49 protein-coding genes and 1 tRNA gene (2 of these 50 running past the window's edge) are annotated in these 57671 nt (G+C 57.1%); 23 read left to right on the forward strand and 27 right to left on the reverse strand.

Annotated features, from left to right (window positions below; all coding sequences use genetic code 11):
- A protein-coding gene (locus tag LARV_RS16445; protein WP_075074663.1) for a hypothetical protein crosses the window boundary here: on the forward strand, positions 1-2 show a 2-nt sliver of it. The gene continues 220 nt to the left of window position 1, outside the view; only 2 of the gene's 222 nt are visible here; its start codon lies beyond the left edge, outside the window; its stop codon straddles the left edge of the window (only 2 of its three bases are visible, at positions 1-2).
- Positions 3-8: 6 nt separating this feature from the next.
- Here the strand turns inward: LARV_RS16445 and LARV_RS16450 are convergent, their stop codons facing one another.
- The 4 genes from LARV_RS16450 to LARV_RS16465 all read right to left on the reverse strand — a co-directional run bounded on the left by LARV_RS16450 (position 9) and on the right by LARV_RS16465 (position 3826).
- Positions 9-1679, reverse strand: a complete 1671-nt coding sequence (locus LARV_RS16450; protein WP_075075273.1) for an ABC1 kinase family protein — start codon at positions 1677-1679, stop codon at positions 9-11.
- Positions 1680-1703: 24 nt separating this feature from the next.
- The gene (locus LARV_RS16455; RefSeq protein WP_075074664.1) at positions 1704-2684 is read right to left on the reverse strand and encodes a PH domain-containing protein; all 981 of its coding nucleotides are present in this window, start codon (positions 2682-2684) and stop codon (positions 1704-1706) included.
- Between the two features lie 121 nt (positions 2685-2805).
- The gene (locus LARV_RS16460; protein ID WP_075074665.1) at positions 2806-3306 is read right to left on the reverse strand and encodes a hypothetical protein; all 501 of its coding nucleotides are present in this window, start codon (positions 3304-3306) and stop codon (positions 2806-2808) included.
- 157 nt (positions 3307-3463) lie between these two features.
- Complete coding sequence (locus LARV_RS16465; RefSeq protein WP_075074666.1) at positions 3464-3826, reverse strand: RNA recognition motif domain-containing protein; 363 nt, start codon at positions 3824-3826, stop codon at positions 3464-3466.
- A gap of 345 nt (positions 3827-4171) precedes the next feature.
- Between LARV_RS16465 and LARV_RS16470 the strand changes: the two genes are divergently transcribed.
- From LARV_RS16470 to LARV_RS16480, 3 genes are all read left to right on the forward strand, one after another.
- Positions 4172-5911 carry a GAF domain-containing sensor histidine kinase gene (locus LARV_RS16470; RefSeq protein WP_172797902.1) on the forward strand — a complete coding sequence of 580 codons (1740 nt, stop codon included), beginning with the start codon at positions 4172-4174 and terminating at the stop codon, positions 5909-5911.
- Positions 5912-6070: 159 nt separating this feature from the next.
- Positions 6071-6475 carry a response regulator gene (locus tag LARV_RS16475; protein WP_075074668.1) on the forward strand — a complete coding sequence of 135 codons (405 nt, stop codon included), beginning with the start codon at positions 6071-6073 and terminating at the stop codon, positions 6473-6475.
- 28 nt (positions 6476-6503) lie between these two features.
- Entirely contained in the window at positions 6504-7019 is a 516-nt protein-coding gene (locus LARV_RS16480; RefSeq protein WP_236709996.1) for a GNAT family N-acetyltransferase, read from the forward strand.
- A gap of 61 nt (positions 7020-7080) precedes the next feature.
- On the opposite strand, the gene LARV_RS16485 is transcribed toward LARV_RS16480, so the two are convergent.
- Together LARV_RS16485 and LARV_RS16490 are read right to left on the reverse strand one after the other, a co-directional pair.
- Entirely contained in the window at positions 7081-8526 is a 1446-nt protein-coding gene (locus LARV_RS16485; RefSeq protein WP_075074670.1) for an extracellular solute-binding protein, read from the reverse strand.
- A 36-nt stretch (positions 8527-8562) separates the two neighbouring features.
- The gene (locus LARV_RS16490; RefSeq protein ID WP_075074671.1) at positions 8563-9186 is read right to left on the reverse strand and encodes an NUDIX hydrolase; all 624 of its coding nucleotides are present in this window, start codon (positions 9184-9186) and stop codon (positions 8563-8565) included.
- 458 nt (positions 9187-9644) lie between these two features.
- Between LARV_RS16490 and LARV_RS16495 the strand changes: the two genes are divergently transcribed.
- Together LARV_RS16495 and LARV_RS16500 are read left to right on the forward strand one after the other, a co-directional pair.
- The gene (locus tag LARV_RS16495) at positions 9645-12344 is read left to right on the forward strand and encodes a valine--tRNA ligase (RefSeq protein WP_075074672.1); all 2700 of its coding nucleotides are present in this window, start codon (positions 9645-9647) and stop codon (positions 12342-12344) included.
- 163 nt (positions 12345-12507) lie between these two features.
- Positions 12508-13044, forward strand: coding sequence for a glycosyl-4,4'-diaponeurosporenoate acyltransferase CrtO family protein (locus LARV_RS16500; protein ID WP_075074673.1), 537 nt, complete (start codon positions 12508-12510; stop codon positions 13042-13044).
- A 119-nt stretch (positions 13045-13163) separates the two neighbouring features.
- Here LARV_RS16500 and LARV_RS16505 read toward each other — a convergent pair whose 3' ends face one another.
- The 8 genes from LARV_RS16505 to LARV_RS16540 form a co-directional block, all read right to left on the reverse strand.
- Positions 13164-13793, reverse strand: a complete 630-nt coding sequence (locus LARV_RS16505) for a GNAT family N-acetyltransferase (protein ID WP_075074674.1) — start codon at positions 13791-13793, stop codon at positions 13164-13166.
- Positions 13794-13812: 19 nt separating this feature from the next.
- Entirely contained in the window at positions 13813-15519 is a 1707-nt protein-coding gene (locus LARV_RS16510) for a DUF6909 family protein (RefSeq protein WP_075074675.1), read from the reverse strand.
- Positions 15520-15553: 34 nt separating this feature from the next.
- Positions 15554-20032 carry a response regulator gene (locus tag LARV_RS16515; RefSeq protein WP_172797903.1) on the reverse strand — a complete coding sequence of 1493 codons (4479 nt, stop codon included), beginning with the start codon at positions 20030-20032 and terminating at the stop codon, positions 15554-15556.
- 213 nt (positions 20033-20245) lie between these two features.
- Positions 20246-22660 carry an FtsK/SpoIIIE family DNA translocase gene (locus LARV_RS16520; protein WP_083522649.1) on the reverse strand — a complete coding sequence of 805 codons (2415 nt, stop codon included), beginning with the start codon at positions 22658-22660 and terminating at the stop codon, positions 20246-20248.
- Between the two features lie 135 nt (positions 22661-22795).
- Positions 22796-23287 (reverse strand): NUDIX hydrolase, encoded by a 492-nt coding sequence (locus LARV_RS16525; RefSeq protein WP_075074677.1) that lies wholly within the window; start codon positions 23285-23287, stop codon positions 22796-22798.
- Entirely contained in the window at positions 23284-24216 is a 933-nt protein-coding gene (locus LARV_RS16530; RefSeq protein ID WP_075074678.1) for an anti-sigma factor family protein, read from the reverse strand. The genes LARV_RS16525 and LARV_RS16530 overlap by 4 nt, the downstream gene beginning before the upstream one ends.
- Positions 24213-24827 (reverse strand): sigma-70 family RNA polymerase sigma factor, encoded by a 615-nt coding sequence (locus LARV_RS16535; RefSeq protein ID WP_075074679.1) that lies wholly within the window; start codon positions 24825-24827, stop codon positions 24213-24215. The genes LARV_RS16530 and LARV_RS16535 overlap by 4 nt, the downstream gene beginning before the upstream one ends.
- Positions 24828-24830: 3 nt before the next feature.
- Positions 24831-25220 carry a DUF3054 domain-containing protein gene (locus tag LARV_RS16540; protein ID WP_075074680.1) on the reverse strand — a complete coding sequence of 130 codons (390 nt, stop codon included), beginning with the start codon at positions 25218-25220 and terminating at the stop codon, positions 24831-24833.
- Between the two features lie 146 nt (positions 25221-25366).
- Between LARV_RS16540 and LARV_RS16545 the strand changes: the two genes are divergently transcribed.
- Both LARV_RS16545 and LARV_RS16550 read left to right on the forward strand, forming a co-directional pair.
- Positions 25367-26080, forward strand: coding sequence for a hypothetical protein (locus LARV_RS16545; RefSeq protein ID WP_152031832.1), 714 nt, complete (start codon positions 25367-25369; stop codon positions 26078-26080).
- Between the two features lie 102 nt (positions 26081-26182).
- On the forward strand, positions 26183-27172 hold the full coding sequence (locus tag LARV_RS16550) for a prenyltransferase (protein WP_075074682.1): 990 nt from the start codon (positions 26183-26185) through the stop codon (positions 27170-27172).
- 130 nt (positions 27173-27302) lie between these two features.
- On the opposite strand, the gene LARV_RS16555 is transcribed toward LARV_RS16550, so the two are convergent.
- Positions 27303-28073 carry a hypothetical protein gene (locus LARV_RS16555; protein ID WP_075074683.1) on the reverse strand — a complete coding sequence of 257 codons (771 nt, stop codon included), beginning with the start codon at positions 28071-28073 and terminating at the stop codon, positions 27303-27305.
- A 265-nt stretch (positions 28074-28338) separates the two neighbouring features.
- Between LARV_RS16555 and LARV_RS19950 the strand changes: the two genes are divergently transcribed.
- The 3 genes from LARV_RS19950 to LARV_RS16570 all read left to right on the forward strand — a co-directional run bounded on the left by LARV_RS19950 (position 28339) and on the right by LARV_RS16570 (position 31791).
- A complete protein-coding gene (locus LARV_RS19950) occupies positions 28339-29652 on the forward strand; it encodes a PD40 domain-containing protein (RefSeq protein ID WP_172797904.1) in 1314 nt (437 codons plus the stop codon).
- Positions 29653-30006: 354 nt separating this feature from the next.
- Entirely contained in the window at positions 30007-31281 is a 1275-nt protein-coding gene (serS, locus tag LARV_RS16565; RefSeq protein WP_075074685.1) for a serine--tRNA ligase, read from the forward strand.
- Between the two features lie 9 nt (positions 31282-31290).
- The gene (locus tag LARV_RS16570; RefSeq protein ID WP_075074686.1) at positions 31291-31791 is read left to right on the forward strand and encodes a DUF456 domain-containing protein; all 501 of its coding nucleotides are present in this window, start codon (positions 31291-31293) and stop codon (positions 31789-31791) included.
- A 259-nt stretch (positions 31792-32050) separates the two neighbouring features.
- Here the strand turns inward: LARV_RS16570 and LARV_RS16575 are convergent, their stop codons facing one another.
- The 5 genes from LARV_RS16575 to LARV_RS16595 form a co-directional block, all read right to left on the reverse strand.
- A complete protein-coding gene (locus LARV_RS16575) occupies positions 32051-32659 on the reverse strand; it encodes a PHP-associated domain-containing protein (protein WP_075074687.1) in 609 nt (202 codons plus the stop codon).
- Between the two features lie 119 nt (positions 32660-32778).
- The gene (locus tag LARV_RS16580; protein ID WP_201785933.1) at positions 32779-33267 is read right to left on the reverse strand and encodes a ferritin; all 489 of its coding nucleotides are present in this window, start codon (positions 33265-33267) and stop codon (positions 32779-32781) included.
- A gap of 104 nt (positions 33268-33371) precedes the next feature.
- Complete coding sequence (gene rlmB, locus LARV_RS16585; protein WP_075075276.1) at positions 33372-34130, reverse strand: 23S rRNA (guanosine(2251)-2'-O)-methyltransferase RlmB; 759 nt, start codon at positions 34128-34130, stop codon at positions 33372-33374.
- Positions 34131-34229: 99 nt separating this feature from the next.
- The gene (cysS, locus tag LARV_RS16590; protein WP_075074688.1) at positions 34230-35630 is read right to left on the reverse strand and encodes a cysteine--tRNA ligase; all 1401 of its coding nucleotides are present in this window, start codon (positions 35628-35630) and stop codon (positions 34230-34232) included.
- A gap of 19 nt (positions 35631-35649) precedes the next feature.
- Positions 35650-36750, reverse strand: a complete 1101-nt coding sequence (locus LARV_RS16595; RefSeq protein WP_083522651.1) for a PIN/TRAM domain-containing protein — start codon at positions 36748-36750, stop codon at positions 35650-35652.
- Between the two features lie 155 nt (positions 36751-36905).
- Between LARV_RS16595 and LARV_RS16600 the strand changes: the two genes are divergently transcribed.
- Positions 36906-36978, forward strand: a tRNA-Glu gene (locus tag LARV_RS16600).
- Positions 36979-37086: 108 nt separating this feature from the next.
- Here the strand turns inward: LARV_RS16600 and LARV_RS16605 are convergent.
- Together LARV_RS16605 and LARV_RS16610 are read right to left on the reverse strand one after the other, a co-directional pair.
- A complete protein-coding gene (locus LARV_RS16605) occupies positions 37087-37896 on the reverse strand; it encodes an aldo/keto reductase (RefSeq protein WP_075074689.1) in 810 nt (269 codons plus the stop codon).
- A 251-nt stretch (positions 37897-38147) separates the two neighbouring features.
- Positions 38148-39128 carry an SPFH domain-containing protein gene (locus tag LARV_RS16610; protein ID WP_075074690.1) on the reverse strand — a complete coding sequence of 327 codons (981 nt, stop codon included), beginning with the start codon at positions 39126-39128 and terminating at the stop codon, positions 38148-38150.
- Between the two features lie 186 nt (positions 39129-39314).
- Between LARV_RS16610 and LARV_RS16615 the strand changes: the two genes are divergently transcribed.
- A complete protein-coding gene (locus tag LARV_RS16615) occupies positions 39315-39494 on the forward strand; it encodes a hypothetical protein (RefSeq protein WP_075074691.1) in 180 nt (59 codons plus the stop codon).
- A gap of 64 nt (positions 39495-39558) precedes the next feature.
- Here LARV_RS16615 and LARV_RS16620 read toward each other — a convergent pair whose 3' ends face one another.
- From LARV_RS16620 to LARV_RS16630, 3 genes are all read right to left on the reverse strand, one after another.
- On the reverse strand, positions 39559-40386 hold the full coding sequence (locus tag LARV_RS16620; RefSeq protein WP_075074692.1) for a carbohydrate ABC transporter permease: 828 nt from the start codon (positions 40384-40386) through the stop codon (positions 39559-39561).
- Positions 40383-41456 (reverse strand): carbohydrate ABC transporter permease, encoded by a 1074-nt coding sequence (locus LARV_RS16625; RefSeq protein WP_236709997.1) that lies wholly within the window; start codon positions 41454-41456, stop codon positions 40383-40385. The genes LARV_RS16620 and LARV_RS16625 overlap by 4 nt, the downstream gene beginning before the upstream one ends.
- Before the next feature lie 209 nt (positions 41457-41665).
- Complete coding sequence (locus LARV_RS16630; protein WP_075074693.1) at positions 41666-42994, reverse strand: ABC transporter substrate-binding protein; 1329 nt, start codon at positions 42992-42994, stop codon at positions 41666-41668.
- A 342-nt stretch (positions 42995-43336) separates the two neighbouring features.
- Here LARV_RS16630 and LARV_RS16635 point away from each other — a divergent pair, with 342 nt between their 5' ends.
- The 6 genes from LARV_RS16635 to LARV_RS16660 all read left to right on the forward strand — a co-directional run bounded on the left by LARV_RS16635 (position 43337) and on the right by LARV_RS16660 (position 51849).
- Positions 43337-44341, forward strand: a complete 1005-nt coding sequence (locus tag LARV_RS16635; protein WP_075074694.1) for a LacI family DNA-binding transcriptional regulator — start codon at positions 43337-43339, stop codon at positions 44339-44341.
- Between the two features lie 128 nt (positions 44342-44469).
- A complete protein-coding gene (locus LARV_RS16640) occupies positions 44470-45846 on the forward strand; it encodes an ABC transporter substrate-binding protein (protein WP_075074695.1) in 1377 nt (458 codons plus the stop codon).
- 177 nt (positions 45847-46023) lie between these two features.
- Positions 46024-47136 (forward strand): carbohydrate ABC transporter permease, encoded by a 1113-nt coding sequence (locus LARV_RS16645; RefSeq protein WP_407936374.1) that lies wholly within the window; start codon positions 46024-46026, stop codon positions 47134-47136.
- Between the two features lie 20 nt (positions 47137-47156).
- A complete protein-coding gene (locus LARV_RS16650; RefSeq protein ID WP_083522762.1) occupies positions 47157-48245 on the forward strand; it encodes a carbohydrate ABC transporter permease in 1089 nt (362 codons plus the stop codon).
- Between the two features lie 4 nt (positions 48246-48249).
- A complete protein-coding gene (gene treS / locus LARV_RS16655; RefSeq protein ID WP_075074698.1) occupies positions 48250-49878 on the forward strand; it encodes a maltose alpha-D-glucosyltransferase in 1629 nt (542 codons plus the stop codon).
- Between the two features lie 15 nt (positions 49879-49893).
- On the forward strand, positions 49894-51849 hold the full coding sequence (locus LARV_RS16660) for an alpha-amylase family glycosyl hydrolase (RefSeq protein ID WP_075074699.1): 1956 nt from the start codon (positions 49894-49896) through the stop codon (positions 51847-51849).
- A gap of 2 nt (positions 51850-51851) precedes the next feature.
- On the opposite strand, the gene LARV_RS16665 is transcribed toward LARV_RS16660, so the two are convergent.
- Together LARV_RS16665 and LARV_RS16670 are read right to left on the reverse strand one after the other, a co-directional pair.
- Positions 51852-52718, reverse strand: coding sequence for a DMT family transporter (locus tag LARV_RS16665; RefSeq protein WP_075074700.1), 867 nt, complete (start codon positions 52716-52718; stop codon positions 51852-51854).
- 202 nt (positions 52719-52920) lie between these two features.
- A complete protein-coding gene (locus tag LARV_RS16670; RefSeq protein ID WP_075074701.1) occupies positions 52921-53553 on the reverse strand; it encodes a hypothetical protein in 633 nt (210 codons plus the stop codon).
- 119 nt (positions 53554-53672) lie between these two features.
- Here LARV_RS16670 and tgt point away from each other — a divergent pair, with 119 nt between their 5' ends.
- The 4 genes in view from tgt to LARV_RS16690 are tightly spaced (at most 3 nt apart) and all read left to right on the forward strand, a layout consistent with a single transcriptional unit that may run on beyond the window.
- Positions 53673-54782 carry a tRNA guanosine(34) transglycosylase Tgt gene (gene tgt / locus LARV_RS16675; RefSeq protein WP_075074702.1) on the forward strand — a complete coding sequence of 370 codons (1110 nt, stop codon included), beginning with the start codon at positions 53673-53675 and terminating at the stop codon, positions 54780-54782.
- Positions 54779-55591, forward strand: a complete 813-nt coding sequence (locus tag LARV_RS16680) for a class I SAM-dependent methyltransferase (protein WP_075074703.1) — start codon at positions 54779-54781, stop codon at positions 55589-55591. The genes tgt and LARV_RS16680 overlap by 4 nt, the downstream gene beginning before the upstream one ends.
- Before the next feature lie 3 nt (positions 55592-55594).
- Positions 55595-56413 (forward strand): class I SAM-dependent methyltransferase, encoded by an 819-nt coding sequence (locus LARV_RS16685; RefSeq protein ID WP_075074704.1) that lies wholly within the window; start codon positions 55595-55597, stop codon positions 56411-56413.
- A protein-coding gene (locus tag LARV_RS16690; RefSeq protein ID WP_075074705.1) for a hypothetical protein crosses the window boundary here: on the forward strand, positions 56403-57671 show its 5' portion. 213 nt of this gene lie beyond the right edge of the window; only the first 1269 of its 1482 coding nucleotides appear in the window; the start codon lies at positions 56403-56405; its stop codon lies beyond the right edge, outside the window. Before LARV_RS16685 ends, LARV_RS16690 begins: the two co-directional genes overlap by 11 nt.

The following is a 57671-nucleotide window of genomic DNA, read 5'->3' on the forward strand; positions in this document are numbered from 1 at the left end:
GATGGACCCTATCGCGGCCAGATGACCCACACCAACGTCAACGCCGCCAGGCTGGCAAACAGACCTGCCAGCGTCAGGTCACCGGCTGCATAGAATTGCACGGCGCTCAATAATAACGCGGCAAAAATTACCGCCCCGGACAGCCGGTTTATGTTTTGATTCAAACGGTCGATTCCCCGTTTCACCTCTGGCACGCGTACTTCCAGGTTACCCTGTTCCATACGCGCCGCCAGACGCTCCATTTTTTGCGGCAGTGAAAACAGAGCCTGCGCGAACACACCCAACTCGGCCAGCCAGGTCTGCAAACGGCTGCCGCCTTCCTCGGCCACCAGCTTTTGCGCGAAGGGGCCGACGCTGGTCCAGGCATTGAAGTCCTGGTCGAGGCCGGTGCACAAACCCGAAAGGATACTCAGGCAGCGCACCAGCAGGACGATATTTTCTGGAACCTGAAAGGGCATTTCATAAATCAGGCTTTCGAATTCGTGCAAAAAAGCGAACAATTCATCCTTGGATAAATTGGTGATCTCGGGCGCAGTCATGCCCCAAAAGCGATCGAACACCCGGCTGCCCGCCCGCTGGAGCAGTTCGATGTCCGCGCCCGGCAGTAATACCCCCAACATTTGATAGGCTTTCACAATTCGGGCTGCGTCCCGCGTGCCGACGGCGATCAACAGTTCACGCAGGCCTTTCATCTGCCCGGGCGTGACCTCGCCGGTCATGCCAAAATCGACGAACACCAGCAGCCACTCGGGTCGGGTCTGCCCTTCCCGAACGGCCTGCGGGTGAACGAACAAATTTCCGGGGTGCGGATCGGCATGGAAGAAATGGTCGTCATAGATCTGCTTCATGTAAGTCTGAAACAGGCGCTGCGCCACCTCACCCCGGTCGATTCCGGCCGCATCGATACGCTCGTAATCGGTAATCTTGATCGCCTGGACGTCCTCCAGGGTTAACACGCGTTTGGTGGTGGTTTCCCAGTACACCCGCGGAACGTAGACGCCCGCGTAACCCGCAAAATTCCCGGCAAACCGCTCGGCGTTCTGTCCCTCGTGCAGATAATCGATCTCTTCGTAGAGCGATCGACTGAATTCAACCAGCAGTGCCGGGACATCGACGTGTTTGCGAATAAAGCGAAAATGTTCCACCCATCCACCGACTACACGCAGCGCGGCCAGATCGGTCTCGACGATCTGAGGAATATTGGGGCGCTGGACCTTTACGACCACCGGCCGGTCGGTCTCGGCTTCATCCTCCGACAGGTGCAAACGAGCGCGGTGCACCTGCCCGATTGAAGCCGAAGCGACGGGTTCCTCTTCGAACAGGGTAAATAATTCCGACAGCGGTTTGCCCAGCTCACTTTCTGCGACGGTCCGGATGTCGGCAAACGCCTCGGCTTTAACCTCGTCCTGCAAACCGCTCAGCTCATCCGTGATCTCGCGCGGCAGGACGTCCAGCCGCGCGGATAGGAACTGGCCCACTTTAATCATCACACCGCCGAGGTCGACCGCCAGCACGCGAAAACGAACCGCGATGCCGCGGTAGCGCGCTTTTTGGCTGCGCCTTCCAGGTCCGGGCAGGCGCAGCCAGGGTAGAAAAACGTCCCAAAATCCCACGTTCAACAACACGCGGGCAAAAAACCACAAGATTCGGCGGTATCGACTCTGGTATAGTGTGGTCATCATCCTCCCGCCGGCGGCGTTTGATTATTCCTTCGGATGCGTGGCAATGACAGCTTCGATGCGTTCGGCCAGGTCGAGATAATCCTTCAAATCATGCAGGTAAATTGGACCGTTTTCGCCATTGGCCGCCAGCATAACCGTCCCCAGTCCGAAGATCCGCTCCAGCATATTCTGCCGGTAACTGATGCCCTGGATCTTATTCAACGCGATACTTTTTTGCGCGCGTGAGACCAGGCTGTCTTCGATGATCAACCGGCGGGTGGTAAGAATATACCTTGTGAATAAATGCTGCAAGATGCGCACGGCAATTGCGCCGATCAGGAGCGCCAGAACCACCAGCATCGACATGAACAGCACGATCGGGTCCATGGCACTGATACGATCCACCCACGGGAATAAAATGCTCACCAATGCCACCGCCGCTGCCGCGATGAGAATGCCCACCAGTAAGACCGGGATAACAGAAGGCTTGGTTTTCAGGACGATTTTTTCCAGCGGACGCGCGGCCTGCCTTTCCTCTTCGAGATTCAGCGGTTGGGTCTTCTCTCTGGGCTCGCCTTCCTGCGCCTGTTCCAGTCCGGAAAGGGTCTGGATTTCTGCCGGTTCAGCGGCCCCGGTTTCTACTTCAGTTGTGTACGACTCAACGGTAAAAGTCGACGGAGCGTCCTCGAAAGTTTCCCATTCGAGGGGTTCCATCTGCGGAGCAGACTGGGCAGTCTCTTCGCTTGCGGCAATCGGCTCGGAGGCTGGAGGCTCGGGCAAATGGACGCCTTTGGCCTTCAATTTCGCGACTCCTTTGGCTGCCAGTTCATGGGTTGGGTCGATGCGCAGAACCTGCTCCAGACATTCCAGGCGGTCCGTATCCGCATCGACCGCGCCCGAAAGCCACAACCATGCCTGTAAATCGTCGTTGTTTTCCTGCAAGGCGGCCACGAACAATTGTTGCGCTCGCGTCTTCTCGCCTGCCTTAAGTGCTGCGATCCCATCCTTAATTCGTTGGTTCATTACAAGCCTCCCCTCATAGGCTGAATGATGATTTAATTAGTTTAGCATAACTCTATACATTTTGGATCAACGAAAACGGGCAGCCTGTCGCTGCCCGTTTTTGGAATTCAATGATCGTGGATCAAGGATTGGTTTGTGGGACGCTTTCCCACCGGCCGTGTCCGCCCCCGCCCAGGCAGTTACCGGCGCCCATGGCTCCACCCCGGGATTTCATCCAATCCGCCTGCTCCTGGGTGATCAATCCCTGGCTGACGGCTTCATCCAAAACGGTATTGTGAATTTCCACCCGCGCGGCCTGGAATTCATCCGCCGTCAGGCCCTGCGATACCGCAATATCGTACATCGTCTCGCCGGCATCCAGGCGCTGGTCGATCACGTCGACGCTCAACCCGAGCTTGTCTGCCCAGGCCGCAATCATCAGATCATGCATCGGTCCCGGCTGGCCATCGTTTGCCAAACCCATCCGGCTGGTGCCGCGTCCGCCGCCCATCATCCCATAACCCGGTTGCTGCCCTTGCTGGAGAGGCGTCGCTGGCGCCTGAGCATTGACCAACCCATAGACGCCCAAAACAGCGCCTACCAAAACCACTCCGATCAAAACACCGACGAATATCTTACCCATATTTTTCTCCTATCGAATCGTTTTATTTGTCGATGTTTGAAGAATACAAAAACCTTGTGAAGATCTTATGAAGTTGTTACGAAGACCCTGTGAATTAAAAATATTCACCCGGAAAGGATCTTTCCGGGTGAATATTGATCATTTGACTGCTCAGCAATTACCAGGTCCGGCGTCCGCCGCCCGTTCCGCCGCGGCGATCATTGCCGTATCCGCCGCCGCCGCTACCAGAACGGTATCCGCCGCCAAAGCCACCCCGATCGCCGCCGGGACGGCGTTCTTCGCGCGGGCGAGCTTCATTTACGGTCAGAGCGCGGCCGTGGAAATCTTTGCCATTCATGCCGGTGATCGCGGCGCGGCCAGCATCGTCCGACCCCATCTCAACGAACGCAAAACCACGAGACTGCCCGGTCAACTTATCTTTGATGATGGAGACAGAGACTACTTCGCCGAAAGCTTCGAATGCCTGCCGAAGTTCGTCTTCGCTCGCCTGGTACGATAGATTGCCAACGTAGATGTTCATGCAGAAAACTCCATTTGCCCTGCAAGGCGGGAACAGGTCTACCCATCGGAAAAGAAATCGGCCGGTAACCAGCCGGCAAAAGGAGGTGGCACATCCTCGGCAGGCGAAATTCTCATCAGTGGGCAGTCAATGAGCCAAAAAGAAAGCGAAAACCGCACACGACTCTCCGTGTGCCCGAATGAGTATTTCTTAGCGGTTTTCTCTCACGCATTTTATTGTACCAAATCTATCAAAAAATGTGTATCTAAAAATGGAACTATCTATCAATTTGTCAAGGGTTTTATTGAGTAAAAATTGCGGTATACTCATTTTTATTCCACGGTCCGTGCTCAAATCGGTGTCATTTTGAGTTCGACGCCTTCGTCTACCTATTCGAGTGACTTTCCAACCTCCGGGCAAGCGATCAACCGTTTGATTGCCGAACACTCCAATCGCCTGGCGGCTTTGTTGACCATTCAGCAGGATATCGCCGGGCATCTGGATCCGCTCGACCTGCTGCAGCGGATCGCCGATGAAGCCCGCCGCTTGACCGCCTCGAAAAACAGCCTGGTCTTTTTACCCAAGGATGAATTTCTGGAGTTGGCCGTCATCTCCGGGCCGGAAGAGAATATTTCCCCGATCGGTCACCGGTTGCCCATCCAGGCCAGCCTGTCCGGCGAGGCCTTTCGCAGTCAAAAGATCGTTTATGCCCAGGATGTTCCAACCGATCCCCGCGCGGTCCACGACGTTGGCGTGAATTCCTATTTGGTCGCGCCGCTCATCTTCGAGCACCAATCCATCGGAGTATTGGGCGTAACCGATAAAGTCGGAACGAATTACACGCCTGAAGACGAATCGGTGCTGGCCCTGCTGGCCACCAACGCGGCCATCGGCCTGGAAAATGCGCGCCTCTACCAGCAGGAACACGCCGCGCGGCGCGAAGCCGAACGACGCATCGTCATTTTCTCGGCGTTGCGTGACATCCTGGCGGTTCTGAACTCCAATCAGCCCATTGAACAGGTGCTGGATTTCATCGCAGCTCAGGCGCGCGATCTGCTCAATGCCGACGCCACCATGGTCTGTCGAGCCGATATTGCCAACAATATCACCACGACGGTCGCCAGCAACAATCTGCCCCGGGAATTCGATAAAATACGGGTCACACCGTTCTATTACAGCGAGAACGACCTGCGCCTCATCAAGCGCGAACCAGTCGTGATTCCGGATATCGCCGAAGCAATGGCGCCTTTCCTGAGCGCCAAGAATGCATTGGACGATCTGCAGCACACCGGCATCGAGGCGGAAACGAAATATTTCAAAAGCCAGTTGAAAGTTCCTTTATTCGTCCAGGGCAGTATCTACGGCTGGATGACGATCTATTACCAAAATGCGCACGAATTCTCGGAAGAAGATATCCGCCTGTCCATGACGCTGGCGGACCAGCTTTCACTGGCCATCGAAAATACTCACCTGCGCACGACCCAGGAACAGGCCGCGGTAGCCGCGGAACGCAATCGTCTGGCGCGAGATCTGCATGACGCGGTGACGCAAACGCTATTCTCGGCCACCTTGATCGCGGATGTGCTGCCGCGTATCTGGGAACGCAACCCCGAAGAAGGCAAACGCCGTCTGGAGGAAGTCCGCCAACTTACCCGTGGCGCCCTGGCTGAAATGCGAACCCTGCTGCTCGAATTACGGCCCTCCGCGTTGGCCGATGCCAGCCTGCCCGACCTGCTTCACCATTTGACCGACGCTTTCATCGGACGCAGCCGCATCCAGACCGATCTGCACATTAACGGAACGATCGATCTACCCCCGGATGTGAAGCTGGCGGTCTATCGCATCGCTCAGGAAGCCTTGAATAATATTGGCAAACATTCCATGGCCAGCCAGGTGAACATTGCCATCGAAAAGACCGGCCAGCGCATGCTGCTCGAAATCAGTGATAACGGACGTGGTTTTAACCCGACCGTAAACGTCACCAACCATCTGGGCCTGGGCATCATGCGTGAGCGCGCCGAAAGCATCGACGCAAGCCTGATTATCGACAGCGGCCCTGGCAAGGGCACACACATTTTCCTCCACTGGCAGCCCCGAACGGGCTGACTGGCCTTTTGGGCAGTGTAAAGCTGATCGGCCGTCCAGTATCAAATTACAACTGGCGGGGGTATACGCGCGATCCTTATTGATGGATAATTCATACACAAAGACTTTTATTGTTAATTGTCGTTAACTTTTGCGAAAGCAAGCCAGAAGGAGCAGGAATTGCATGTTGTTTTAGCGGATCATCGGAGCGAAATACGTTCGGCTTTGCGGTTGCTGTTGGAGCAACAAGCGGACGCATGGGAGGTTCAGGGGGAAGCCTCTGACCTGTTTGAATTAGCGGTTTGCCTGAAAAAATCTTGCCCGGACATTTTATTGTTGGATTGGGAACTTCCCGGTATCTGCGCGGATCGTTGGAACCCGGACCCGGATCGCCCGACCAGCATGATTAAGAAATTACGTGAGATTTGCCCGCAAATGCGCATCGTGGCGCTCAGCAGCCAACCGGAAGAATGCCGGATGGCGCTTCAGGCCGGCGCGGATGAGATCGTGTGCAAGACCGACCCGCCTGAAATCCTGCTCGATAAGATGAAGATCAGCTCTTCCGCGCATTTTCAATCAACCTAATCACATGCCTGGCACCGGCGAACCTTTTTTGGTAGAAATATCCACCCCGCGTCTGGCGCTCTATGGTTTACAAACTTCCCACCTGAAGCGATTGGTGGAGAATCCAGAAGGACTCGAAAAAGCGCTCGGCTTTGCCATTGCGCGGGACGTCCTGACGCCCAGGGTCCAGCACGCGATCCATTCGAAATTGAAAAAGATGGAAACCGCAGCCATTGCCGATTACGCGTGGTTTACCTACTGGATGATCTGGGTGCGTGAGACCCGTTTAGGCGCCGGTTTGATCGGCTTCAAAGGTATTCCGGCCGGGCCGTCTGACGTGGAAATTGGTTACGGAATCGATCCAGCCTGCCAGAATCGAAACTACATGACCGAAGCCGTCCTCGGTCTATCGGCCTGGGCCTTCACCGATCCGCGCTGTACGGGCATTTACGCCGCGGTGCTCAAAACGAATCCGGCCTCCAGTAGAGTTCTGGAAAAAGCCGGCTTTTACTGCGTTTCCATCCGCCGCGATGAAATCTTCTGGCGGTTGCCCAGGCCAGCCTGATTCAGAAAGCCGGCCATTCCCCTCCGATATCCAGAGCGTCGGGCAACGATTTACCCTCAGATTAGCTGGCTGGCGGCGTCCCTTCCACCTCCGGGATCATTCCGTCCAGCATCCTGAGCACGTCCGGGATCTGCTCCAGCTTGACCGAAGGCAGCAGGGCCTGGTAACCGGCATCCTCCAACAGGGATCGCACGCTGCGCCAGCCTGCGTTCGCCGGTGGGGTCTGGACCTGCTCGCGGTAGGTCAGGCCGGCCCGCCATTGGGGCCGCTGCCCACCGAAGACCTGCAGATCATTGATTGCCGATTGGGTCACCGGCAGGCCGCTCGCAGATTCGGTCAGTTCGGCCAGATGCTCGGGCGCCAGCAGCCAGCGCGCAAACAACCACGCGGCGAGCTGTTCCTCGGGCGTCGTGTGAATCACTGCCAGAGAAGGCCCACCGGCAACCACCACGGGTGAACCGTCCGTCGAAGGATATGGAATCACTGTCCATTGATCCTCGATTTTCAGGCGATCCATGGTGTGCGCCTGAATCAAGGTATCTTCCAGCATGCCGCTGTAAAAAAGCGCCTGCCGATTGGCGAAGTAATCATATGGCGTGGCTAGGCGGCTCTTCCAGGCGCAGTCATCATCCACCAGCGTTCGCAGGAATGAAAACGCCGCTTCGGACTGTGTTGTAGAAAATTGATAGGAAGCCGTTTCGGGAATATAAGGAGTCGCGCCAAAACTGCGCAGCCAGCTCCACAGCGTCCCGCTGCCGGTCTCGACGATCCAACCGCCGGTGCCGTCATTGGAGATAGTCCGGTCGCTACGGTTGGCAACCGCGGCCGCGCAGGCCTGGGCGCGGAACTCGTCCGGCGTGGTCGGCGGCTGGTGATATCCCAATTCAGCCGCCCAGGTCAGGTTGTAGAACAGCAGGTTTGCATCACGCAGTAGCGGCACTCCCAGACGGACATCCCCCGAAACATCCTGCTGCCAGAAGGCGGGTAAAAAATCCGAAATTTGCTCCCCGGTCAGTCCCCACTCGGAATGCTGAACATATGAGGTCAAATCGGCCAGCATTTCTGGATTTGATTGGTGCCAGGAAAGGAGGTATTCATTCGGCGCGGCGACCAGGTTGGGCAGATCGCCGACGTCCATGCTTTCCATCTGTTGGTAGAGCGCGCCTGTCCCGCCGGCGCTCTGCGCCTTGACCTTGAAACCCCATTCGTTGCTGCGATTGAATGTATCGACCAGCAGATCGATTGTTTCGGCCGTATCACCGATCCAGGGATGCAAGAAACGGATTTGAAGTCCTTTTAGATCAGAGTTGCTTACCCGCAGGTCAGGCGGCAGCGTAGCAGTGGCAGTCGGCAGGGGTTTGGGAGTGCGGGTGGACACCGGCGTCGCGGTGGCGGCCGACGGCGCGTCGAGCCCGATCACCTGGCAGGCAGACAGGGATATCAGCAGAAAAAGGCTCACAATCTGCCAGACGCGCATACGGGAAGGATAAAAACAGGGATTTCGCATGGGGTAAGTTTACCGGTAAAGAGCTGTCCGTGCAACTCAATCGAAATCGGTCGGCAGGTCGGGTTGGTGAAGGTGCTCGAACATGCGGTGCAGTTCTTCCTCGGTGAAGCGCGCAATCGACAGCGGGGGATGGCTGTCTTCGGCGAAGAAGTCCGCCCCGGTCGTTTCGATGCTGTCGGTCGGCTGCCCGCCCAACCATTCGCAGCGGATGAATAATTTATACAGGTGGAAGATGTAGGGTGTATGGCCGTGCTGGTTGCGGTCGTAAACCGCCAGCAATTTTACGGCTTTCACCAGGTATCCCGATTCCTCCCACACTTCGCGTTCCACCGCGCGGCTGGGCGGTTCGCCGACATCGATGAACCCGCCCGGCAGCGTCCAGCCGCCATCGGCCAGCTCTTTGACCATTAAGATTTTATTGTCCCTGAACACCACGCCGCGCACATCCAGCTTGGGCGTGGCGTAACCCTTTTGCTGATCCAGCAGGTTTTGGATCATATCCACCGGTTCACCGCTGTATTCGGCCATCATTTGTTCGGCGATCCGGCGAATCTCCCGGTAGCGCTCGATTTCGAATGGATTTTTCGAAAAGGCCAACCCGCTTTGCGAAAGCGCGGATAGTTTTTGCGCCCAATCCAGCCATTTTGGAATATTATTCATCCTGCTCGTCCCGGTTCCTTTACTGGTATTCATCCATCATAATCGGATATTCGATTCCTTGACAGGCCCAAAGAAGGCATAAAGATCGAATTGACCCGTTGACAGGCGTTTTCAATGTGGCTATAATCACGCTACCAATTGAATGTGGAATGGCCAAAAGGAGTAAGCATCCCTTTTTCCCTGACAGAGACGGAGGTCGCGGTTGAGAGCCTCCCCGGGGACGCGGAGCTGAAGTCGTTTGGCGGCACTGCCGAAGAAATCCCTTTCGGGAAATTAGAACGGCACGGGTGAGCCCGTTAGCGCGAGACTTGGATGATGGTCCAGGCAGAGTGCGCCAGCCTGGCTGGCGAAATGAGGTGGTACCGCGGAAGGCGTCCCTTTCGTCCTCGAATGGATGGAAGGGCGTTTTGTTTTAAGCAAGTCGAGCCATTGTTGATTTTCCTGCAAGCGGAGGAGCCATGAGTTACGATCTACCCAAAGCCTATGATTTTAAGAGTACGGAGCAACGCCTCTACAAGTGGTGGGAGGAAAGTGGATTCTTCCAACCTGCCAACGACCCGAACAAACCCGGCTTCGATCCTTCCAAAAAACCCTTCGTCATTACCATCCCGCCCGCCAACGTGACCGGTGAGCTTCACCTGGGGCACGCCATGTTCGTCTCCATGGAAGACCTGATGGTTCGCTACCACCGCATGAAGGGCGAGCCCACCCTGTGGTTGCCCGGCACCGACCACGCCGGGATCGCCACCCAACTTCAGGTGGAAAAGATGCTGGCCAAAGAAGGCAAGACCCGCGACCAGCTCGGTCGAAAGGAATTCGAGCGCCGCACCTGGGAATGGAAGGAAAAGTACGGCAGCATCATCACCGGCCAGATCCGCCGCCTGGGGGCTTCCTGCGACTGGACGCGTGAGCGCTTTACACTGGACGCCGGGCTTTCCCGGGCCGTGCGTGAAGCCTTCGTGCGTCTCTATGAAAAGGGCCTCATCTATCGCGGCACGCGCATGATCAACTGGTCGCCCGGCCTGCGCACAGCGGTTTCGGATCTCGAGGTGGAATACTCGCAGGAACCCGGTTTTCTGTACTACTTCAAGTACGTGCTGGCCGACAACCCGGATGAGTATATCCCGGTGGCTACCACCCGTCCCGAAACCATCCTTGGCGATACGGCTGTGGCCGTGCACCCCGAAGATGAGCGTTACAAGCGCTATGTCGGCCGCAAGGTGCTGGTGCCGCTGCTCAACCGCGCGGTTCCCGTCATCGCGGATGATTACGTCGACCGTGAATTCGGTACTGGGGCCCTCAAGATCACCCCGGCCCACGACCCGAATGACTACCAGATCGGCCAGCGCTACAACCTGGAGATGATCAGCATCCTGGATAAGGAAGCCCACATCAACGCCAACGGCGGTCCGTATGCCGGCATGGATCGTTTCGAGTGCCGCAAGAAGCTTTGGGCAGACATGAAAGCCGCCGGGCTGGTGATCAAAGAAGAGCCCTATACGCTCAACGTGCCGCGCTCGCAGCGCGGCGGTGAAATCGTCGAGCCCATGATCTCGGATCAGTGGTTCGTGACCATTAAACCCCTGGCCGAGGCGGCGCTCAAAGTGGTGCGGAATGGCGAGATCAAGATCGTGCCCGACCGCTTCACGAAGGTGTATTTCAACTGGCTGGAGAACATCCAGGATTGGTGCATCAGCCGCCAGCTTTGGTGGGGTCACCGCATCCCGGTGTGGTACTGCGACGATTGCGGCAAGATGACCGTGGTGCGCGAAGACCCCACCCAATGCGCCCATTGCGGTAGCAAACACATCCGTCAGGAAGAGGACGTGCTGGATACCTGGTTCTCCTCCGGGTTGTGGCCTTTCTCCACGCTGGGCTGGCCGGATGAAACGCCCGATTACAAGTACTTCTATCCGACCTCGGTGCTCGAAACCGGTTACGACATCATCTTCTTCTGGGTGGCGCGCATGATCATGGACGGTTTGGAATTCACCGGTAAGATTCCCTTCCACACCGTCTACCTGCACGGCCTGATCCGCGACGAACACGGCCAGAAGATGAGCAAAACCAAGGGTAATGTAATCGATCCGCTGGGCGTCATGGACGAGATGGGCACCGATGCGCTGCGCTTCACCCTGCTGGTGGGCTCCACCCCGGGCAACGACATGAACCTCAGCCTGAAAAAGGTGGAGGCCAACCGCAACTTTGCCAACAAGATCTGGAACGCCGGGCGCTTTATCATCGGCTCGCTCGAAGCCGCGCCCGCCACGCCGCAGGGCAAGCCGGATTGGACTCTGCCGGATTCGTGGATTTGGGCGCGTTTGCAGACCCTGATCGCGGATGTGGAACGACTCTTCGACGGCAACCAGTACGGTGAGGCCGGCCGCCAGATCTATGAGTTCTTCTGGGGCGAGTTTGCCGACTGGTATCTGGAAATCGCCAAGCAGCAGCTCGCCGAAGGCGGCGACCGCGCCTTCTATACCGCCCAGACGCTGGTGCGTGTGCTGGATACCTGCCTGCGCCTGCTGCATCCCTTCACACCCTACGTCACCGAAGAACTATGGGGTCATCTCAAGCGCGCCGCCCAGGAACGCTCGGAGCTGTTCGCGCCCAAGGACGGTTGGGAGGACGCGCTGATCATCGCCAGATGGCCGGAGGCGCAGGCCGCCGAAGGCTGGGAAGCGGCCAAAGTGGCTGACTTTACGCTCATCCAGGATACCGTGCGCGCCATCCGCAACCTGCGCGCCGAAAAGAAGGTCACCCCCGGCAAACGCATCCCGGCCACCATCGTGTGCGGCGATCGGTTGTCCATCTTTCAATCCCAGGCGCGCACGCTGACCGCGCTGGCCGCGTTGGACCCCGACAACCTGACTCTGGTCCAGTCCCTGCCCGAAAAACCCCAGGGACAGGTTTCGCTGGTCATCTCCGGCATCGAAATCTTCCTGCCGCTGGCCGGCCTGGTGGATGTGGAAAACGAACGCGCCCGCCTGCAGAAAGAACTCGCGGATACCCAGGCGCAGATCGAACGCCTGGAGACCCTGCTCTCGAGTTCCTTTGGCCAGCGCGCCCCCGCCGCCGTGGTGGAAAAGGAACGCCAGAAGCTGGCTGCCTTCCAGGAGACGGCCGCCAAACTCAAGAATCAATTGGCGAGCCTATAATCGTCGCAGAATTCAACAAAGGTGTGGTTCTCCGGAGCCACACCTTTTTGATTCTCCGTATCGGGTGGCATACATGCTGATCAGCCTGAAGTATTAACGTTATTCTGATACTTCCATAGTATTATTTACAAAGTAAAATTAATTGCAAGAGAGAAGATGTACCATGAATACGGCCGAATTATCAAACGGTGAATTATTCTTCGTGGATTTGATGTATATGCTGATCATCCAGGCAGTGATTGGCTTTATTTCTGCCCACCTTCCCAATCGGATTCTCAATCCGCGGCGAAGAGCGTATCAGCCACGCAAGTGGGAAAAAGAAGGCAATTTCTACCAGCGCGTCTTTCACATCAAGAATTGGAAACCGCTGGTCTGGGATGCAGGTAAGGTCTTTCAAAAGGATTTCAAGAAAGACCACGTCGACGCGACCAATCCCATGAGTCTCGAACGCTGGATTGTCGAGACCTGCCGCGCTGAATGGTGTCATTGGGTGACCTTCGTCCTGATCGTCCCCTTGTTTTCATTCAACCCGCCGGGCATGAGCTTCTTCTGGTTGATCTACGACTCTGTGCTCAACCTGGCTCCGATCATCGTTCAACGCTATAACCGGCCGCGACTGATGCGCATGCTGCAGCGCCTGGCCCAGCCTCCGGTCGCCCATGGAACAACTGGGGCCGATACGCCCGCGACCGCTTCGTAAGGACGAAGAGCCGTCCAAAGAAAAAAGAAAAATAAAGCTTCCACCCAGGACGCGACCCGTGTGTCTGTACCTGACACGGATGTCGTCTCAGAGTGGAGGTAACTTTTTCGCTCGACCGCCTATAGAATTCGTCTGCCGGCGGCATCGTAAGCTTGAATCTGGCTTTTGGCCGCCGGGCTCGATGGATAATCTTCCGAGAACAGCGTCCAGATCATCGCATCCGTCCAGACCTCGTCGCTGAAATGAAAACGCTGGCGCAGGGTTGCCTCGTAGGTGTAGCCCAGTTTACGCGCCACGTTGGCGCTCGACCGATTACGGGGATCGCAGTGAATTTCCACTCGTTTCACCCTGTCGATTTCGAAAGCCACGCGCGTCAGGGCAGCGCTGACCTCGGTCGCGTAACCCTGACCGATTTCCTGGGCGTGGATCCAGTAGCCGATCTCCCGCGCACCTTCCCCCACCCGGGTATGCAGTCCGGTTCCGCCAACCACGCGACTTTCATCCGCCGAGAAAATACCGTAAACGAAATCCTCGCCGCGATCGAACAATGAACGCCAGCGTTTGATACGATCGATCTTCTTTTCGATTTCCTCCGGTTCGTTGTATGCCCAGGGCATAAACGGCTTGAGGTGCTCGATGCTGGCCTCGATGGCCGCCTTCATCAGCGGGGCATCCTCCGGATTCCAGCAGCGAACGACCAGCCTTTCGGTGACGATGCGGTAAGCGGGTCCGGGTATCGATGGGGTCATTAAAGTCTCCTTTGAGGTTTCAGCGGTCACTCAGTCGGGCGCGTTCGAGCTGCAGGATGCGCCGTAGAATGGTGATGGTGGTGGCATAGGTCGAGTCCATGCCGAAATAAGACAGGGCGCCGGCGCCAAGATTCTTACCCTTGCTCAAGGGGGTATCCGAGACATAGTGCAGGATGCCGACATCGAACGGGACGCCATACAGGTTGACCAGTTCATTCACCGGGTGGCGCTGCGGGCGGTACATTTCGTACACCGCCGAAAGGTAAGGCCCGGATTCCATTTCGATGTCCGTGTAGCCTTCGCGGTACATGACGTCCATGATGCGGGCATTCTGCAGGAAGGTTCCCAACACACTGACCGCTTTTTGATTATCCAGCACCGTGCCAAACTCCAGGTAAGGCGCCACATCCGCGGCCGAAAATGCATTTTTGAACAGATAGGTATTGCGGGAGTGTTCGTCCTGCACCACGTTCGGGATCATCACGTCGCCCAGGACGCCGTTGAGCGTGGCCGATTTTCCCATAACATAAACCCCGACCACCGTCCCGCTGTGTTCGGCCACCTTATTGAGGATGTTATAAGCCGCCAGGCCCAGGGGATAATCGATATTCAGGATCAGGGCATTGCTCTTGCGCAGGAATTCTCCGCCGTCGTCCAGCAAACGCGGATCGAGCAAGGCCGGGTCGAGCCTGGCCAGTTCGATCACCTGGGCTTCGATATCCAGCGCGTGGACCGGAGGTATGCGGGTCATGCCCACGGCCCGTTCAGCCCGGGTCTGGTCCTCGATCGCATAGCGGCCGATTTCGGACTGCTGGAATTTTTTCAAGACATAATACAGAAAATTCTCACGGTGAGTATTGACGCCGTTTTGGATGGCCGTCCATTCATCCAACAGTTTGCTGTTGGCGCTGTCGGAAAGGTAATCCACCAGCTCATTTTCATGCTGCAGAGCATATCCAGACAGCAGATTGGCCATGCTGTGGGTGTTGCTGGAGACGAAATAGACCGGCCGCTCCAACAGGTCCGGGCAGGCGAGTTCGATCGGATCCCACCACATGCGGGTGGCGCGCCAGTATTCGCTCAACGACCCGCTCAACAGGCGCACCCGCAGCGAACAGCGCCGCTGCGCGATTTGATGCAGCAAATCGTTGAAACGCTCTCCCCAGATGACCCACATTCGCTCCAGGTCGTCGACGCTCATTTCCATGGCCTGCGCGAGGGCCGGAAAATCCAGGTCGCTGGGGCACTGCGCGCAATCCAACAGACCGGGATCCGCCCGCTGCAGCAAGAAATGGAGTTTGTTCCATTCGACCTGGTAAGCGGTCAGGCTGGGAATGACATCATCGATATCCGACCGGCTGGCGATAAAGCAGGCCAGGGTATCCTGCCCATTGAAAAAGCAGCGCCGCCGTCGGGCCCGTGCCGAAATCGGCTGCCAGCTTTCCACATTGCCGTACCCGCTGCGTTCGAATACCGCCGAGCTCTGTCCCAATACCACCAGACGTACTTCCGGCATGCAATCCGGCAGGCGCAGCAAACTGTAGATGAAAGCCGATGTATCCGGCGATTGTTTACGCGCGTTTGGATGCAACAGCGAATTCATGGCCACATGCACTTCTTCGAGCGTGCGAATTTGCACGTCCGTCGTCGAGCGCAATAGCGAATAGACTGTGCGTAAGAATAAATCGATTTCTTCAGATGCCGTGCTGGGAACCGTTCTTTCCATGGATCTTTTGGACCTCTATTTTCTGTGGGATGATTTAGGGAACCTGCTGGAGCGCCTGACAGGTTAACGCATATTCACGATCCATCGAAACCAGCCAGTGATCTGGCAGGGGAACCTGGTTGCGAATGGCGTATTCGATCTGCCAGCACAAATCCGACAGGCGCTGGGCCCCCAGATTAGAACTGATGCCCTTCATGGAGTGGACGGCCTGGCGAAGGCTTTCCGGTTCATCTTTTTGAGCCGAATCATGGATGGTCTGCATCAGTGTGGCCGAATCAGCCAGATAAATATCAATCAATTGCTTGAGGAAATCCGGTTGGCCGGGTTGGTTCAAGGAACGCAGATCCGTCAACACACGCTCATCCAGCAATGTATCCGTCGCGGCTGGCTCTTCGCTGCCAGGCGCCGTGGCCTGGTCTGGCTCGGCCGATAGAAGGCTGCGCGCGATGACTTTGCGCAGGTCGTCCATCAACACCGGCTTAACAATATAATCATCCATGCCCGCCTGTAAGCAGGCTTGTCGGTCGACGTGCATTGCGCTGGCCGTCATGGCCACGACGGGGATATGCCGCCCGGTCGCCTGTTCGTTCTTACGGATCAGGCAGGTAGCCTCGCAGCCATCCATTTCCGGCATCTGCATATCCATCAATACCATGCCGTAGTCGTCATGCCGGCGGGCCAGTTCATCCACCGCTTGAGACCCGGTTGCGACGGTCACCACCTCATATCCAAGGCGTTGCAATTGAACTTCAACCAGGTGCTGGTTGGCCAGGTTGTCCTCTGCCACCAGGATCAATTTATCCGTCAGTGGTTGATTCCCACAGCCTTCATCTTTCGATGAGGGTGCAGCCTCTTCCGTCGAAGGATGCTCAAATTGATCGGGCAACACTCCGGCCAATACCTTCTCGATCGTATTATGGCTGAATGGACGCGACAGCCGCCCGCAGAATAATTCCTGGGGCAGATTGCCCGGATTTCGCAGCCGCTTTTCGAAGCTGGTGATCAGGATAAAGCGGCATTGTGCCGCGCGAAGCAGGCGCATTACCTGTGAATAGAACTTGTTATTCTCACTCCGCAAACCTTCAGCGTCCAATATACAGACCGCATAATTCAGGCCAGAATCCCTGGCTGTCTTCAGGCGCTCGATCACCTGGCACGGGTTTTCGACCAGCTCGAATGGAATCCCCCAATCTTCCAAATAGCGCTGCCAGAGATCGCGAGTTTCAGTCAGGCTTTCATAGACCAGAATCTTTTGAGTGGTAGTACCGGACCGGTATGCCTCCATTTTTTCGATCGATGCATCCTCGACTCGACCGAAATCCGCCGTGAACCAAAAAACCGATCCCGCGCCTTCCTTACTCTCGAAGCCGATGGTGCCATTCATCTTCTCCACAAGCCGCTTGGTGATGGACAGGCCCAGTCCCGTTCCGCCAAACCGGCGGGTGGTGCTTCCGTCCGCCTGTGTAAAAGGCTGAAATACCTTGTCCTGGAATGTGTCCGGTAAACCGATACCCGTATCGCGCACCCGGATCATGAGTTCGACATTCTCGGGCGTCTCGTTCAATACCTCACACCACACCATGACATGCCCCTGATCGGTGAACTTGATGGCGTTTGCGACCAGATTGATCACAACCTGGCTGAAGCGCACCGGATCGCCCTGCAATAGATGGGGGATTTGTGGTGAGATGAAAACATTTAACTGGATTTTCTTGGATTGAGCCTGCAGGCCGAACATGGTTACGGCTTCGTCCAATACCTTGTGAGGATCAAAGGGAACCTGTTGGAGGACCAATTTTCCGGCTTCGATCTTCGAGAAATCGAGCACGTCGTTGAGCAGTGATAGAAGCAAACGTGCCGAATCCCGGGCGGTCTCGGCATATTGCCGCTGCTCGGGGCCTAACGGCGAGTCCAGCAGCAGTTCGGTCATTCCCATGACTGCGTTCATCGGCGTGCGGATTTCATGACCCATGGTGGCCAGAAATTCGGTCTTCATCCGGGAGACTTCCAGCGCCTGGTCGCGAGCCTCGGCCAGTTCTACATTCTTGCGCGAAATCTCGTCCGCATAGCTCTGTAGCTGGGCAATATTTTGTTCACGCTCCAATTCCAGACTGATCCATTGCGCCATCAGATGCAGGAAGCGTTGTTCGGCCATGGTGAAGGGTTTCCGATGGGGTTGCGTGCTCGAAAATGCCAGTACGCCAAACAACTTCCCTTCCATCATGAGAGGAGCGCCCATGTAGGATTGCAATTTATGGGCGAGATAAACCGGATGGTCCTTCCAGAGAGGGTCCTGAGCCGCATCCTCGACGATGAGCATCTTTTTCGACTGAATGACCTGCTGACTGAAGCTCTCCAAGGTGGGCAAGTTCGTGTATGGCAGATAAGTCCGGTTGGGAGAATAGGCTTGAATGATCCTGAACGCATCCGCGGTGGGCTGAAGGATCACCCCATTTTCCACCCCAAAACGCTGACAGCCCATTTTCAACAGTTCCTGCTGTTTCTTCTCGAATGAAAGGTCACTCGAAGAAGTGATTTCATTCAAATCGCTGACCACTTTTTCGGCCTGGCGCAGTTCTTCTTCGAAACGGCGTTGTTCGGTGATGTCATGGATGATCACCACTGCCCCATCGCCGCTGCGCACCATATGCCCCTGCCAGTATTGCGAATTACCGATTCGCAGTTGATACTCGTACGCCATCGGAACGCCCGTAAGCATGACTTGCTTGAAGGCTTTCTGGGTCATCTTGGCTACTTCGCCGGACAAAGCCCGCCCGATTTTCTTTCCCAAAAACTGCTCGGGGGGCAAAGCCAGCATGGATGGATCCTGGGTATGGTAATCTACAAATTCACCATTGCGATTGAATAGAAACATGAGATCCGGCAGCGCGTCCAGCAAAGCCGCCCGGGACGTCTCATCTCTTTCACGCCGCAACGCCGCTGAAAATATCTGGGCAGCAGTTTTTACGGCATCCAGTTCGATGATGCTCCATTCCCGGATCGTATTACTATCGCCAAATCCGAGGAAGCCCCATACGTCGCCACTCAACATGACCGGGACGACGAGAAGCGATTTTACCTTATGCTCCTGAAAGGATTCAAAAAGTCCGGAACCGACTTCGGATATTTTTATCTGAGCAGCTTCACCGCGATTTATGATCTCCTCGATATCGGCATAAATCGTGGATTTCATCGAAAAATTCTGGAATTCTTTCCATGCGAAATCCGGGATCGAACCCGAGGAATCCCAGCCATACATCAGTGAATAGATCGCATCTCCGGCATCATCGAGACTTCGTTTGTAGATAAAGGCCCGATTGGTTGCCGTTGCCTCGCCCCAACGTTGCAAGACCTCCTGGATTCGGTCGCGCCACGAGTCCGCCCACAAAAATTGTTCGGAGGCGAAATTTACCGCTTCCAAAATGGCATCCCGCCGTTTGAAAACCTCGTCTGCCAATTTTTGCTCGGTGACATCCACCACGAAGATACCAATCTGATGGACATCCCCGGCATCGTCGAATACTGGATATACGGTTGTGCGTAGATACCGGCCCTGGCTGAACTCGGTTACGGTTCTGGTCTGGCCTGTTTTTACGATCTCTTCCACAATTTTCTGGCGAAATTCCCGCACCGGGGATTGAAGATAATCGAAGATATTCGTCTCAACGAATTTTTCATTTGGCAGGCGATACCAGGAGGACACTCCATCATTCGCAGCTAAAATATTTCCCTTCGGATCGATTAAGAAGATCGAGGCCGGATAAACATTGATCAACGTTCGTAAGGTTTCTTCACGGGATCGCAGCTTTTCCTGGAAATCAATGGATTGGGTGAGGTCCTGGAAATTTATGCAAATACTGTCAATTCGATTCTTTTCCCTGTAAAGCAGATTGAAGCTGGTCTTGATCCAGCGTCCGTGATCCAACAATATCGGGATTGGAGTAACCCATTTTTCCTGTCCCTTTTTGATGAGCTCATCGACCAGATTTTTTAGAAACTGAAAATCACCCTGAGCCATGACATCTCCGGCCGCCAAACCGACGGCCAGATCGCGGCCTAACATTTCACGGAAGATCTGATTGGCATTCGAATCATAGGACTGAACGAGTAGATCAGGGCTCAACAAGATCATGCCGTTATCGATGCTCAAAGCCTGCTGAAGCATGTGCCGGTGCTTCGTAACCAACTGGCGGCAGGTTGTCGCCAAATCGGTATAGGTTGTTTCTGTTTTGAGTAGAATAGCCACAGCGTCAAGCCGATCCGCCATGGCAATTGCGATCGGGAACGTCCGAGAAGTCAGGATGACCGACGGCATTGGAAAATCCAAATCGAGCAACCAGGCGCGCAGTTCGGGTCCATTGGTTCCCACCTGCCAGGGCTCAACCAGCACCAGGTCGAATTTTGTTACTTCCAGGCATGCCTTCGCTGCCGGCTGGTCTGCCGCGCTGGTGACCACAAAACCGGAGGAGAGGGCAGAGTTAACACGCTCGACTGCCCGAGGATCGCTTTCCACCAACAAAATTCTTAAGGTCTGTTTCACACTCCACCGCCCGCACGAATTGTGCATTTATTATACCCATACCGCTTTCGAATAAAAGAAGGTAGGTTCTTCAACGCCTGCCGGGAGACAGTGGATAAGAAAATTGCCCGCTCACACGAATAAACCATGGCGGGCAATGTCTCAGGCGCAGAAGGGTTGCAAATCGGGCAACGAACGCAGCCCGAATTAGGTCTCCTCGGGAGGCGCGGTGGGACCGTAATCGAGAACTTCGCGGGTCTGCGAATTGGGCAGCGCCGGGCTGATGATGCCTTTCTCTTCCATGGCGTCGATCAGGCGGGCGGCGCGGGTGTAGCCGATGCGCATGCGCCGCTGCAGCATGGTAATGGAAGCCCGTCCTTCCCTCCGCACCAGGTCGATAGCCTCTGGCAGCAGCACGTCGCCTTCACTCGCGCTGTCGCCTTCGTCGAAAAGAGAAGCCTGGTGCAGGGGCGCGCCGACCGGCAATGCATCCACCTCACCCATGGTTGGGGCCGGCGTCTTCACATTCATGGCTTCGACGCGCCAGGTATCCACCAGGCGTTGAATTTCAGCATCCGAAACATACACGCCCTGCAAACGCACCGGCGCCGCCGCGTCGGGAGCCTGGAAGAGCATATCGCCGCGCCCCAGCAACCGTTCCGCGCCGGGTTGATCGAGGATCACGCGGCTGTCGACGCCCGAAGCCACCGCAAAGGCCACCCGGGCCGGGAAGTTGGCCTTGATCAGGCCGGTCACCACATCCACCGAAGGGCGCTGGGTGGCAATGATGAGGTGGATGCCGGTGGCGCGAGCCAACTGGGCCAGGCGGGTGATGGAACGTTCGGTTTCTTCGGGCGCCAGCATCATCAAATCGGCCAGTTCGTCGATCACTGCGACCAGATAAGGCAGTTTATCGGCGTGCTTGCTGTTGTAATCAGAGATATTGCGGGCCCCGGTTTGAGAAAAACGGTGGTACCGGGCGTCCATTTCACGCTGCATCCACTGCAACGCATTCGCCACCTTCTCGGCGTCGGTAACCACCGGCGCCAGCAGGTGTGGAACCCCGTTGTAACCGGTGAGCTCGACCCGTTTTGGATCGACCAGCACCAGGCGCAGCTCCGCCGGGGTATTGTTCAGCAGTAGTGCGCTCAGGATGGCATTGACGCACACGGACTTACCGGAGCCGGTCGTGCCGGCGATTAACAAATGCGGCATGGCAGCCAGATCCGCCGCCACGGACTTTCCGGCCACGTCCTTGCCCAGTGCAAAACGCAGAGGGCTTTTGATCTTCCGGTAGGCTTCGCTTTCCATTACTTCACGAAGCGCCACCCGGCTGATTTCCGTGTTGGGTACTTCAATGCCCACATAACTGCGCCCTGGGACCGGCGCCTGAATGCGAATTCGCTGCGCGGCCAGCGCCAGGGCCAGGTCATCGGCCAGCGAGACGATCTTGCTGACCCGCACGCGCATGCGGCCGGTGCGCGTCTCGATGAAATCGGGTTCGACGCCAAACTGGGTCACCGTCGGTCCGCGTGAAATTTCCACAATGTGCGCCGGCGTGCCGAAGGAAGCCAGCGTTTCTTCGATCAATCGCCCGCGATCGTGATCGACGTTGCCCTGCACCGCCACGGGCGTCGCCGGGTCGAGAATCGCCTCCACGCTGGGGGCTGTCCACGGATTGACCGGGGCGGGCGCGTCCGCGCCGATCTCGCCCGCCGATGTGGAGGTGACAGCTGCCAGGGCGCTGGCCGCCGTCGAACTGGCCGGTGGAACCGCCTGAGCAGGTTTACCCGCCTGCGCAGGACGCAGCGCCGCCTTACGAACGGCCGGTTCGGGGCGGCCCGGCATGGGGCTGAAATCCGGTGGCAGCTCGCTTACCTCATGCGGTTCTGGCTCCAGGTTATGAACGGGTGCATGGTCCGCAGCGGAACGCAATGGGGTCGGCTTTTCCGAACCTCGCAGCCAGGCCAGGATGGGTGAGAGGAAATGAGTCAGATCATTGACCGAGATATCGAATGTAAACACCAGCGCCAACAGCATCCAGGCAACCAATACGATGACCGCGCCTACAGAGCCCAATCCATCTACCAACAGACCCTGAAAGAAACCACCGATGTATCCGCCGCCTTTGCCGGCCGCGGCTAATTCCCATCCGCCGCCGCCGAACAGGTGCATCCACGCCAGCAAGTTAAGCAGCAACAGAACGATTCCTGTCAATCGCTCTGCTGAAAGCAGCGGCAGCCGGTCGATGTTGCGCAGCACCAGCCACATTCCAATTCCCAGTAACGCCAGAGGGAGAATGAACGCTCCCCATCCGGCGGCCCGGCGCAGGAAGTTGACCCACCAGCCGGTCACGACGCCGTTGGAGCCGGACACCAGACTGAGCAGCGAAAGCAGGCCCAATAACGCCAAAATGACGCCCAACACGTCCAGTTTACGCTCGGGAGATAGCTGGCTCCATGCGGAAGGGCGCGGCGGGATGCTTTTCCTGGCGTGCGAACCGCTGCGTTGGGGGGTACTGCGTTTTTCGGATCCCCGGGCGGACTTACGCAGCGGGGCACTTGTTTTTGTGGTTTTGCGCGCAGGCGCTGGTTTGGAAGGACGAGCGGGTGTCTTGGCCAAAAAGATAGCTCTCTGAGAAAGGTTGTTCTAATTATAGCACGCCCGACTGCTCAGGCTGGCCGTTTTCTCCGCCCCCGGCCATTCAAATCGATGAGATATGCCTTGACGTACTCAGACTATCTATTTTTTTTACGATCAGCGCAGGCTTTCCAACACCCGTCGGGCGGAATCAAAAGCCAGCGGCGGCAGGTGATCGAGCGGGAAGAAGCCCACCTCATCAGCGTCGTCGCCGGCCTGCAACACGCCGCCGACGATCTCCGCCATATAGACGATCAGGATATCCGCCCCGTGCGAATGCTCGCGTCCGGCGAGGACGTCCAGCAGACCGGTCACATGGACCTGCAAACCGGTTTCTTCGAAACATTCCCGTTCCGCCGCTCGCGCCGGATCCTCATAGGCGTCCACAAATCCGGCCGGCATGCTCCACTTACCGCGGTTGGGTTCATTCACCCGCCGGTCGAGCAGCACCAGTTCATCGACCAGCACTACCACGGCGGCGGCCACTTTGGGATCGGCAAAATACCGCCAGCCGCAGGCCGGGCATACCGGTCGCTGCGCGCCAAACAGAAAACGCATCTCGGTTGGTGTGCCGCAATACGGGCAAAAACGAATGGGGGATTCTTTCAACTGCGGGTCTTTTTCCAAAGGACGAACGCTGCGATCGCCGTCAGTAAGGCCAGGGCGGCCAATCCGATCGTCACCGGCAGCAACAGCGAACCGATCGAAATACGCGATGATTCGGACTCGACTGCGCGAACCGAATCCGCGGTGGTTGATTCTGAGATGATTTTGCCCGAATCCTGTGGGCGCAGTCCCAGGATTGGATTGCCTTCCAGAGTGGCCTGGTTGAGAGGCTGTTCTGGGGTTGCCGTGGGTTGGGGCGCCATGGCCATCGGCGGCGCGGCAGTCGCTTCGGCATAGGGCGTCGGTTCGACAGGCATAGTCACCTGGGGTTCACCGGCCGCGCCGATTCCCGGTTCACTGGTCGCCTGAGGAATTTCGAATTGGATGCTGGGGGTACTGGCGTCATTGGGCATACCAAAGATAGTGTCGGGGGCGCCTCCGCCCATGCCGCCGGCAAAACCACCGCCTCCGCCGCCCATGCCCTTCGCGGCTTCCGCACCCGGGGTACCCCAGTAGATCAAGGGGGGTTCTGTACTGGCTGGCGCTTCAGCGGCGCTCATTTCCAACGCTGCTGGCGCCTGAGTGGGTGCCGCGGCGCTTTTTGCCATCATGGGCAGCAACTGCACACCGAACAGGATAAAGGCAGCAATGGCTGCAAAAGCGGATGAAAAGCGTAGCACCGGTAAAATTCGCGGCATCTGCCGGACTGCCACCATTTCAGGGGTTAAGGTAAAGTTTCTGGGTACGCGCCGCCGCGGCATGCTACGAATAACTGTGCGAGTCTGGCGCAGCGATTGTAAAGCCTGGCGGAACGCATCCTCTGAGTCCAGCCTCTTTTCGATCCGGATGCGCTCGGTCGACGAGACCTGGTCATCCAGATATGCGGAAAGAAGCTGCCACTCCTTGGGAGAGAGCTGAGTCTTTGGGTTCATGCGCGTTCCTCTAATTTCAGACGAAAGCTCACCGGTAAAAGTTCCCAAAAACCCTGCAAACAATCGCGCATTTTGACCCGCGCCCGGGCCAGGCGGCTCTTCACCGTGCCCAGGGGTTTCCCGGTTGCATCCGAGACTTCCTGATAATCCAGCCCTTCCACATCCACCATGATGACCACCGCCCGGAAATCAACCGGCAGGCCGCTCAGGCAGTGCTGAATGGCGCCTTCGAGTTCACGCTGATCAAGCGCTTGTTCAGGCGTCAGGTTGTGATCGTCGGCCATCCAGTACGGCGATTCGATTTCCTCGTCGTCTTCATCATTGACCGGTTCGAGCGGCGTGGTGGGACGGCGCTTCAGGCGGCGCATTTCGTCGTAACACGTATTGGTCACCATGCGCATGACCCAGGCCTTGAACGAACCACCCCGAAAGGTGTTCATATGCCGGTAGGCCGAGATAAAGGCCAGTTGGGTGGCATCTTCAGCCGATGCTTCGTCATTCAGCATGCGCAGCGCCAGGTTATAGGCTAATTCCTGATAAGCCAGCACCAGACGGTTAAAGCTATTCAGGTCGCCGTGCTGTGCATCCCGAATCAGCGCGACTTCATCCATTTTTTATCCTTGTCTCCCTGAGGCGAAAGCCCAAATCAACCGCCAGATGAAGAATGCCAACATTAATATACCGCCCAACACCAGCGCAAAAACCCAGATGATCGGCCGCCCCAACCACAGGGAACGTAAAAACACGGCCAGGGGTGTCGCCAGTATCAGCGTTGGAAGAATGCGCCAGACCTGCCAGGGACGGTTCACCACCTGGGGCTGATAAAGGCCAAACCAGGGCGCAATGAGTCCCCAGGCCAGAACAACCGGCAGAAAAGTGGACATCCAGCGTAAACCCGTCAGGCTCTGGTTGTGGCTTTCGAACCCAAACAGCGTGATCGCCAACACAACCAGCCCATCGCCGATGACCAACCCGATCAATGTTGACTTCTTCAATGACCGCATAACAAGATTATCCTATCTTAATGCATGCCCAGCGTCAAGCAATCCTTAATAAGTACGGAGAACGTTTGTCCTTTTGACCAGGTTGTCTGTTTTTCATGGACCAAATGAATTGCAGAATTATCCAATATGGACTAGACTAGGCTGATATGGTCCCGCAACCCACAGTCTTCATTGGAATCGAACCCGGATCGGGGCATAAAGCCTGTGCGATGATGGTCCTGGATGAGGAGCAACATATCCAGGCCCAGGGGTGCGGCGACCTTGCGGATGCGCTCGCCTTTGCCGCAGGTGTGAGCAGCGCGGTGGTGGCCATCAATGCCCCGGCAAAGCTTAACGATATCCGGGGTGGGCGGGCGGCGGAAAAAGAGCTGCTGGCTCAGGGCGCCTGGATCTACCAGACCCCGACTACCCTTAAAGCCTGTCCGGCCTCGCTGCGCCGCGGCCTCGAGGTGCACCAGGCTCTGGCTGGGATGGGCTACGTTCCCGGACCCGGCGGAGACGCGCCCCGCCAAAAATTTGAAGCGCCCGCCGACGCCGCCTTCTGGTCGCTGCTCGGGCTGCGGCCTTTCGACCAGACCACCCTCGAAGGCCGCCTGCAGCGCCAGCTCGTGCTGGCCGACGCCGGCCTGCCTGTTCCGGACGCGATGGATTTTTTCGAAGAGATCACCCGCCACAAGCTGCTGCACGGCCTGCTGCCGTTGGAAGATATCTATCGACCGGAAGAGCTGAACGCGTTGATGTGCGCCCATGTTGCCTGGTGCAGCGTTTGCCAGCCGGAGAGCGTGAAATTTCTGGGCGATTCTGGCGAAGGTTCGCTTGCGATCCCGCTGGCCGTCCAAAAGCAAATTCCACAGCCTTAAAACATACTTCCCAATCCATTTGACAATTGTATAAAGTATCTTATAATCTTTTATTGGATAATGATCATCTTATTTGTAAGATATAATGATAGGGAGAATCCGATGAATGTGGGAATGTGGTGGAAAGCGCTGCGCGTCATTCCGCGCATCGATCAGGAAGAATGGCGGCGCCTGGACGTGGTGGCGCGCTGGCTGATCTCGACTCGCGCGGCCGTGCTGCTGATGACCTTTTTCTCGGCCGCCTTTGCCGGATTGTTTGCCTTGCGCGACGGACGCTTCGACCTGGGACGTTGGGTGCTGCTGGCATTGGGATTGATCTTCGCCCATGCCACCAACAACCTGGTCAACGACTACACCGATTACAAACGCGGCGTCGACAGGGATAATTATTTCCGCACCCAGTACGGGCCGCAGCCCATCGAGCAGGGCCTGATGAGCCAGCGCGAGCTGTTCGCCTACATCGCCTTCAGCGCCGCCGTCGCCATTGCCGCCGGCATTCCCCTGGTCATCTACGGCGGGACGACCGCCCTGCTTCTGATGGCCGCAGGCGCGTTCTTCGTCCTGTTCTATACCTGGCCGCTCAAATACATCGGCCTGGGCGAGATTGCCGTGCTGCTCATCTGGGGCCCCTTGATGGTCGGCGGCGGTTATTACGTCATCACCGGCGCCTGGAACTGGAACGTGGCCCTGGCCAGCCTGGCCTACGCGCTGGGACCCACGACCGTATTGTTCGGCAAGCACATCGACAAGCTGGGCTCCGACCGGGCCAGGCACATCCATACCCTGCCGGTGCTCATCGGTGAAAAGGCGGCCCGCTATACCGTGCTGGGCATGATCGCCGCCATGTACTTGCTGGTCATCTACCTGGTCGCGCGCGGGTTCTTCTCGCCCTTCCTGCTGATCGTGCTGCTGGCGCTGCGGGCGATGCCCAGAGTATGGACCATGTACCGCCGTCCCAAACCGGCCGAACGCCCGGCCGAATACGCCGCCGACACCTGGCCGCTGTGGTTTTCAGCCATGTCGTTCTACCATAACAAACAGTACGGCGCACTGCTGATGCTGGGATTGATCCTGGAAGTGATCCTTCTTTAGGGCAATCTTGTTCGTAGGGGCCGGCCTGTGTGCCGGCCCGAATTTTATTTGAGATCGCCCACCTGGACAGGCGGACACGCTCCCCTTACGGAGACAGGTCGTTCACCGCGGTGCTGACAAACGCCCGCCATTACGCGGATTCTGGTTCCACGCGGATCTCCCGCAATTCCAGGGCCGCGTCCCTAGGCACCGGCAACACCCCCATGCGCAGCCGCCCGTCCGGCGGGAAGGCCATGTACTGGTTGTCGATCCACACCACCAGGCCCAGCGGCCCGCGCGGCGAAACCGGCGTCGCCAGACACTCGCGCCCATCTACCCGGAAACGCGCTTCGCCCGTCAGCCAATCCAGTTCGTAGGTATGCCATTGGGTCACATCCACGTGAATGCGGGCCGAATCTTCGCGAATGACGCGGCGCGCCATCCGGCGTAGCGCGCGCGCCGCCCGCCGCCAGGCCAGCAGCGGCAGCCCCAGCCCGGCCGGCGCCAGCAGAATGGCCGGGATGCGCGGCGCGGCAAAGGTCTGCGCCACAAAGCCGTGTCCGGGCGTGCCGTCGCGTAGCGTCAGGTAATTCGGCGGCAGCGAATAGAAGAACCAGGCCGCGTTGGGCAGCACGGGCAGGCGCCGCGCCGTCCCGCCCAGCAGGTTGAAGGCAAACGGATCGTTCCATAGCCCAAAGCCCCACGTGCCCGCCGCCGATGGCTCAAAGGCCCGCGCGCGCAGGCGCAGACGCAGCGGCGCCCGCCAGCGAAAATCGCGCCGCGCCAGCGGAATATAATCATCCACCTGCGCCCAGCGGTAGCGCCGCTCCGTTCCGGCGCGCAGCCGCAGGGTCCAGTTGCCATCGCCTTGTGGCTCCACCTCTCCATCGGGGCTGATGCGGGATTGCAAATTTGGAATCATGACTTAAGTGTATCCATGATTGAGAGATCCAACATAATAAACTTGACTATCAGAATTCAATTTATTATGATAATTGCAATTATTGTGAATGGTCCTCCATAAAGTTTAGTTGATATTGAATTTTGCTTTAGCAATTTACAGGCATTTGTACCACCAACCCGATATCTTTTTTTTTGCAAATAATGGGCTTTTCCGTCGATAAAGGCTCGATCTCGGAAAGCATTTGTAGCACGGGAGGAAACGCATGAACCGGGGTAGAAACGTTTTGGGAATCATTCTTGGCATCGTTATCATTTTATTGTTGACGTTTGGAATGGTATCCATCATTCGAGGAATCCTTCCACGGACATCCGATTCCAATACAAGGGTGAGCCAGTCCGAGGGTACCGCTTATCCGCCGCCGGGAGAAACCAACACGCCACCCGCGCCCACCCTTGCCCGGACGGATGTCTTTCCGTGGGACCTGCCTACCAGGACTCCATATCCGATCACGCCTGCGCCGACCCTGACGCTCGTCCCCGGCCCAAGCCCGACTCCACTTCCATTAATCCAACCCGCCAGGGATGCCAGTGGAAAGATCTATTATTTTACTGGCGAAGACGATAAATCCCAATCGACGATTTATGCCATCGATGTGGATTCGGGTGGGAAAATGAACCCGTCACCTGCAGTCGTTTCCATAGAGGACTCTCTCAACGACCAAACCATCTTTCCCTCACCTGATGGCGCTCTTGTCGCGATTGTTGGACCCTGGGGAACGGTGAGCATTTACAATGTAGAAAAGGGTGAATTTGAGAACACAACTCTACCCCCCGCATCGGGGGAGGGTAAATTTTATAGCTGGTTCCCGGATAGTCGTCGAATATTAAATGGTGCGGGTTCCTTGATATTAAAAGATCCTTTTACTACAAACCGTACATATCTGGCAATGCCCGGTTATGGGCAGGTTATTGCTGCGGCTGCATCTCCAGATGGACGATATGTGGTTTATTCCTTTGACACCGACATCCTTTATCCTAAAGGTTTGTGGATCGTCAACACAAACGGCCAAGACGCCCACCTGCTGGTTGAGGATATCGAACCCTATAACATCTCCTGGTCGCCGGATTTAAAACGAATCGCATTCTTTTCAGGGAACTGGCAGGTGGTCAACGCGGACGGATCAGATTTGCGCGAGCTTGCCAAAGGCGTTTTCCTGCCACAGTGTTACTTCCTCCCCGCGCTCTGGTCACCCGATAGCAGTACGCTGGCCGTTGTTACTTCCAAATCCGGCCAGGCATTCTGCAACGGTTGGTCGGAGAATCTCTTCAAGGATACCAACATCGTGTTGATCGATGTCGCAAGCGGCGAAGCGCGGCCGCTTCTCTCGGATGGCAGTTTGGGAAACATCGACCCGGTGTGGTCGCCGGATGGCTCGAAACTGGCGTTTGTAACCAATCGCAACGGCTCACCGGAAATTTGGGTTGTAAATAAGGATGGGACTGACCTACAGCAATTGACTCAGAATGATAGGTTCGAACGCTATCCGTTTTGGCGACCGGTGAACGAATCCAATTTCGGGAAGAAACGCGACGATTGAATGATTTCCTTTAATTTTGAGTTCTTGACATCCACCCGCCACAGCGTATAATGCAGATACATTGTCCCGCCCGGGATCGAGTAACCGGCGCACTTTCAGAGAGCCAGCGGTTGGTGCGAGCTGGCAGGTCGCCCGGTGAAATCCACCCCGGCGCTTCCTTCGAAGCGGACAGCCCTCGCAGAGCCGTATTGATGGCATAAGAGGACCGGCAGGAACCGTTATCTCCCTAAAGAGGCCTTCCGCGCGTCCACTTCCTCGCGCGGCGGCAAAAGCAGGTGGCACCACGGGCGTCCCCCCTCGTCCTGCACAGGATTGGGGGGCGTATTTTATGTGCACACCGAAAGGAAGGCCATCATGTTGGATATCAATTTGATTCGTGAAACTCCGGATGTCGTCCGGGATGCGTTGCGTATGCGCAACATGGACGCGGGCATCGTCGACGAAGTGCAGGCGCTGGATACGAAGCGCCGCGCGCTGCTGGTGGAAGCCGAAGCGCTGAAAGGCGAGCGCAACAGCGTCTCGAAGGAAATCGGCAAGAGCAAGGACCCGGCTGAGCGCCAGGCCAAGATCGAGGCCATGCGCGGGGTCGGCGACCGCATCGCCGCGCTGGACGATCAGGTTCGCGAGGTCGAGGAAAACCTGAACAATCTGGTCGCGCACATCCCCAACCTGCCTGATCCGAGCACGCCGCTCGGCAAGGACGAGCACGAAAATGTGGTGGTGCGCGTGATGGGCGAGCAAAAAGCCTTCGACTTTACGCCCCTGCCGCACTGGGACCTGGGCCTCAAACTGGGCATCATCGACTTCGATGAAGGCGTCAAGATCACCGGCTCGCGCTTCTACGTCCTCAACGGCGCCGGCGCGCGCCTGGAACGCGCCTTGATCTCCTGGATGCTCGACCTGCACACCCGCCAGGGCTATCTGGAGAAATACACACCCTTCATGGTCAAGGCGGATACGCTGTATGCTTCGGGTCAGCTCCCCAAGTTCATCGACAACCTGTATCATGACGCCGAAGAAGACTACTGGATGGTGCCGACCGCCGAAGTACCCCTGACCGGCATTCACATCAACGATGTATTCGAAGAAGCCGCCCTGCCCGTGCGGTACACGGCCTATACGCCCTGCTTCCGGCGCGAGAAAATGAGCGCCGGGCGGGATGTGCGCGGCATCAAGCGCGGCCACCAGTTCGACAAAGTGGAAATGTATACCTACTGCAAGCCGGAAGAGTCGGAGCATGAGCTGCAAAAGATGCTGGCGGACGCCGAACAGACCTGCCGCGATCTCGGCCTGACCTATCGCATCGTGCGCCTGTGCACGGGCGACTTGGGCTTCAACGCGCGTATCACTTTCGACGTGGAAGTGTGGGCGCCGGGCTGCGACGAATGGTTGGAAGTCTCATCCGTCTCGAGCGTGGGTGATTTCCAGGCCCGCCGCGCCAACATCAAGTACCGCCCGGCCGAAGGCGGCAAGACGCGCCTGGTGCACACCCTCAACGGTTCGGGACTGGGCCTGCCGCGCACGCTCATCGCGGTGCTGGAGAACAATCAGCAGGCCGACGGTTCGATCGTGGTGCCCGAAGTGCTGCGCCCATGGATGGGCGGCATTGAGGTCATCACCGGTAAATAAGGGCTTCGCATGGAAACCATCGCCCCAATTCTCCTGTTCGTCGTCGTCCTCATCGTCATGGTGTTGGGCCTGTTCAGCCTGATCATCCCCTTCATTCCCGGGTTGACCATCATCTGGGTGGCCGCGCTGGTCTACGGTCTGATCGACGGATTCAACCTGACGGCCGGCATCCTGTTCGGAGTCATCACGCTGCTTATGCTGTTCGGCAGCATCGTTGACAATCTGTTGATGGGAGCCGGCGCCAAACAATCCGGCGCGAGCTGGTTGGCGATCGGCGTCGCTTTGGCAGCCGGTGTGGCCGGCAGCCTGCTCTTCCCACCCTTTGGCGGCCTGGTGTTGACGCTGGTCGGGCTGTTCATGGTCGAAATCATCCGCCTGCGCGACTGGCGCAAAGCCGGCGCTTCGACCAAGAGCATGGCAATCGGCTGGGGCAAGGCTGTGCTGGCGCGCATGGGCATCGGCGTGGTGATGATCGGTTTTTATCTGGTCTGGGCCTTCCTGGTCAAATAAAGGATTAAGAGGAGTAACCACGGAGACACGGAGGTCACGGAGAAGAGTTTTTTATGGAGAGGAAGAGAAAAAAGGTTTTACTTTTCCTCTCCATTTTTACTTACTCCTATTATGCGTCCACTGAAATAGCACCCCAGCGACACATATCACGGAGATGGAATTTTGCAGAGAAGAAGAGAGAAAATAATTCTCTCTTCTTCTCTATTTTAATATCTCTTCTCCGTGATCTCCGTGTCTCCGTGGTGAAATCTCTTCAACCTCAATCCGCTGGAGTTGCTTGGTGTGCAATGCGGGCGAATTGGCGCAGGCTATCCAGAAGCTCATCGTCTGTCTGCGGCGCGCCGGGCAGGTCGTTCCAGTATTTGCCGATCATGCCATTCGAATGGGCATCCGAATCGCACAGCAGCGCCAGGCCGTACCGTTCGGCCTGACTGCGGATCTCGCTTTCGCGGGCCGGTGGTGTGTTATTCGAACGCACTTCGATGGCATCCGGCGGATAGATCCCCAGGTCCGCGTGAATGCAGGAAGCCCAGCGAAAAGGGTGCGCCAGGGCGATGAAACCGCCTTGATCGCGCACAAAACGCCATAAGGATGGATAATCCCAATCCCTGCGCTCCAGGCGACCCTCCCGCAGCCCCAGCACCAGCCAGTCTTCCTGGTCGGCGGTAATCTCGATCCCGCTGAAAATCCGAAACGGCGAAAAATCGCGCCTTAACTCCGCCAGGCGGGCATCCGGCACGAGTCTGAAATGATTGGTAAACGCCAGGCCTTCCAATCCGGCCGCGATCGCGGTCCGAACCTGACTCTCATCCGTATCCGTTGCACAGGGCGAGCGGTCTCGATCATGAACGTGCAAATCAACGCGCATTAATCAATCCTTTCCATTAAACAAACCGCTCTATTCTATCAGAAATGAAACACCCGGGCGGGAATCAAAAAAAGCAGGCCGTCCTGTGATCGGCGGCCTGCCCTTGAATTCCTTACGACTTAATCACCATGCGCCAGGTAGGCTTCCATCATGACCAGATTCTTCTCGCCAACGCGCTGGACGATCTGCAACAGATCGCGCATCGTCGATACTTCTTCGAGCTGCTCGTTGACGTACCAATTCAGGAATTGCTGCCCCAGATAGTCTTTCTTGGCAACCGCAATATCCATCAAATGGTTGATCTGATCCGTGACATCCTCTTCCCACTTCAACGCCAGACCAATGGCTTCCTCGGCCGCGGCAAATTTGGCTTTAGGAGCAGCGACCGTCGGAATGATCACATCGCCTCCCGCTTCGACGACATATTTGATGAACTTCATGGCGTGTTCGTTCTCTTCGGCAGCCTGCTTATAAAATAAACCGGCCAGCTTCTTGAGCGCCTGGGTATCAAAATGGACCGCAATACTGTTGTATTGCAGTGAAGCGGCAAATTCGCGCCCGATCTGGGCATTGATTTCATCATTGAGCTCTTTGCTGATCATACTCATCAGGTTCTTTTCCTTTCTACTTTTCGTTATGTCGGTCAGCCATAGAGTTCATTGTAGCATAAATAGGATAATAATAATCTTAATATGTCGCAAATCGTCGAACTTTACTTCACAGCCATTCCTTTTTCACGGGCCGCCAGAGCCAGGTAAAGCGCCACCGAACCCGCCACGGCAGCGTTCAGCGATTCGATCTGCCCGCGCATCGGCAGCCGCATGAGCACATCGCAGCTCTTTCGAACCAGCGGACGCATGCCTTCGCCCTCGTTGCCCACCACCAGCGCCAGCGGTCCGTCCAGCCGCACCGAGTGAGCCAGTTGAGCTTCCTCGCCGCCTTCCAATCCGATCACCCAGGCTCCGGCTTTCTTCAGGTCGACGATGGCCTGCGCCAGGTTGACCGGCGCCACCCGCAAATGCTCGCTGGCGCCAACCGAGGCATGGACCACCGCCGGCGTGACGCCGGCCGCCCGCGCCAACGGCATGACCACGCCGTGCACGCCCACCACCTCGGCTGTACGCAGCAGGGTTCCCAGGTTCTGCGGATTTTGAATCATGTCCAATACCAGCACGAAGAGGGGCTCTCTGCGTTCCTTCGCGTATATGAGAATGTCGGCCAGCGCGGCGTACGGATAAGCGCTGGTTTCCAACGCGATGCCCTGCGCCTGCTCACTCGCTTCGTCAAGCCCATCAATCTGCCCGCGCGTCACGCGTTCGACTTTCAACTTACGCGCCGCAGCCAGCTTGAGGATCTCGGCGACTTTGCCCTTCTCCTCCACGCCGGCCGCCAGCCACAAGCGAAAAACGTCCCGGCGTCTGGCGCGCAGCACCTCATAAACCGGATTGCGTCCGGTGATCCATTCTCTCATCTGTGCTTCCTTTTCACTGTCAAACTTAATGGCGTGGTTGGTCAAAAAAAGGGCGATGCGGTTCATCCTGCCGAGCATCGCCCTTTTCAGGTGTCGAAATCAATCAAAATGCCAGGTACTGCCTTCCTTCGAATCCTCGAGTGTCACGCCCAGCGCCTTCAACCGGTCGCGCACCAGATCCGAGAGCGCCCATAACTTTTGCTTGCGCAGTTCACCGCGCACCTCCAGCAGCAGGTCGATGAATGGACCGGCCTCGCCGCCGCCCGTCTCGGCCTTCTTCAAGGTCAGGCCGAGCACGCCCGCCAGCCTGTGCAGGTGATCCTGCGCGGGCTTCAATTCGGCGTCGCTGGCGCCGTCGGCGCGAGTCTGGTTGATTACGCGCACCAATTCGAAAAGCGCAGCCAGCGCACCAGCGGAGTTGAAATCATCGTCCATGGCATCGATGAAGGCCTGCTCGCTGGCCTTTTCCTGCCCGCTCAGCACCGACCGGCTGGCATCCGGCGCACCCTTCGCGCCCGGCAAGGCCGGTTTTAGCGCCGAAGCGAGGCGCTCGACACCCTTCTCAGCCTGGTCGATGACCTCATTATTAAAAGTAAGCGGACCGCGGTAACCCGAATTGAGCACCATGAAGCGCATGATATCCGCGCTGTGCTGGGCCAAAAAATTTTCGATGGTCACGATGTTACCCACCGATTTGGACATCTTCTCGCTACCCAACTGCAGCATGCCATTGTGCACCCAGTAGCGCGCGAAAGGCTTGCCGGTCAGGGATTCGGTCTGGGCGATTTCGTTTTCGTGGTGCGGGAACACCAGGTCGTTGCCGCCGCCGTGAATGTCGATTTGCTCGCCCAGGTGATGCAGATTCATCGCCGAGCATTCGATGTGCCAGCCGGGGCGCCCCTGACCCCACGGGCTCTCCCAGGCGGGTTCGCCGGGTTTGGCGCCTTTCCACAGGGCAAAATCCATCGGGTTCTCTTTCAACTCACCCACTTCGATGCGCGCGCCGGCCTGCATGTCATCCAGCTTGCGTCCGGAAAGCCGCCCGTAATCCGCGTCCTTTTCCACCCGGAAGTACACGTCCCCGCCGGCAGGGTAGGCATAACCGCGATCGATCAGGCCCTGAATCATGGCGATAATCTGCGGGATTTCCTGCGTGGCGCGCGGGTTGATGCTGGCCGGGAGGACGTTCAAGCCCTGCAGGTCCTTGGCGTAATCCTGGATATAGCCTTCGGCGAGTTTGAAAGGATCGACGCCTTGCTGGTTGGCGCGGTTGATGATCTTATCATCCACATCGGTGAAGTTCATGACGAATTTCACTTCGTAACCGCGGAACAGCAGGTAGCGCCGGATGATGTCGAAAACCAGCGCCGACATGGCATGCCCAACATGCGCCTTACTGTAAACGGTCGGGCCGCAAACGTACATGCGCACCTTGCCGGGTTCGAGTGTGTCGAATTCCTCTTTCCGGCGGGACAGGGTATTGTATATTTTTAAGGACATCGCGGTCTTCCTCTCTCGGTTAACGATCGCGTTCTTCGGGTCGCGCGAAGATCATACGCCCGGCCGCAGTTTGCAAAACCTTGGTTACCGTCACCGGAATTTCCTGATTCATGTAGTCCCGACCGTTTTCGACAACCACCATGGTGCCGTCATCCATATAGCCGACGCCCTGGTTCAATTCCTTGCCTTCCTGAATGACGCGAATGGCCAGCGCTTCACCCGGCAGGAGCACCGATTTGACGGCGTTGGCCAGTTCATTGACGTTCAGCACCAGCACGCCCTGCAACTCGGCGATGCGGTTGAGGTTGTAATCATTGGTCAGGATGGGACATTTCATCTGGCGGGCCAGAATGACCAGCTTGTCATCCACCTCGCGCACACCCTCGACGTCGATGTCGGTCAGGCGCACCGGAATGGATGGTTCTTTCTGCAGGGCTGCGAGCACTTCCATGCCGCGCCGGCCGCGCTGCCTGCGCAGACTGTCCGGCGAGTCGGCGATATATTGCAACTCGGCCAGCACAAAGTGCGGGATAAGCAGCGCTCCCGGCAGGAAGCCGGTGTGGGCGATGTCAGCAATGCGCCCGTCGATGATCACGCTGGTGTCGAGCAGTATGGTGCGGCTATCTGCCCAATTCAGGCCGGTCTCGTGGCCGTGCGCTTCGGCGCCAGCGCCGCCGGCCTTACCCGTGATGGCGCTGAAAACGCTGAAAAGGTCCGACTGGCGCATCACGAAAACGGAAACGCCCAAGTACCCAAAGATCAGCACACCCAGGAAGGGCAGGATGTTACCGAACGGATCTGGCAGCAGGGAAATGGGGAACGCCAAAAGCGCGGCGACCAGAAGCCCCGCGATCAATCCGACGAATGCGGAAAATAAGGACTGCGCAGAAATGCGCCCCAACAGCGAACGCAATGCGCGTACCGGACGGGTTGTGATAAACGGCGTGAGAATTAATCCCACCAAAGCGCCAACCAGGCCGATGGTAAACGCATACTGTTCAACGGTGAAATTCGTCACCCCGGGGCCGATTGCCAGGCGTCCCAAGTGCGTGCCCCAGTACACGCCCAGAATTGCGAAAACAATCATGCCAATTAAACGAAAAATGAAATCAATGCTCATAATAATGACTCCTTGACCCCATGTTAAGGTACAGAATAAAAAGGGAATGATGTCATAAAATGATAGCACTTGTCAAAGGGCAAGTCAATAAAGCCATCTGTATAATATTGTTGACACCCACCCCAGGCCATGATAAAATTTCGCAGTTCGTGACCGCCCCCATCGTCTAGTGGCCCAGGACGTGGCCCTCTCAAGGCCAAAACTCCGGTTCGAATCCGGATGGGGGCACACTCCAATATCCGCTGAAAGGCGGTTTTTTTTATCCCTCGCACCCATCGGGTGCAGGCACCTCGATGGTGTGAGAGGGCCATAACTCCGGTTCGTTTATACCCGAACTCAGGCAAGCCGCTGCATTTCTTCTTCGCTCAATCGGATATCCGCCGCCAGCAGATTCTCGGCTTGGTGCCGCGGATCGAGGGACATGGGGATGGTAATGACACGCGGCTGCGTGGTCAGCCAGGCCAGGGCAATCTGATACGGCGAAACGCCGCGAGACCCGGCCATTGCCAACAGGTTCTTATTGCCTTTCACGAAGCGATGTTTCACTGGCGTGTAAGCTGTAAGCAAGATATCGTTCTGCTGGCAGTATTCCAGAACACCATTGAGTACATAGGTACGATCCGGAACGCAATAGGAGACCTGGTCGGTCAGAAGCGGCGTTTCAGCCAACCGCTCAGCCTGCTTGAGGAGCTTCAAATTAAAATTGCTTACCCCAAGATGGCGCACCTTCCCCTGCCGAACCAGTACATTGAGGGCCCGAAAGGTTTCCGGCAGGTTCATCCCCTGCTTTGGCCAGTGGATCAGGTACAAATCCAGGTAATCCATTTCCAATCGGCGCAGGCTGCTTTCGCAACAGCGCAGCACATCCTCGTACGCCAGATGATCCGGAGAGACTTTCGATGTAAGGAAGAGCTTATCACGCGCCACGCCGCTTTCACGCACCGCCTTGCCGAGCAATTCTTCTGCGTGACCCGCCGCATAGACTTCAGCCGTATCGAAAAGCGTATAGCCCAATTCCAGCGCTGATCGCAATGCGGCCATGAAACGATCATCGCCTGTCAGATCAGCGTTTTCCTGACCGCCAATCGTCCAGGTTCCAAATCCGATCTTGGGGATAAGCAATTCGCGAATCGTCTCGTATCTCATCCAAAGAATTATAGACCCGGTCATGGCACCAAAGTGCCAGACAGGCTTCGGATTTATGGATATCCAAGGTCGCCCGCCTCCGACCTCCAAGGCATTTCAATCTCCGCCTTGATCCCCGCCATGGTTTGGGCGGCAAACGCCCGGCTAGGGCGACCTTCGGCTGCAATCTTCCGCACGGTTCTGGCGACGCCTTTTCGACAACCGGTCTTCCTGGCATGTACATCTTTTCCCGCCGGCAGGAAGGAATAATCTCAAGGCGTCGAAGTCGGTTCCAGGACTGCCGTGGCACCGGTCAGGTCGATCAGGGGCAGCGAATCACCATTGCTGATGATCCACTTGCTGTTCTGGCTGAGTTCCCTGGCGATCAACACCTGGATGTACTGCTCGGCCAGCGCGCCCTTGCCGTCCAATTCGGCCAGCAGCGCTCGAATCCCGGCGATCTCGGCCTCGGAACTCATCTGAATGCGCTGGGCGTCGGCTTCGGCCATGCGGGTGATCTGGTAAGCGTCACCCTCGGCTTTCTTCTGGGCGGTATAAAATTCACTGTCGGCCAGTGTTTGCGCCTGGGCGGCATCCGCCACGGCTTTCTCTTGAAGCTGTTTGGCCACCATTTTGTCCTTGATGGCAGACACGACCTCGGCCGGGGGCGATGCATTCTGGATCTGGACCAGGATGAATTCGACGCCGTAACGGGCCTCCTTTTGCTGCAGGGACGTCATCAATTCCTGGTTGATATCCGCCCGCCCGTGCATGACATCATCCATCGAGCGCGTATTGACCAGATCCCGCAGCGTGCCTTTTACGAAACCGGCCACAATTTGTTCGGGTTCGGTGACCTCCAGCGCGAACTTGACCGGATCCGTCACCCGGTAGGTATACAACAGCGACACATCCATGGTGACATCGTCGGCGGTCATGGCCGCCAGGTTATCGATCGTACCCGGACGTTCGGAGACGTTGAGGCCGATGACCGTGTCGACGAAGGGAATCTGGAAATGCCAGCCGGGCTGGTCGATGCCCACGAATCTTCCCCCACGTAAATGTAAGCCGCGTTCATATGGTCGAATTTTGTATACCGACGCCCGCGCCAACGAAAAGACCACGAAAAGGATGAACAGGGTCGCCACAATCAGCCCGGAATTTTTACGCAGTTTTTCGATGAATGTGCGTGGAAGTTTACCTTTTGCTGGCTCTGCTGGAAGATCATCCACATGCTGGAATTCTTGAGACATTTTATTCCTCCCTGGTTGATATCATTTGATTTCGATCTTGCCGAAAAGAGTGCCTGTTGTGACAATTGTTTACCAATATTGTTCAATATTCATACTATCCGACCCTCCCGAAAAGTCAAATTCCTTGGCTTTTCTTAGGTTTTATCTCATTTCACAGCCCACCAAAATTGGCGATATAATCAAGCCATGGATTGGATCGATTGGTTATTGGGGATTGCTTTGATCGCGCTGGTTTGCGTGGCGATTGGCCTGATCTGGTCGCCCTACGGGTACATCGCCGGCGCATTGGTGGGTGGCTTTTTGGCCTGGCGCGCTCTCAGGCAACGTCGAAAGATAATCGAAGGACAAAAAGCGGAAAAGAAATAAAGTGGGAAGCCCGATTGACGCTTCCCACTTTATTTTTGGATACACACCTCTCCAGCCGATTCTCTTACTCTTTCAGAGCCCCCGCCATCAGACCGCGCAGGAAGTACCGTCCGAGGAAGATATAGACCAGCATGGTCGGCAGGGCTGCCATGAAGGTGGCTGCCATCAAAACATTCCACTGGACGAGTTGACTTCCCGCCAGGTTGTTCAAGGCGACCGTCACCGGCCAGTGGGATTGGTTGGTCAGCACGACCGCAAACAGGAATTCATTCCAGGCCTGGGTGAACTGCCAGATGATCACCACCGCGAAGCTCGGGGCGGATAACGGGAACATGATGTATTTGTACATGCCCAGCAGACTGGCTCCATCCATGCGCCCCGCCTCGAGGATTTCGGTTGAAATTCCTGCGTAATAATTGCGAAAAATCAAAGTCGTGATGGGTATACCGTAGATGATATGCACCATCACCAGCCCGGGTAAGTCGCCGTACAGTTGGATCGACTGCATGAACTTCACCAGGGGGATCAAAATACTTTGATACGGGATGAACATGCCAAACAGAATCAAGGAAAAAACGAGATTGGATCCCTTGAATTTCCATTTGGCGAGTAAATAGCCGTTCAACGAACCCAGTAACGCCGAAAGAAGCGCCTCTGGAATGACCATTTTCAGGCTGTTACTGATATTGGGCGCCAGTTGTTTGTAACCCGCGATGAAATTATCGATGTAGAGTCCCCCGCGCGGCAGATCCCACATGGTTTTTAAATCGACCTGATTAAAAGGCTTGAAACCTGTCAGAAGCAGCAGGTAGATCGGCATCAGGTATACCAACGCCAGCAGGATCAGGAAGATATAAAATAGGATATTGATGATCGGTTTGCGGCGGGTCATAGTCTCGTCTCCGTGCGCATACTCTGAACCAGATAGGGGACCACCAGGACGGCCACGCTGATCAACATCAGGATACCAATCGCCGCGCCCTGGGCGTAATTCGTACCGTCGAAGGTCGTAACCCACATATAAATGCCCGGTACATCCAATCGAATATCCTTATTTCCCAATGCAACGATCAGGTCGAAGATCTTCAGCGACATATGCCCGAGGATGATCACGGCGCTGAGGGTGACTGGCTGGAGCATCGGGAAGACGATATACCGGTAAATGTCGAATTCGCTGGCGCCATCCACCCGGGCAGCTTCCCGCAGGTCATCGGAAATGGCGCGCATTCCGCCCAGGTAAAGCGCCATGGTATACCCCGAAAGCATCCACACGGCCGGAATCACCGTAAACGCCATCCCCCAGGGTTGGGGTGTGGAATGCCACAGGCTGATCAAAGAAGTCAATCCCAATTTCTGAAAAATCAAATTGATGCCGGCGGTTCGATCTCCTGTCGCCGGATTCATCAACCATCCCCAAACAACGCCGGCCGCGATGAATGAAATCGACATGGGAAAGAGATACAGGCTGCGAAAAATCGCTTCGCCCTTCAATCTTTGATCCAATAAAATGGCCAATGTCAGGCCGATCAGCAGGCAACCGGCAATGAAAAGCACTGTGAACATCACCGTGTTTCTGACATCGATGAGAAACCGCGGATCGTGAAATAATTCGCGATACTGCGCCAGTCCAACCCAGGTGAAATCCGGGTTGAGGCCTTTCCATTTGCTTAATGAAACTCGTATGGACCAACCGATGAAACCGTAGACGAAAATCGCGACGGCCACAATGGATGGAAAGAGAAGCGTAATGGCCAGGAGGATCTCATTTTCGAACATCATAATGATGACAATAATGCCGCTATAAAAAATCAATCCGCTGACGAGCAGACCGATGGACGTGAAATTCGAATTGAATAAGATCAGGCCGGTTCTGGAAATTAGGCTGATTGAAAAGATGCCCACCAGCATCAGGGCAATCGCAATCAGGAGCTTTGGCAGACTAAGCTTAAATTTAAAGGTCATGGCTTGCCTCCCATCCAGTCATTGGAGACGAATTCCATCACTAAAATCATTCTAGCGCATTTTTCTCGTATAAACATAATTGATCACCTGCTGCGCAAATGGAGGTCTGAACGGCTTTCAGGGCGGGCGTAATTGAGCTCCGGGTTTGGAAAATGGACGGCTCCATGGATGGAGCCGTCCAAATGTGCGTTCAGGAGTCGGCAGAGCGGTTATTTGCAGGTGCCGTCTGATTTGCAGGCATCAGCAAGTGCCGTTTGGAGGACACCCTGTGCAGCGGTATCCATTGCGCTAGCCTGGAATAGACCGATTGCAGTTGTGATCTTGGTCGCCCAGGCCGGAGCCGCAACAACACCGTGCTGCAGGCTGCCGACGACGACATTCGAGGACCAATCCTTGGCTGCATCCTGTGAATACTCGCTGAAGAGCTTCTGGTCGCAATCCGTGCGAGCGCAGATCGATCCCTTCAATGGGTTGAAGGCTTCCTGACCTTCCTTGGAAGCGGCCACAGTCAACCAGGCGGTTGTCTCTTCGGGGTGTTTGGCCTTGGAGGGCATCACAAAGCTGTCGGAGAGGAAGTTGAAGACCCCATATGTACCCGGTGAAACAGCCCAATCGAAATCAGTGTGCGGTTTCAAAGCCAGGCCGTTCGGCGCCGGGTTGGCGAAATAACCATAGGCCCAATCGCCCATGATATTGAAGGCGGCGTCTCCATCCGAAACCATCTTGGAAGCCGGCTGCCAGTCGGAAAGCGTGGAAGCATCCGCATTTGTATAGGAGAGCGCCTTGGCGAAGTTGGCGAGTCCTTTCGTAACATCCGCGCCGGCCCAATCGGTGGTGGGCGGAGTCGTCCAAAGGCCGCTCCACTTGTCAGCGCCGATGGTGCCAATCATCACATTTTCGAACAGGTGAATGGCAGTCCATGGGGCGCCCAGTGACAGGCAGGTCTTGCCAGCGGCTTTGATCACATCGCAGACCGCGAAGAAATCATCCCAGGTTTTGAAATCGGTCTTTGGATTGGCTGTAACGCCGGCGGCTGCAAGGACCTTCGGGTTGTACCAGAGGACATTCGAGCGGTGAATGTTGACGGGTACACTGTAGGGATGGCCATCCTTCGAAATCAACGGCAGGAGGGTCTTGGGAAGAACATCGTTCAGGCCCGTTGTCTTGAACAGATCATCCAGTGGAGCTACCTGCCCGGCAGCCACGTAATTGGCAATGGTTTCCTGTCCGGCGTGCGCCTGCCACGAATCGGGTGGATCGTTGGCCGCGAGACGGGTGGCCAGGACAGCTTTGGCATTCGTGCCAGCGCCGCCGGCTACCGCCGCATTGACGAAGGTGATGTCAGGATACTTGGCGTTGAAGACTTTGACCATTGCCGCCAGGCCATCCGCCTCACCGGGTCCAACCCACCAAGAAAAGACTTCGACCTGCTTTTTTGCAGCCTGGGTGGGGGTTGGGGTAGCCGCAGTGCCACATGCAGTCAGGGCAAATGTGACAATCAGCAAAGCGCTAATCAGGGTCAAAAACTTACTTCGCATGATTTTTCTCCTCATTCTTGTCGGATACGACGGATCTAGAGAGAGACAATTCGTTGAAGTAGGGTGATATTTCCCTCCTTTCTATTAAGTTCATCAATTATTAATATACATTATATATCTCATTATTCAAACGTTATCTATCGGAATTCCTCTTTGTTTTTCAAAGTGCAGCTTTTGGGATCCATTACGGATCGCTGATCCCCTGATCGATCCCGAATCTAAGAATATTTTAAGATTCCTTGACTATTTACCCAGTTGACTTTTAATGGTACTAGATGTATCATCATTTATGTAAGTGCTTACATTAAAGCATTTACATAATTCATTTTTCTCCCCTGTACTATGACAAACAAAACCTCACCCACCATCTATGATGTCGCGCGCCTGGCGGGTGTTTCCATCGCCACCGTTTCACGGGTCCTCAATGACCCGCACAAGGTGAACGAGGAAACCCGCGGTGTGGTGTTGAGCGCCATCAACCGGTTGGGGTTTGTTCCCAAAGCCGAAGCCCGCGCCCGAGCCATGCGTTCCACCGGGCGCATCGGGGTGTTGACGCCTTTCTTCACGGCCCCTTCCTTCGTTCAACGCCTGCGCGGGGCCGCCGAAGCGTTGAGCAGACACAATTATGAACTGGTCATCTATACCGTAAACTCCTCTGCCCTTTTGAATACTTACCTGGAGACTCTGCCGATCGCGCATTCACTGGACGGACTGATTATTCTCTCGTTGCAGTTTAGCGATTCGAACGCAGAGCGTCTGGCCAATCAAGGGTTGGAAACTGTGCTGGTGGAATACCCGCACGCCTCATTGAACAGCATCGAAATCGATGACATTGCCGGCGGTCGATTAGCCGCCGAATATCTCATCCAAAAGGGATATACCAGTTTCGGTTTTATCGGCGACACGACCATACCCGAATTTGGCATTCATCCGATCACACTTCGCTTATCCGGTTTTCGCCATGGCCTGAACGCCGCCGGATTCGACCTGAGTGACGAAAATACACTCCTGGTTCCCTACGACATGGAAACAACCCGCCAGAACGGCCGTGCATACCTGAAGAGACCCGGCCGTCCGACCGCTGTTTTCGCGGCAACGGATTTACAGGCAACTGCTTTGCTGCGAGCAGCTCGCGATATTGGATTAAAGGTACCCCAAGAATTAGCCATTCTCGGTTTCGACGATCTCGACCTGGCGGACTATGTCGGGTTGAGCACAATCAGTCAGCATCTGGATGAATCCGGGCGGGTCGCCGCCGAATTGCTGTTGGCGCGTCTCGCAGATCCCAAGCGCCCGGTCCAACACATTCAGTTGCCTTTAACCGTCATCACACGGGAAACCGCCTGAAACAATCACCGGCTCATTCCCAAACAAAGGAGGTGACTCATTCACACACTTCGGATTGCGCTTCATCTCTATTTTGGGGTCCACAGGACCAATCACCTGTTGATTCACACTATGTTCTTGGAGGAGAAATGAAAAAGTACCTCTGGCAGTTAGTACTCGTTTTGGTCATCGCCAGCATGGCGATCTCCGCATGCGGCACAGCCGCAACCGCCACTAAGGCTCCGTCCACCGGTGGCACAACCGGCGGTCAGGGATCCGAGCAGGGTCAGGAACTGGCAGACGCCTATGCCGGTAAGCTCAAGGGCAAGATCGTTACCATGGCTGGCCCATTCGTCGATAACGATGCGGTGAAATTCAATGACTCGGTTAAAGCTTTCGAAACCGCCACCGGCATCGACATCCAGTATGAAGGCTCGAAGGAATTCGAAGCTTCCATCGCCATCCGTGTCGAAGGTGGAAACGCCCCCGATATCGCCGACCTGCCTCAACCTGGTTTACTCAATACGCTGGTTCAGACCGGCAAGGTCATTGATCTGACCAATGTAATCAACCAGGATTGGCTGAAGAAAAACTACAACCAGTCATGGTTGGATATGTCCATGATGACCGACCCCAACGGCAAGCAGATCATGGCCGGTATCTGGGCGCGTGTGAACGGCAAATCCCTGGTGTGGTACCCAAAGGCCGCGTTTGACAAAGCCGGCTATAAGATCCCGACCACCTGGGATGAAATGATGGCCCTCACCCAGCAGATCGCCGATGACGGTGACACAGCCTGGTGTATCGGCATCGAATCCGGCGCAGCCACCGGTTGGCCTATGACCGACTGGATCGAAGAGACCATGCTGCGCACCACCTCGCTGGAGAACTACGACAAGTGGGTCAAGGGTGAATTGAAGTTCGACTCACCCGAAGTCCGCAAAGCCATCGACTACGTGACCAAGATTTGGTTCAATGATAAATACGTCTATGGCGGCCGTGCGGCTATCGCCACCACTGCTTTCGGGGATGCCCCCAAGCCCATGTTCGACAATCCTCCCAAATGCTGGCTGCACAAGCAGGGCAACTTCATCACCACCTTCTTCCCCGAAGACAAGAAGGCTGGCGTTGATTACGACTTCTTCTACCTGCCCCCCATCGATTCGGCTTATGGCAAACCCGTGCTGGTCGCTGGCGATATCTATGCCATGTTCCGCGATGCCCCCGAAGTCCGCGCTGTGATCCAGTTCTTCTCTACCGGCGCTTCTCTGGAACAATGGGTGAAGGAAGGCGGCGCGATCGCCCCGTACAAGGATGCCAGCCTGGATTGGTACACCAATTCCGTCGATAAGGGCGTTGCCGAGATCATCCAGAACGCCACCTCGCTGCGCTTCGACGGCTCAGACCAAATGCCATCTGCGGTTGGCGCTGGCTCCTTCTGGAAGGAAATGACCTCCTACGTGACCGGCTCCATCGATCTGGATACGGCATTGAAAGAGATCGACGCTTCCTGGCCGAAGAAATAACCAGCCTGCTCAATCCACCTTCACCTTCGGGTAAAGGCATCGATTGAACGCACTGAGGAGCAGGGAAACCACCGCAGGGTGTGACACCCTGCTCCTCCTTTTTTGATCTATACTTAACCATATCCCATTTATCCGCGCATAATCCAAGACCAGCTCGAGAAGGGAGTCGCCATGGCAATGATTAAGGGCGAAAATAAACGGCCCAACATCATGGACTGGTTCACGTCCACGGTTGGACAAATCCTGATATCCCTGTTTGTACCGGCTTTAACTTTCGTTGTCCTTTGGCAGGGATTTATTTTCCTGCGAGATGCCAATGCGCCCAAACTGATCATCGTGTTGGTTGCAGTAGTATGGGGTGTGGGTGGTGTGGCACTGTTGTATTATGTCTCGAACTGGCTGGTGGAAAAAACGTCGCGGCAGTGGTTACACCGCCTTCAACCGTTTGTTTTCGTCGGCCCCGCGATTGTTTTACTGGGCTGGTATCTAGCCATACCGACCCTACGCACCCTGTATTTAAGCTTCATGGATGCCAACAGCCGCCATTTCGTCGGTTTGGAAAACTTCATCTTTGCCTTCACAGACCGCGTCATGCTCGAAGCATTTCGCAACAACCTGCTGTGGATGATCTTCGGCACCGCTTTTAGCGTCGGCCTGGGGCTTGCCATCGCAGTGCTGGCTGATCGCAGCCGCTTTGAAAAAATCTACAAAGCCATTATCTTCATGCCCATGGCGATCTCCTTTGTGGGTGCGGGTGTCATCTGGAAATTCATGTATACCTACAAAGGTGAAGGTTTCGGGGTTGTTGAAATTGGCTTGCTCAACGCGATCCTAATTGCATTGGGCGGTAAACCGCAGCCCTGGCTGACTCAACCACCCTGGAATAATTTCTTTCTGATCGTCATCATGGTCTGGCTGCAAACGGGCTATGCCATGGTCATTCTTTCATCGGCGATCAAATCCATCCCGGCTGAATTACTGGAAGCGGCCCGGGTGGACGGCGCCAATGAATTTCAGGTGTTTTTCCAGATCATGATCCCGGTCATCAAAGGCACGCTGCTCTCGGTCATCACGACCATCGTCATCTTCAGTTTGAAGCTGTTCGATATCGTGCGGGTCATGACCGGCGGAAACAACGGCACGAACGTGATCGCCAACGAGTTTTATATCGAACGGTTTACTTACGGCAACGCCGGACGCGCCAGCGCCATCGCCATTGTGCTGTTGATCGCTGTCATTCCCGTCATCATTTACAACTTGCGGCAATTCCGCGAGAGGAGGGCTTTCTAATGACCACAAAAACCGCAAGCATGAAAAAACGAAAGTCTTCTTCTGGCTTTTGGGTTAATTTCGTGTTGATCCTGATCTGCGTGGTCTGGCTGGTGCCGACCGTGGGTGTGTTGGTTACTTCTTTCCGTGAACCGCAGGATATTTACGGATCCGGCTGGTGGACCGTCTTTCCGCACAAGGGCTGGACGGTAGCCAATGAAATCAATATCGACCCGTCCATCGACGTCGATCAACCCTTCCAGATCGAAGGCATCACCTCCACTTTTACCGAATTGCGCCAGGGCGTCAAACTTAACGATGGTCGTCTGCTCCAGTGGGTAGGCAACAAGCGTACCCACCTGGTGGATGTGAAAACCTACGGCTGGATCGGTTTTGATCTCAAGCTGACGCTGAAAAATTATAAAGACACGATGAGCGGGGGGACGGTAACTTACCTGGATGCTTCTGGCAATCAAATTCAGCGCCAGGGGAACGATCTTGGTGGCGCTTTCCTCAACTCCATTGCTGTGGCGGTACCGTCCACCATCATTCCCATTCTTATTGCAGCCTTCGCCGCTTACGGTTTCGCCTGGATGAACTTTCCCGGTCGCAAAGTACTCTTTACCATTGTGGTCGGGTTGATCGTGGTGCCGCTGCAAATTGCGTTGGTCCCCATTCTGCAGGATTATACCGCGTTGAACCTGAACGGTACTTATCTGGCCATGTGGCTGGCGCATACCGGCTTCGGTCTTCCGCTGGCAGTTTATTTGTTGTACAACTACATTGGTGAGCTGCCGCGCGATATCCTCGAATCGGCCTTCATTGACGGCGCCTCCCATTTCACCATCTTCACCAAATTGATCCTGCCGCTTTCGGTACCGGCGCTGGCTTCCTTCGCCATCTTCCAATTTCTGTGGGTCTGGAACGACTACCTGGTGGCCTTGATCTTCCTGGGTGATAGAAACCGCGTGGTGACGGTGGCATTGGCGGCCATGGTAGGTGAAAAGGGCCAGGATTGGCATCTACTCACCTCCGGTGCGTTCATCAGCATGATCCTTCCGTTGACTGTGTTCTTCGCTCTGCAGCGTTACTTCGTGCGCGGCCTGATGGCCGGTTCAGTGAAGGGTTAGGTGAATGGCGCAGACTTCGAACGTACCCTGGTACAAGCAGGCAGTTTTCTACGAAGTCATCGTGCGCGCATTTTACGACAGCGATGGAGATGGGCACGGCGATTTGTGGGGTTTGATGCACAGGCTGGACTACCTCCAGCGGTTGGGCATCGACTGCATCTGGCTGTTGCCCATCTATCCATCGCCGCTGCGCGATGACGGCTACGACATCGCCGATTACTACAACGTACTGCCCACTTACGGCAGCCTGGACGATTTCAAAGCGCTGGTGAAAGCCGTTCACCAGCGCGGCATGCGCATCATCACCGATCTGGTGCTCAACCATACCTCCGACCAGCATCCCTGGTTCCAGGCGGCGCTGGCCGACCGCAACTCACCCTACCGGGACTATTACGTGTGGAGCGACTCTGACCGGAAGTACAAAGATGCGCGCATCATCTTCCTGGATACCGAGAAATCGAACTGGACCTGGAACGAACAGGCCGGGCAGTTCTACTGGCACCGTTTTTATTCCTCCCAACCTGATTTGAACTTCGACAACCCGGCCGTGCGCGCCGAAATGCTCAATGTGATGCGCTTCTGGCTCGATCTGGGCATCGATGGTTTCCGCACGGATGCGGTGCCGTATTTGTTCGAACGCGAAGGCACCAACTGCGAAAACCTGCCCGAGACGCACGCCTACCTGAAGGAATTGCGCCGCTTCATGGACGACAACTACCCGGGGCGCATCCTGCTGTGCGAGGCCAACCAGTGGCCCGAGGACGTGCGGCCCTATTTCGGCGATGGCGATGAATTTCACATGGGGTTTCACTTCCCATCCATGCCGCGCATCTTCATGTCCATTCGCGCCGGTGACGCTTCGTCGCTCATCGACATCCTCGATCGCACGCCGGCCATTCCGGATAATTGCCAGTGGTGCAATTTCCTGCGTAATCACGATGAGCTGACGCTCGAAATGGTTACCCCGGAAGAGCGCGAATACATGTGGCGCGAATACGCCCCCGAGCCGCGCATGCGCCTCAACCTGGGCATCCGCCGCCGCCTGGCGCCGCTGCTGGATAATGACCCGCGCAAGATCGGGTTGGCCAACAGCCTGCTGTTCACCCTGCCCGGCTCGCCAATCATATATTACGGCGACGAAATCGGCATGGGCGACAACATCCAGTTGTTCGACCGCAACGGCGTGCGCACACCCATGCAATGGACCGGCGGGCTCAATGCCGGTTTCTCGGATGCCGCGCCTGAAAAGCTTTACGCGCCGTTGATCGACGACACTGGCTATACTTACAGGGCCGTTAACGTCGCCCGCGAAGATTCAGACCCGAATTCGCGTTTGAATTTCACCCGTAAACTGATCTCCACCCGCAAACAGGCCCCGGCGCTGGTCCGCGGCGGCTTCACCTGGGTGCAGCCGGGTCAGAATCCGGCCCTGGCAGCCTATCTGCGCGCCACAGATGAGCAGTCTGTGCTGGCGCTGCATAACCTTTCCGATCAGGCCCAGCCCTTCGCTTTTTCGCTGTCTCATACGGGTGTAGTCAGGGATCTTCTTGACGCGGCGAAAGACTTTCCGGTCGAAGGCGAGCTTCGCGTGAGCCTTGCGCCGTACGAGTTCCGCTGGCTGGAACTGCCCTGAAGAGGGAGTCATCCCATGCAAAAAACCACCCCAACAGCTTCCGTCGACCCGGCTGCGCGTTCGCTGGAACGGTTGCTGCCACGCCTGGATGAGCGCTACCGCCGTTTTGCCAGGCAAAAGCCCCAGGAATGGCGGTTGTTTCGATCGCGCCTGGAAGCAAACTTTCCACGCCTCTTCAACCTGCTGCTGCCGCTTTACGGCGGGCAATATGATTTCTTCTACCATCTGGAGAACCTGCTCGACACCCTGGCGCAGGCCTGGATCGAACGCAGGCCCGATCTCAAGGCGCTGGATGAGCGGCGCGAGGCCGATCCAGGCTGGTTTCAGAGCAACCGCATGCTGGGCGGAGTGGGTTACGTCGATCTGTACGCCGGCAACCTGGACGGGATTCGCGCGAAGATCCCCTACTTCACAGAGTTGGGGCTGACCTACCTTCACCTGATGCCGTTGTTTCGCGCCCCGGAAGGTGAAAACGACGGCGGCTACGCCATCAGCTCCTACCGCGAGGTCGATCCGCGCCTGGGCAGCATGGCCGGACTGGCCGATCTGGCTGGCGAACTGCGTCAGAACGGCATCAGCCTGGTGGTCGATTTTGTCTTCAACCACACCTCCAACGAGCACACCTGGGCGCTCCAGGCGCGCGCCGGTGATCCCGAGTACCTGGAGTATTACCTCACCTTTCCCGACCGGGGCATGCCGGATGCCTACGAAAAGACGCTGCGCGAGATCTTCCCGGACGAGCATCCCGGCGCATTCACTTATTTCGCGGACATGCAGCGCTGGGTGTGGACCACATTCCATTCTTATCAATGGGATTTGAACTACCGCAACCCGGCCGTTTTCACCGCCATGGCCGGCGAACTGCTGGCCCTGGCCAACGCCGGGGTGGAAGTGCTGCGCCTGGACGCGGTGGCCTTCATCTGGAAGCAGATGGGCACGGCCTGTGAAAACCTGCCCGAGGCGCACCGGATCATCCAGGCCTTCAATGCCGTGGCGCGCATCGCCGCGCCGGCTTTGCTGTTCAAATCCGAAGCCATCGTCCACCCGGACGACGTGGCCCGCTATATCTCGCTGGATGAATGCCAGCTTTCTTACAATCCGCTGCTCATGGCGCTTTTATGGGAAAGCCTGGCGACCCGGGATGTGCGCCTGCTCGACCTGTCGCTGCGCGAACGGTACCAACTGAAACCCGGCTGCGCCTGGGTCAACTACGTGCGCGTGCACGATGACATCGGCTGGACTTTTTCGGACGAGGACGCCGCCCGCCTGGGCATCGAAGCCTACGGACACCGACGCTTCCTGAACGATTTTTTCACCGGGCGCTTCCCGGGCAGTTTTGCGCGCGGCCTGCCCTTCCAGGAAAATCCCAAAACCGGCGACTGCCGCATCAGCGGCACCTGCGCCTCGCTGGCTGGACTGGAAAAAGCCGTCAACGAGGAAACGGAGCGCGAGGTCGAGCTGGCCATCCGCCGCATCCTGCTGATCTACGCCGTCATCCTGACCACCGGCGGCGTCCCGTTGATTTACCTGGGCGATGAGATCGGCACGCTCAACGATTACGCTTACCGCAACGACCCGCGCAAGCTCAATGACAGCCGTTGGGTGCACCGCCCGGCCGCCGATTGGGAACGCATGCAGCGCCGCAGCGACCCGGCGTCGCTCGAAGGGCGCGTCTATCAGGGCCTGCAGCGCCTGATCCAACTGCGCAAGAGCTGCCCGGCCCTGACCGGCGGACATCTGCAGGGCATCGAGACCGGTTCGACGCGCGTGCTGGGATACCTGCGCGTGCACGAAGGCGAACAGGCGCTGATTTTAGCCAACTTCAGCGAGCAGCCCCAGATCGTCCCGGCCAATCAGTTGCGCCTCTACGGCTTGAGCTACCATTTCACCGACCTTGTCAGCGGCGTCGAAATTCCCTACGGCGATCTGCACCTGGACGCTTACGATTTCTACTGTCTGCAAGGCGCGTAGGCTCAACCGCCCGCTGCCAGCAGCGCCAATCCAATCACCACACCCAGTACACCCGCCGCTTTACGGCGGGTGATTTTTTCGTGAAGAAACAGGCTGCCAGCCAGCAATACGAACAGCGGCGAAGCGTCGCTGACGGCCTTTACCGTGGCCGGTTTGCCGCCCTGCAGCGCGTAGAGCAGCAGCAGCCATTGCGCCAGCACGATGACCGCCCGGCCGGCGGTCAACGGGAGCGTGGAACGCGTCAGCCAGCGGTAATCGGGCCGGAAGAAAAGCTGCGCCAGCAACGCGATCAGCGGAGCGCGCAGAAAATAGAACGTGTACGGATTGAGCAACCGGTTGCCGAGCAGATATTTGATCGGCAGGATGGTTGCCCCGAAGATCAAGGCCGCGCCCAATGGCGCCAGCAGCCGCATGAAACGCGTACCGCGCGCCGGATCGGCTGCCGCGTCAGCGGCGGCCATCTCGCGCTGCAAGACCACGGTCCCGGCCACGATGAGCAGCACAGCCAGAGCATCCATCCACCCCGGCGAGGGGGTAAAGGCGACCAGCCCGGAAAGCAGCAGCGTAAACAGCGGGCTCAGGGAAAGCAGCGCGCTGGCCGTGGCCGCATTATTGATCTCGAAGGCCCGAAAATACAGGAAATTTCCCAGGGTGTCCAGCAGGACCGTCCCGCCCAGAATCGCCACGGTCAACCAGCCGCCCTCGAAATGCCAGAAGAAGGGCACGCCCGGCAGCATCATCAATGCCATCAACATGAAGTTGACGGGGATGAAGTCGCGCGGTGAAATGCGCTGCATGAGCGAACGCGCCGCCAGGTTGGCGCCTGCGCCCAACAACGCCGATGACAAACCGAGCACAAACGGAAGCATTGGAAGAAGACTCACCACGGAGACACGGAGTTCACGGAGAAGAGGGGAATGAGAAGAGCAGAGGAGTGATTCTTCATTCTTGATTCAGAATCTTAGTTATTATCACACAAGGTTCCGAAAAATACTGGTTCATTCAACGAAGGTTAGGGTTTTTCTCATTTCCTTTCTTCTCTGTGTCCTCCGTGCCTCCGTGGTGAAAATTTCAGCACAAACACAACACCCGTTCGAGCACCGCCCGCCGGCGCTGGCCGTAGACATCATCCGGCGCCTGCATCGAAAGCAAACGCTCGCAGGTGGATGCGGCATAGCGCAGTTCGCGCCGCGCGTCTGGCGAGTCCTGTTCGCTCAGCATCAGCAGAGTGTAATAGAAAGGCAGACCCTTCCAGCGCCCAAGGCCATCCCGCAGGCCGTTCACCATCTTCAAACCGGCCTCCAGGCGCCGCTGAGTATCCGCGAAATCGGTCACAGCCAGGTAGCGCAGCCAGCCCACCGCCGCCTGCGCGCACTCGCCCAACGTGCAGCCGTCGGTGAAGCACTTGCCCACCAACCTCTGCCGCGCCTCTTCCAGCGCCATCACCCCGTCCACGGTGGGCGAATCCAGCAGGATCATGGCCCGCGCGCTCTCTTCACAGGTAATGGCATTCATCGCGAAACGGGTGCGCACGTGTTCGCCGGTGAACAGGCGCAGGCCGTCCGTTTCCTCCCGTTCGAGGTTGGCCGCGATCTCGCGCACCAGTTCATAGCGTTCCAACGCCGTCAACGGCTGGCCTTCGAAGAAAGCCAGGTTGCAGCGGTCGAGTGTTTCAGCCAGGGTGGCGGTCATTTGCAGGTCCATCATAACCTCCCAAACGAATACCGATTAAGTCATCCAGATTATAGCACATATTTTCTATAATTCAAGCTTTCATCTCACCGCTTGCGCCTTAGGCGTTCTTAGGGCATAATTCCCCGCAGATGAGCACTCCTGAATTTTCGAAATCCCTTAAACTGAACCACGGCACGCTGGAATTCCCGGTTTACATGCCGGACGCGACTTTTGGCGTGGTGCGAACCGTCGATTCGAATGATCTGCACAGCGCCGGCATCCAAGCGCTGGTGATGAACACCTTTCACCTCATGCAGCGCCCGGGTTCTTCGACCATCCAGTCCCTGGGCGGGCTGCACCGCATGAGCGCCTGGGACCGTCCCATCATTACTGATTCGGGCGGTTTTCAGGCTTATTCGCTGATTCGACAGAATCCACGATTCGGCAGGATGGACGAGAAAGGGATCACCTTTCAACCCGAAGGCTCGGATCGCAAATTCCAGCTCAGTCCAGAGAAATGCATCCAGCTCCAGGTGGCTTACGGGTCGGATGTGGTCATCTGTCTGGATGACTGCACGCACGTGGACGCTTCCGAAGAAGAACAGCATAAATCGGTCGACCGGACCATCTCCTGGGCCAAGCGCTGCAAGGATGAATTCAAGCGCCTGATGCGCCAGAAGAAACTGGATGAAGACAAACGCCCGCTTATCTTTGGCGTCATCCAGGGCGGCGGCATTCCCGCGCTGCGCAAGCAGTGTGCGGATGCGCTGCTGGAGATCGGCTTCGACGGTTTTGGCTTCGGCGGCTGGCCGCTGGACGGCGATGGCAACCTGCTGACCGACATCCTGGCCTACACGCGCTCGTTGGTGCCGCCAGAACTGCCCATGCACGCGCTGGGCATTGGCCATCCTTACAATGTGGTGACCTGCTGGGACCTGGGCTACGGCATCTTCGACTGCGCCATGCCCACCCGGGATGCGCGCCACGGCCGCCTGTATACCTTCGCCAACCCGTCCGGGGCCGATGGCGGCTTGAACGGCGATTGGCTGCGTTATCTCTACATCAACGACGAGCGCCACATCCGCTCCGATCAGCCGATTTCGCCGTATTGCACCTGCCCGGTGTGCCGGAATTATTCCGCCGGCTATTTGCACCACCTCTTCAAGCTCAACGACAGCCTCTTCCTGCGCCTGTCGACGCTGCACAACCTCAGCTTCATGGCCCAACTCACTGACCGCATCCGCCTGAGGCCGCAGTGAACGATCCGGCATTGGAAGCCATTGTCGCGGAAGTACAGTCCTCGGCCAGGTATCGCGCCATCCATCCCGGCCTGGTGCGGCGCATTGCCGCGTTGGAGCTGGCCAAGGGGCGCAAGCCTAAGGAAACCGTCAAGGCGGTGCGCAACAAACTCCACCAGATCGGCGGCGCCTACCAGGAAACACCTATTGACTATGCGAAGTTAATGTCCGAACTGGAGACTCTGCCCACGCAATTGGATGACCCGACCCTGCAGGCCTTCTGCCGGCGCGCAATGCAGCAGCACGCCTCCACCCGCGAACGCCTGCCCATCCTCGAGCAGCTCTTCGCCCAGGCGCTGGCGCCGCTGGCCCCCCTGACCTCCCTGCTCGACCTGGCCTGCGGGCTCAACCCGCTGGCGTTGCCCTGGATGCCCCTGGCCCCGGACGCGCCGTATTATGCCTGCGATATCTATGCCGACCAGATCGACTTCCTCAATCGTTTTCTGACGCACGTTCACCGGCCCGGGCGCGCCGAACTGTGCGACCTGACCGCGGAGCTGCCTGCGCAGCGCGTCCAGGTGGCCCTGCTGCTCAAAACCATCCCCTGTCTCGAACAGGTGGATAAAGCCATTGCCCCGCGCCTGTTGGATCATATTCCCGCCGAACACCTGCTGGTCTCCTTCCCCGCGCGTTCGCTGGGCGGGCGTGGCAAGGGCATGCCTGTAAATTACGAGGCTCACTTTATGGAACTGGTCGCCGGCCGAAATTGGAAGATCGATCGTTTTCAATTCAGCAGCGAACTGGCCTTTCTGGTCAGCCGGGAAGGATGAAGCATGCCTTCTGACGTTTCCATCCAGGCCCTGGTGGATGAGCTGCTGAACAGCCGCAAGTATCGCGATTTGAACCTGCCGGTCGAAACCGTGCGCGACCTGCTCGAACAGGAGCTGCCGCGCCATCGCAATCCCAAGGACGCCCTTAAAGCCGTGCGCCACAAGCTCCATACCATCGTCGCGCCCTACCTGGGCGACCCCGACTATACCCGGGTCGCTGCCGATTTGCAGGCCGCCAGCGCTGCCGGTCCGGCTGTGCTGCGCGAAGCCTGTACCCGCGTCCTGGAAGCACACGCCTCCACCCGCGAGCGTCTGACCGTGCTGGAGGACTTCTACCCGCGCCTGTTCGCGGTCACCGGTGTTCCGGCCACTCTCCTGGACCTGGCCTGCGGCTTGAATCCCTTCGCCTGGCCGTGGATGGGGCTGCCCGCTACGACCCGCTACCACGCCTACGATATTCACGCCCCGCGCGTGGCCGCCATCAATGCCTTCTTTCAAACCCAGGGATTGGCGCCGTTGGCCGAGGTGCGCGATGTGTTGGTCCGCCCGCCGGAAATCGAAGCCGACGTGGCTTTCCTGTTCAAAGAGGCCCACCGCATGGAAGAACGCTCCCGCGGATGCAGCCGGCCTTTTTGGCGGGCGCTCAAGGTGGGCTGGCTGCTGGTTTCGCTGCCCGCCGAGAGCCTGAGCGGCAAGTTCCAACTGGCCGAGCGCCAGCGCGCCCTGGTCAGCGACGCCATCGGCGATGCAGCCTGGCCGGTCACCGAGCTGGTTTTCGGCGCCGAAATGGTCTTTTGCATCGATAAACGCCATGACTCGTAAGAAGAAACGCACCCCCCCCTCCACGACCGCCGGCGCGCCGATCGAGAGCGCCCTGGCGCGCTTCCAACCCCTGCTCGCGCCCGAAGATTACGCCGCCCTGCTGGCCGAACTCGACCGGCCGTTGTATCCGGCTTTCCGCGCCAACTCCCTGAAATGCGACCCTGACTTGGCCCTGCCGCGCTGGGCAGCGCGCTACGGCTGGCAACTGGCAGCCGTGCCCTACTGCCCGACCGGCCGCTGGGTGACCCGGTCCGAGACGCCCATCAGCGCCACGCCCGAACACCGCCTGGGTTTCTATTACATTCAAGACGCCGCCTCGATGCTGCCGCCCGAATTGTTCGACTTCAGCCGCGCATCCGCCCCGCTGATTCTGGACCTGGCGGCCTCACCCGGCGGCAAGACCACCCATATCACCGCGCGCAGCGGCGACCGCGGCCTGGTGATCGCCAATGATTCCTCAGCCGACCGGATCACCGCCCTGCGCATCGTGCTTTCCACCTGGGGCAGCATCAACAACGCGGTCACGCATTTCCCGGGCGAGAAATTTGGCGCCTGGTTCCCCGAGACCTTCGATTACGTCCTGCTGGACGCGCCCTGCTCGATGCAGGGCATTCGCACCACCGAATCGCATCCCATGCGCGCCATCACCGACCATGAAATCTCCGCTCTGGCCGCGCGCCAGGCGCGCCTGTTGGCCTCGGCCTTTCTGGCCCTGCGCCCTGGCGGCCAGGTGGTCTATTCCACCTGCACACTGACGCCGGAGGAGGACGAAGGCGTGTTGGACGTATTGCTGCGCCAGTTTCCCGGCGCGGTGCGGATCGAGGATCTCCAGTCCAGGCTGCCCACTCGGGCTCCGGGCCTTTCAGGCGCCGGCCCGCGCGAATTCGATCCGGCCGTGCAGGGCGCGGCACGCCTGTGGCCGCACCGCTTTGGCACCAGCGGCTTCTTCGCTGCGTCGATTACGAAAACGGCTTCTGTCAGCGCGCCAACCCTGGATGCGCCGTCCCGCCCGCTCGAACGCACCGGTTTCGAACCCCTGACGCCCGCTGAAACGCGCGACATCCTCCAGATATTCCAGGACGCCTACGGTTTCGATTTGAACGCACCGCTCACGACCCAGGATCTCAGCCTGTGGCGGCGCGGCCCGCGCTTGTTTGCCTTCCCGAACGCCTACCTCGAGCGTTTCAGCGCCTTGCCGGTACAGTCCCTGGGGCTGCCGCTGGGCGAGGAAGGCTCCGACGGTTTTCAATTGGCGCAC

The sequence above is a fragment of the Longilinea arvoryzae genome (genome assembly GCF_001050235.1).
Lineage (GTDB): Bacteria > Chloroflexota > Anaerolineae > Anaerolineales > Anaerolineaceae > Longilinea > Longilinea arvoryzae.

Bases quoted from the DNA above. Each gene is read 5' to 3' on its own strand.
- LARV_RS16450 (WP_075075273.1), bottom strand. From the start codon at position 1,679: ATGACCACACTATACCAGAGTCGATACCGCCGAATCTTGTGGTTTTTT.
- LARV_RS16455 (WP_075074664.1), bottom strand. From the start codon at position 2,684: ATGAACCAACGAATTAAGGATGGGATCGCAGCACTTAAGGCAGGCGAG.
- LARV_RS16460 (WP_075074665.1), bottom strand. From the start codon at position 3,306: ATGGGTAAGATATTCGTCGGTGTTTTGATCGGAGTGGTTTTGGTAGGC.
- LARV_RS16465 (WP_075074666.1), bottom strand. From the start codon at position 3,826: ATGAACATCTACGTTGGCAATCTATCGTACCAGGCGAGCGAAGACGAA.
- LARV_RS16485 (WP_075074670.1), bottom strand. From the start codon at position 8,526: ATGCGAAATCCCTGTTTTTATCCTTCCCGTATGCGCGTCTGGCAGATT.
- LARV_RS16490 (WP_075074671.1), bottom strand. From the start codon at position 9,186: ATGAATAATATTCCAAAATGGCTGGATTGGGCGCAAAAACTATCCGCG.
- LARV_RS16495 (WP_075074672.1), top strand. From the start codon at position 9,645: ATGAGTTACGATCTACCCAAAGCCTATGATTTTAAGAGTACGGAGCAA.
- LARV_RS16500 (WP_075074673.1), top strand. From the start codon at position 12,508: ATGAATACGGCCGAATTATCAAACGGTGAATTATTCTTCGTGGATTTG.
- LARV_RS16505 (WP_075074674.1), bottom strand. From the start codon at position 13,793: ATGACCCCATCGATACCCGGACCCGCTTACCGCATCGTCACCGAAAGG.
- LARV_RS16510 (WP_075074675.1), bottom strand. From the start codon at position 15,519: ATGGAAAGAACGGTTCCCAGCACGGCATCTGAAGAAATCGATTTATTC.
- LARV_RS16530 (WP_075074678.1), bottom strand. From the start codon at position 24,216: ATGAACCCAAAGACTCAGCTCTCTCCCAAGGAGTGGCAGCTTCTTTCC.
- LARV_RS16535 (WP_075074679.1), bottom strand. From the start codon at position 24,827: ATGGATGAAGTCGCGCTGATTCGGGATGCACAGCACGGCGACCTGAAT.
- LARV_RS16540 (WP_075074680.1), bottom strand. From the start codon at position 25,220: ATGCGGTCATTGAAGAAGTCAACATTGATCGGGTTGGTCATCGGCGAT.
- LARV_RS16545 (WP_152031832.1), top strand. From the start codon at position 25,367: ATGGTCCCGCAACCCACAGTCTTCATTGGAATCGAACCCGGATCGGGG.
- LARV_RS16550 (WP_075074682.1), top strand. From the start codon at position 26,183: ATGAATGTGGGAATGTGGTGGAAAGCGCTGCGCGTCATTCCGCGCATC.
- LARV_RS16555 (WP_075074683.1), bottom strand. From the start codon at position 28,073: ATGATTCCAAATTTGCAATCCCGCATCAGCCCCGATGGAGAGGTGGAG.
- serS (WP_075074685.1), top strand. From the start codon at position 30,007: ATGTTGGATATCAATTTGATTCGTGAAACTCCGGATGTCGTCCGGGAT.
- LARV_RS16570 (WP_075074686.1), top strand. From the start codon at position 31,291: ATGGAAACCATCGCCCCAATTCTCCTGTTCGTCGTCGTCCTCATCGTC.
- LARV_RS16575 (WP_075074687.1), bottom strand. From the start codon at position 32,659: ATGCGCGTTGATTTGCACGTTCATGATCGAGACCGCTCGCCCTGTGCA.
- LARV_RS16580 (WP_201785933.1), bottom strand. From the start codon at position 33,267: ATGAGTATGATCAGCAAAGAGCTCAATGATGAAATCAATGCCCAGATC.
- rlmB (WP_075075276.1), bottom strand. From the start codon at position 34,130: ATGAGAGAATGGATCACCGGACGCAATCCGGTTTATGAGGTGCTGCGC.
- cysS (WP_075074688.1), bottom strand. From the start codon at position 35,630: ATGTCCTTAAAAATATACAATACCCTGTCCCGCCGGAAAGAGGAATTC.
- LARV_RS16595 (WP_083522651.1), bottom strand. From the start codon at position 36,750: ATGAGCATTGATTTCATTTTTCGTTTAATTGGCATGATTGTTTTCGCA.
- LARV_RS16605 (WP_075074689.1), bottom strand. From the start codon at position 37,896: ATGAGATACGAGACGATTCGCGAATTGCTTATCCCCAAGATCGGATTT.
- LARV_RS16610 (WP_075074690.1), bottom strand. From the start codon at position 39,128: ATGTCTCAAGAATTCCAGCATGTGGATGATCTTCCAGCAGAGCCAGCA.
- LARV_RS16615 (WP_075074691.1), top strand. From the start codon at position 39,315: ATGGATTGGATCGATTGGTTATTGGGGATTGCTTTGATCGCGCTGGTT.
- LARV_RS16620 (WP_075074692.1), bottom strand. From the start codon at position 40,386: ATGACCCGCCGCAAACCGATCATCAATATCCTATTTTATATCTTCCTG.
- LARV_RS16625 (WP_236709997.1), bottom strand. From the start codon at position 41,456: ATGACCTTTAAATTTAAGCTTAGTCTGCCAAAGCTCCTGATTGCGATT.
- LARV_RS16630 (WP_075074693.1), bottom strand. From the start codon at position 42,994: ATGCGAAGTAAGTTTTTGACCCTGATTAGCGCTTTGCTGATTGTCACA.
- LARV_RS16635 (WP_075074694.1), top strand. From the start codon at position 43,337: ATGACAAACAAAACCTCACCCACCATCTATGATGTCGCGCGCCTGGCG.
- LARV_RS16640 (WP_075074695.1), top strand. From the start codon at position 44,470: ATGAAAAAGTACCTCTGGCAGTTAGTACTCGTTTTGGTCATCGCCAGC.
- LARV_RS16645 (WP_407936374.1), top strand. From the start codon at position 46,024: ATGATTAAGGGCGAAAATAAACGGCCCAACATCATGGACTGGTTCACG.
- LARV_RS16650 (WP_083522762.1), top strand. From the start codon at position 47,157: ATGAAAAAACGAAAGTCTTCTTCTGGCTTTTGGGTTAATTTCGTGTTG.
- treS (WP_075074698.1), top strand. From the start codon at position 48,250: ATGGCGCAGACTTCGAACGTACCCTGGTACAAGCAGGCAGTTTTCTAC.
- LARV_RS16660 (WP_075074699.1), top strand. From the start codon at position 49,894: ATGCAAAAAACCACCCCAACAGCTTCCGTCGACCCGGCTGCGCGTTCG.
- LARV_RS16665 (WP_075074700.1), bottom strand. From the start codon at position 52,718: ATGCTTCCGTTTGTGCTCGGTTTGTCATCGGCGTTGTTGGGCGCAGGC.
- LARV_RS16670 (WP_075074701.1), bottom strand. From the start codon at position 53,553: ATGGACCTGCAAATGACCGCCACCCTGGCTGAAACACTCGACCGCTGC.
- tgt (WP_075074702.1), top strand. From the start codon at position 53,673: ATGAGCACTCCTGAATTTTCGAAATCCCTTAAACTGAACCACGGCACG.
- LARV_RS16685 (WP_075074704.1), top strand. From the start codon at position 55,595: ATGCCTTCTGACGTTTCCATCCAGGCCCTGGTGGATGAGCTGCTGAAC.